The organism is Mycobacterium sp. GA-1285 (assembly GCF_001499905.1).
In the GTDB taxonomy this organism is placed as follows: Bacteria; Actinomycetota; Actinomycetes; order Mycobacteriales; family Mycobacteriaceae; genus Mycobacterium.
Map to the genome: position 1 here is coordinate 1 of NZ_LQIS01000001.1, position 57671 is coordinate 57671.

Below are 57671 nucleotides of genomic sequence, written 5' to 3' on the forward strand. Positions count from 1 at the left end.
CACTGAAACGGCCGCCGAAACACAAACCGCACCGCATCAGCAGACATCGCAAACAACGCCCCGACCGCCTGCATCGGCCCCGCCAAATTCCGCAACGGCGGCAAACCCGCAGACCACCGCTCCGGTGCGTCGGTCACCATTACCCCACGACTCCGTGTCCGGCCGTCATCGCGAAACACCCTGCCGGGATCGCGGGCGACATCGGGCCTCCTGACTACGCGGGCACGTCGACGGCCCTTCTCTCGACCGGCAGCGTCGCAGTGAATCGTGCAGCGGCACAGTGAGCCTCCCGCTTACCGGGACGACCGATGAACGGAACACCCGGCCGCGGCGGGGCGAGCGCGTGGCAGGCTAGGGGCGTGACCGATACCGCAGCCTTCATCGCCAGAGTCGAGAACGACCGCCGCGAGGCGCCGACGCCCTCCGGAGTGCTGCGCTACTACGACGCGGGTGACGGCCCCGTGCTGTTGTTTCTGCACGGTTCCGGCCCCGGGGTCACGGGGTGGCGCAACTTCCGCGGCGTGCTACCCACCTTCGCCGAGGATTTTCGTTGCCTGATCCTGGAATTCCCGGGTTTCGGAGTCAGCGACGACTTCGGCGGTCATCCGATGATCACCGCGCAGGGCGCCGTCGTCCCTTTCCTCGACTCGTTGGGGATCGACCGCGTCGACATCGTCGGTAACTCGATGGGCGGTGGTGTCGGCATCAACTTCGCGATCAACAACCCCGATCGGATCGGCCGACTGGTCACCATCGGCGGCATCGGCACCAACGTCTTCAGTCCCGGTCCGAGCGAAGGGATCCGGCTGCTCCAGGAGTTCACCGAGGATCCGACTCGGCAGCGGTTGATCGACTGGCTCAATTCGATGGTCTACGACCAGTCTCTGGTCACCGAGCAGCTGATCGAGGAGCGTTGGCAGTTGGCCACCGATCCGGACACCCTCGCCGCCGCCCGACGCATGTACGGCAAGAAGGCCTTCGCTCAGATGATGGCGTTCATGCGCAGCAGCGACGCGCCGCTGCCCTGGGCGCAGATGCACAGGGTCGCCGCGCCCACGCTGCTGACGTGGGGGCGAGACGATCGGGTGAGCCCGCTGGATATGGCGTTGATACCGATGCGCACCATCCCCAACGCCGAGCTACACGTCTTCCCGAATTGCGGGCACTGGGCGATGATCGAGGCCAAGTCGGCCTTCGAGAACGTGGTGCTGGCGTTCTTGACCCGTGAGGCCTAGGGCGACCCCAGCAGCCGGAATCCCTTGTAACCCGCGGCGGCCACCTCATTGCAGATGTCGAGGTAGACACCGAAACCGCCGATGAACAACATGAATCCGCGCGGTTTGCCCGGGACGTTGGCGCCCATGTACCAGGAATTGGCCTTCGGGAACAACGTCGCATCCGCGCGCCGGTTGCACTCGGCGATCCAGTTGTCCACCGCATCGGCGGTGGGTTCGAGTGCGGTGTAACCATGTCCGTCGAGGTAGGAGATCGCCTCGGCGATCCAGTTCACGTTCGCCTCGGCGTGCAGCACCATGTTGGCGAGCACCGCGGGCGCACCGGGGCCCGAGACCAGGAATAGGTTCGGGAAGCCGTCCACCCCGAGACCGAGGTAAGTGCGCGGACCGTGCGCCCAGTCATCGCGCAGACTCTGACCGCCGCGCCCGACGATGTCGATCTTGGCCAGTGCGCCGGTCATGGCGTCAAAGCCGGTGGCCAGCACAATCGCGTCGACGCCGTAGTGGGCGTCGGTGGTGTTGATGCCGTCGGCGTCGATGGACTCAATCGGTGTCTTCCGCAGGCTGACCAGGCTGACGTGTGGTTGGTTGAAGGTCTGAAAGTAGTTGGTGTCGGTGCAGATTCGCTTCGTCCCGATGGGGTGGTCGTTCGGGATGAGGAGTTCGGCGACCTCGGGGTCGTCGATCACCGCGCGGATCTTCTCCTCGTAGAACTTGCGCGCTTCCTCGTTGGCGGCCATATCGATCATCTGGTCGCTGAACGTCTTCGAGAACAGCACACCCCCGAGTTCCCAGCGTTTCTCGAACGCCGCCCGGCGCTCCTCGGGTGTGGCCTCCATCGTCAGCTTCGGATGAGCGATGTGCGGTGAGCCGCCACCGCTGCGCCACGACAGCCGGCGACGTTCGGCGTAGGTCGCCTTGATCTGGGCGCGGTCCTCGTCGGTCAGCGGTCGATTGCCGGCGGGCACACTGTAATTCGGTGTCCGCTGGAAGACGTAGAGGCGATCGGCCTGTTCGGCGATGACCGGAATGGACTGGATGCCCGACGAACCCGTCCCGATCACCGCGACTCGCTTGCCGGTGAAGTCAACGGGCTCGTGCGGCCAGTGCGCGGTGTGGTACAGCTCCCCCGCGAAGCCGTCGAGGCCGGGAAAGTCGGGCGTCAGCGCCGCCGACAGCGGACCGGTCGCCATCACACAGAAGCGCGCGGTGACGACCTCACCCGCGTCGGTCGTCACCGTCCATTTCACATCGTTCTCGTCGAGCACGGCCGAGATGACCCGGGTATTGAACGTGATGCCGTCACGCAGGTCGAGCTTGTCGGCCACCCAGTTCAGGTAGCGCAGGATCTCGGCCTGGGTCGCGTACTTCTCCGACCAGTCCCACTCCTGCTCGAGCTGCGGATCGAACGAGTAGCAGTAGTCGACGCTCTCGACGTCGCAGCGCGCACCCGGGTAGCGGTTGTAGTACCAGGTCCCTCCGATCTCCGGCGCCGCCTCGAACACCCGCACTGACAAGCCCTGCGATCGCAGCTTGTGCAACGTGTACAGCCCGGCGAAGCCGGCGCCGACCACCACCGCGTCCACGCTCGACCGCTCCTCGGAGATACCCACGCGGTCACGGTAGGTCGTGATGGATCCGGCGCCCCCGGAGTTTCCCGATGACCGGGCGATCGAGCGAGGAGGGTTCCGCCCATCGGACGGACCGGTCGACCCGGATGCCGCGGACGGTGAAGATCAGCCCATGTCACGAACCGAGGCCTGCGGTACGCGGGTCGATGCCACCGTCTGCGTCGATCTGGACGGGACCCGCCACCACCTTCGCTGGCCGCCCGACAAGACCCTCGTCGACACGATGCTCGACGCCGGGATCGATGCCCCGCACTCGTGCCGGGAAGGCCACTGCGGGTCATGCGTCGCGACCGTGGTGTCCGGCGAGGTCGACATGGCCGCCTGCGACATCCTCGAGCCCGCCGACCTGGCCGACGGCCTCATCCTGGGGTGCCAGGCACGACCGCTCAGTGACGACATTCACGTCGAGTATTGAGCCGGAACGCCGCCCGCTGACCGGGATTGCGTCCCATTCGCCCGTCCGGTGCGGTAGACCATCAAGTGCAGCCGATAGTGAGGACATCAGCATGAGTGAGCGCGTACTCGACCGGGTGATGCACCTGGCCGAGCAGTTCAAAGACCAGGGCGCCGAGGCCGAGAAGATCGGGCGCTTGACCGACACCACGGTCAAGTCGATGAAGGCCGCCGGGTCCATCCGCCTGCTGCAGCCCAAGAAGCACGGTGGCTACGAGGCCCATCCCCGCGAATTCGCCGAGACCGTGATGGCCACCGCGGCCCTGGACCCCGCGGCCGGTTGGGTCAACGGCGTCGTGGGAGTGCACCCCTATCAGCTCGCCTACGCCGATCCGCGAGTCGGTGACGAGGTCTGGGCCGACGACATCGACACGTGGATGGCGTCGCCGTACGCGCCGCAAGGCGTGACCAAACCGGTCGACGGCGGCTACATCTTCAACGGACGCTGGCAGTTCAGCTCCGGAACCGACGCGTGCGACTGGATCATCCTCGGCGCCATGATCGGGGATGCGGAAGGCAAGCCGCTGATGCCACCGCAGATGCTGCACATGATCCTGCCGCGGTCGGATTACGAGATCGTGGAGGACTCGTGGGACGTGGTCGGGTTGCGCGGCACCGGATCCAAGGACGTCATCGTGCGCGATGCGTTCGTGCCGGAGTACCGCACGATGGACGCGATGAAGGTGATGGACGGCACCGCCCAGCGTGAGGCGGGTATGACCGAGCCGTTGTACCTGATGCCGTGGTCGACGATGTTCCCGCTGGGCATCTCGGCCGCCACGATCGGCATCGCCGAGGGCGCGCTGGCCGCGCATCTGGACTATCAGCGCGAGCGCGTGAACTCCAGCGGCGTTGCGATCAAGGACGACCCGTACGTCATGTACGCGATCGGTGAGGCGGCAGCCGACATCAACGCCGCCCGCCAGGAACTGCTCGCCAACGCCGACCGCATCTATGACATGGTCGCCGCAGGCAAGGAGGTCAGCTTCGAGGACCGGGCCGCCGGGCGTCGCACCCAGATCCGCGCGGTGTGGCGCGCCGTGTCCGCCGTCGACGAGATCTTCGCCCGCTCGGGCGGCAACGCCGCACGCATGGACAAGCCCTTGCAGCGGTACTGGCGCGACGTGCATGTCGGGCAGCTGCACGCGATTCACGTGCCGGGCACGGTGTTTCACGCCTCGGCGCTGAGCTCGCTGGGGGTGGATCCGCAGGGTCCGCTGCGGGCGATGATCTAGAGGGTGCGATGAGCGATCTGAAAAGCCTCGGATACGTCAAGGTTCAGGCCACCGACATCGACCGCTGGCGCCACTTCGCGTTCAAGGTGCTGGGTTTCGCCGAGGGCTCCGGTCCCGATACCGATGCGCTGTATCTGCGCATGGACGAGCGCGCCGCGCGCATCATCGTGGTGCCCGGCGACGTCGACAAGATCGTCACGGTCGGTTGGGAGGTCCGCGACCATGCGGCGCTGACCCGGGTGAAGGCGGCTCTGGACGGCGCAGGCATAGCGGTCAAGGAACTCTCGCTCGAGGAGGCCGACGCCCGTCGTGTCGAAGAGGTGATCGCGTTCGACGATCCGGCGGGGACGTCGACGGAGGTCTTCCACGGTGCGGTACTCGACCACAGTCCGGTGGTGACGCCGTACGGCGCCCGGTTCGTCACCGGCGATCAGGGGTTGGGCCATGTCGTGTTGCCGGCCCTCGATGTGCCGGGCCTGTTCCGGTTCTACACCGAGGTCCTGGGTTTCAAGTCGCGCGGAGCGTTTCGCGTACCGACGCCGCCGGAGTTCGGGCCGCTGCGCGTGCGGTTCCTCGGCATCAACGCGCGCCACCACAGCCTGGCGATCTGTCCGGCGATGACGCTACGTGACCCGGGCCTGATCCACCTGATGGTGGAGGTCGACAGCCTCGACGCGGTCGGACAGGCGCTCGACCGGGTGAACAAGGACGGCTTCCAGTTGTCCTCGACGCTGGGCAGGCACACCAACGACAAGATGGTGTCGTTCTACGTGCGCGCCCCCGGCGACTGGGACATCGAGTTCGGCACCGACGGTATGCGGGTCGACGAAACCTGTTACACCGCAGAGGAAATCACCGCCGACAGTTACTGGGGACACGAGTGGGTCTCCGACCTGCCTGCGGCGATGCGCCCGTGAGCGGCGACGTCGCTCCCCTGCCCGCGGCCGACGTCGCTCGGTGGGACGAGGAGGCCGACGTCGTCATCGCCGGCTTCGGCATCGCCGGTGCCGCCGCGGCGGTGGAAGCGGCACGCGCCGGAGCCGACGTCCTGGTCCTCGAGCGCACCGGCTCGTGGGGCGGCGCCGCGTCGATGGCCGGCGGGTTCATCTACCTCGGCGGTGGCACACCCATCCAAAAGGCCTGCGGCTTCGACGATTCCGTCGCGAACATGGCCGCTTACCTCAATGTCGCGATGGGGCCCGGTGCCGACGAGAAGCGCATCGCCGACTACTGCGACGGCAGCCTCGAGCACTTCGACTGGCTCGTCGGCTGCGGCGTGCGGTTCAAGCCGGAGTTCTTCGGCGAACCCGGCTGGGAACCCATGGGCGATCAGGGGTTGATGTACAGCGGCGGGGAGAACTCCTACCCGTTCAACACGATTGCGACGCCCGCACCGCGCGGACACGTCCCGCAGATGTCGGACAAGAAGCAGGGCGAGGCGAGCGCCGGCTACATGCTGATGAAGCCGCTCGTGGAGACGGCCACCGCGGCGGGAGCGCGGGCGATCTACGACGTCCGCGTGCAACGGTTGATCGTCGAGTCCGACGGCCGGGTGGTCGGTGTGCGCGCGCGTCGGTACGGCGAGGAGATCGCCGTGCGGGCGCGTCGCGGAGTGGTGCTCGCGATGGGCAGCTTCGCCTACAACGAGGCCATGGTCGCCCAGTACGCGCCGCGTATCGCCGGCCGTCCCGCGGCCGCCATCGAGCAGCATGACGGTCAGGCGATCCGGATGGCGCAGGCCCTGGGCGCCGACCTGGCCCACATGGACGCCACCGAGGTGGCCATCTTCATCGATCCGCAGCAGTTGGTGCGGGGCATCCTGGTCAACGGCCGCGGTCAGCGCTACGTCGCCGAAGACACCTATCCCGGCAGGGTCGGGCAGCTGACGTTGTACCACCAGGACAACACCGCGTTCCTGATCATCGACGAGAAGGCCCAGGAGGAGGCGATGGCCTCGCTGTCGCCGCAGTTGATGATACGGCCGCCGACCTGGGTCTGCGAGACGGTGGCCGAACTCGAATCCGAGATGGGATTGTCGGCGGGCTCGCTTCAGGCGACCGTTTCCGCCTACAACGCCGGCGCGGCCGCGGGTGAGGATCCGCTGCTGCACAAGAAGCCGCAGTGGCTGCGACCGATCGGCACGCCGGTCGGCGCGATCGACCTGCGCGAGAGCACCGGCGGCTTCACGCTGGGCGGACTTCTGACGTCACTGAGCGCGGAGGTGCTGCACGTCAGCGGCGACCCCATCCCCGGCCTGTTCGCTGCGGGCCGCTGCACCGCGGGTCTCGCGGCGTGGGGCTATGCGAGCGGTATCTCGTTGGGCGACGGCAGTTTCTACGGCCGCCGGGCGGGATGCACCGCGGCGGGCGCCTAGTTTCCGACCGCCTGGCCCGTGGTACAGGATGGACGCATGAAGGCCGTCAGCTGTGAACGAGGCAATCTGTCCGTCATCGACCTCCCGACGCCCGCCCCGGCACGCGGGCAGATCCTGCTCGAGGTGCGGCGCTGTGGCATCTGTGGATCCGATCTGCACGCCAAAGACCACGCCGACGAGTTGACCGACGTGATGGACGAGGTCGGTTATCCGGACTTCATGCGTGAGGACACGCCGGTCGTGTTGGGCCACGAGTTCGTCGGTGAAGTGGCCGAGCGCGGGCCCGGTGCGGCCAAGGAGTTCAAGGTCGGTACTCCCGTGGTGTCGTTTCCCATGGTGCGAGCGGCGGGCGGGGTGCACATGACCGGGCTGTCGCCGCTGGCGCCCGGCGCGTACGCCGAGCACGTCCTCGCCGAAGCCTCGATGAGCTTCGTAGTCCCGAATGGGCTGGACCTCGGCATCGCCGCACTGACCGAGCCGATGGCGGTCGCCCTGCATGCGGTGCGCCGCAGCCAGATCGGCAAGCGTGATGTCGCGATCGTCATTGGTTGCGGGCCGGTCGGGCTCGCGGTGATCTGCCATCTCAAGTCGCTCGGCGTGGACACGATCGTGGCGAGCGACTTCTCCACGACCCGCCGCGAGATGGCGTCGCGCTGCGGCGCTGACGTCGTCGTCGACCCCGCCGTCGACTCCCCGTACACCGCCGCCGGTCAGTCGGGGGCGATCACCGAGGCCCAGCAACTGTTCGAACTCGCCGTCGGCACGATGGAGAAGTTGCGCCGCGTGCCGGGCTGGTCGCATCTGTACCGGGTCGCCGACAGGTTGGGCGCGGCGAGTGTAAAGCGACCGGTGGTCTTCGAATGCGTCGGCGTGCCCGGGATCATCGATGGCATCATCTGTGCCGCGCCAGTGCAGTCGAGGGTTGTCGTGGTCGGCGTCTGTATGGGCACCGACCACTTCCGTCCGGCGGTCGCCAACGGCAAGGAGATCGACCTGCGGTTCGTCTTCGGTTACACACCACCGGAGTTCCGCGACACGTTGCACCTGCTGGCCGACGGCAAGGTGGACGCCTCGGCGCTCATCACCGGGACTGTGGGGCTGGGCGGAGTGGCGCGCGCCTTCGAGGTTCTGGGCGCGGCCGAAGCGCACGCCAAGATCCTCATCGACCCGCAGAGCGACGCCGTGTCGCCTTAGCCGGTTCATCGCACGCGCCGGCTGCTGCGATCAACCGCTCAAACACACGCGCGGCCCGAAACCGCAGGTCGTTTACGTGTCCGAGAGCAATTCGCCGTGTCCGTGTGACACCCCGCACAGCGACATGATACAAATAGGCATATTCCTATTAGAAATATCGCCTGTATCTCGCAGGTCGCTCTCCGGAGGCCACATGACACCGACTGTCGAAACACCAAGCGCCGTCCTCGACCGCGTATCGCTGGTTCTTGACGCCTTCGACGGGCCGGGCCGACTGACACTGGCGCAGATCGTTCGCCGCACCGGGCTCCCCCGCTCGTCCGCACACCGCATGCTCGAGCGCCTCGTCCAGCTGCGGTGGCTGCGCCGCAACGGGCGCGACTACGAGCTGGGCATGCGGCTGGTCGAGCTGGGTTCGCTTGCGGTGCACCAGGATCGCCTGCACCGCGCGGCGGTCCCGCTGCTGCACGATCTGCACCGCGCCACCGGTCTCGTCGTCCACTTGGCCGTCCTCGACGGTACCGACGTCGTGTACCTGGAGAAGATCGGCGACGGGCTGGGCGCGGCCATTCCCAGCCGCGTCGGGGGGCGTCACCCCGCTCACTGTTCGGCGTTGGGCAAGGCGATGCTGGCGTCCGTGAGCGACCTGGACTACGGCACGATCGACCTGACGGGCCGGCGCACCAAGTACTCCATCGGATCGCCCGCCCAGCTGCGCACCGAACTGGCCAAGGTGCGCTCGCACGGCATCGCGTTCGACCGCGAGGAGGCGCTCACCGGATTCGGTTGTGTCGCAGCGCCGATCGGCGGTCAGGGCGAGGCCGTGGCGGCGGTGTCGGTGTGCGGACCGGTGAACCGAATGATGTTCGATCAGCGCCTCGTCGCGCCGGTGCGGATGACGGCCATGGCGGTCTGGCACAACGCCGAGGACGGCCCCCGGCGGGTCGCACCGACGCTGCAGCAGGCCCGGCCGCTGCGGAACATGCCCGCACCGCGACCCACGATGCCCCGCGAGCCGGTGCTGCAGTACGCGTGACACTCGATCCGCAGATCGCCGAACTGATCGAGGCGCTGGACTCCGGCTTTCCGCCGGTGCACACCATGACCGGCGCCCAGGCGCGAGCGACCATCCGATCGCGCTTCGTAGCGCCCGCGCAGCCCGAAGCCGTCGAGTCGGTCGAGAATGTCACCATTCCCGGAGGTGTACCGGTTCGGGTCTACCGACCGGCGTCGGATGTCGCGCTGCCGGTCGTGGTCTACGCGCACGGCGGCGGGTTCGTGTTCTGCGACCTCGACAGCCACGACGGGCTGTGCCGCAATCTGGCGAATCTCTCTTCCGCGATTGTGATCTCGGTGGACTACCGGCTGGCGCCCGAAAATGCTTGGCCCGCCGCCGCGGAAGACATGTACGCCGCGACGTGCTGGGCGGCTGAGCACACCGGGGAACTCGGTGGCGACCCGGGGCGGCTGGCGGTGGCCGGTGACAGCGCAGGCGGCAACCTCGCGGCGGTCACCACGCTGATGGCACGCGACCGCAGTGGGCCCGCACTGTCCGCTCAACTGCTGATCTACCCGATGATCGCCGCGGACCTCGAGACCGAGTCATACCGCTTGTACGGCAAGGGTTTCTACAACCCGCGCCCGGCGTTGCAGTGGTACTGGAACCAGTACGTGCCCTCCCCCGCCGACCGCACCCACCCCTATGCGTCGCCGCTGCAGGCGGGCCTCGACGGACTGCCGCCGGCCGTGGTGGTGATCGCGGGTCACGATCCGCTGCGGGACGAGGGTGTCGCCTACGCCGATGCTTTGGAATCCGCCGGTGTCCCCGTGGCGCGGTGCACGTTCGACGGCGGAATTCACGGATTCATGACGATGCCGATGCTCGACATCGCTCACGAGGCGCGGCGTCAGGCCAGCCAAGAGCTCGCGAAGTTGTTGTGAGGATCAGCGCCTACGCTTTGGTCACCGGCCCGTAACGCTGGTGTGGGTCGAGCACGCAGTGGGTCCGGCCGAACACCGTGACCATGCACTTGTTGTTGTGGTTGCAGCGGCTGCGAGTGCCATGATCGGCGGCCATCGCGCTGACCAGATCGGGTTCACGTAGCAACGCCCTGCCCATCGCCATGAAGTCGAAGCCCTCGCGCAGGCCGGTCTGGAGGTGGCCGTAGTTCGTGATGCCGCCCAGCAGAATCAGTTTGGTGTTGCGGACCACCGGCACGAACTGCCGTGCGGCGTCGAGCATGTAGAGATCGCGGTACGGATAACTGCCCATCACCCGCCTGCCCGCGAGGCGGACACCGGGCCGCAGCGCGGACGGCATCACCTCGGCGAACTCCTTGACCGGAACGTCGCCGCGGAACAGGTACATCGGTTTGTAGACCGATGACCCCTGGGTGAGCTCGATGGCGTCCAACGTGGAGTCGGCGTCGAGCAGCTGCGCGGTCCGCAGCGCCTCGTCGATCCAGATGCTGCCGGGCAGACCGTCGTCCATGTCGAGCTTGACGATGACGGCGATCTGGTCGTTCACGACTTCCCGGACCCGGGTTGCTATTTCGCGGACCAACCGCGACCGGTTGTCGATGGAACCGCCGTATTCGTCCTTGCGCCGGTTGATCCGCGCGCTGAGGAACGAGCTCGGCAGGTAGAGATGGCCGAAGTGCAGTTCGACGGCATCGAAGCCGGCGTCGACGGCCACCTGCGCCGCCGCGGCGAATTGGTCGATCACGGCGCGGATCTCGCCGCGGGTGATCTCGCGACAGTAGGCGAAGGAGGTGGGGTTGACGAAGCGGCTGGGGGCGACCGCGGTCACCCCGGTCAGCTTCTTCGGAGCGACGACGCCGGCGTGGCCGAGCTGGGCCGAGATCGCCGCCCCGGCCGCGTGTACGGCGTCGGTGAGCCTGCGCAGTCCGGGCAGCGCCGCCGGGCTCATCACGATCTGACCGGGCGCGCTGGCGCCCTCCTTGGAGACGCAGCAGTACGCGACCGTCGTCATCCCCACGCCGCCCTTGGCGAACGCGACGTGAAAGTCGATCAGGTCGTCGGTGACCAAGCCGTCCGGCGAGCGGCCTTCTGACGTGGCGGCCTTGATGACCCGGTTGCGCAGCTTCACCGGCCCGAGCCGGGACGGCGCGAACGGGTCCAGCGTGTCAACGGTCATCGGTCCACGGTGCTCCGCGGAACGGTCGCGGTCAACGGTGTCATCCCGATGGCCGGGAGCGTCATCCTCATCACGATCGCCGTCGCCCTAGTGTGCGGGTCATGGCCGACGGTGAGGTGTTCGTCATCGACCGGGTCGTCACCCGGCCCGGATGCGCACGGCGATTCGTCGACACCTACCTGGCCGAATACGCGCCGGGTGCGCGGGATCGCGGGATGACGCTTCGCGACGTGCTCGTCAGCCCGCCGATATGGTTCGACGACCGATCCAACGTGATCACCGTGACGTGGTCGCTGCCGAGCTCGCAAGCCTGGTGGGAGATGACGTGGAAGGGCAGGCCCGACGTCACGCTCGGAGTGTGGTGGGACGGCGTGGCCGAACTGGTCGTCGAGCGCACCCGCAGCGTCGCCGCCGCCGCAGGCGATGTCGATGGTCTGTGCGATGTATAGCGTCATCCGGCTGATCGATGCCCCCGAACCGGCACGTGACCGTCTACTGAACGAGCTGCGGGAAGCCGCGGCGGCCAGCGGTGCGGCCCACGGCCTGGTGCAGCCTACGCTGCCCGGCGTGCGTAACGGCGGCGATCTCCTCGTGCGCCTGCGGTTCCGCGACGCCGACGAGTGGTCCGCGGCGGCAACGTCTTTCGACGCTGTGTTCGACCGTCCCGAGGTCAATCGCGTCAACGGTGCCACCTACACCGGCGGCCCGGTCGCCGCCAGAGACATCTCGGCCACCGTGTACCGGACACTGCTGTTGCGCGTGCAACCGGACGCCGACGACGCCACGGTGGCGCGCTTCGAGGACGATCTGCGGCTACTCCCCCGCTACGTCGGTTCGATCGGCATATGGCAGCTCAGTCGCGTCGATTCGGCCGTCGGTAACTCACCGTGGACCCACGTGTTCGAACAGGAGTTCCGCGACCTCGACGGTCTGACCGGTCCCTACCTCATGCACCCGATTCACTGGGCGTACGTGGACCGCTGGTTCGACCCCGAGTGTCCCGAGGTCATCGTCCGCGACCGGGTCTGCCACAGCTTCTGCAGCATGGTGTGATTCGTCGAATTCTGCAGCAGGGCTGTGATATCCCGCGATGCACGACCCTGGTGCAGAACTCGATGCGCTAGAGGCCGGCGGGCAGGATGTTCGGGTTGGCCATCGCGGGCGGTTCCAGCGGCGGCAACTCGCTGGCTCCGTCGAGGCTTTGCACAATCAGCCCCTGCGACCACGGGTAGTGCAGGCTGAAGGCGACCAGACCGGTGCGCTCGGCGGCAGGCCGATGGCACATCGCCAGCACCGTCTCGGCCAGATACTCGACCGGCTCGGTCGGGAAGGTGTCCGGAATCAGCTGCGCCGCACCGGGAGTGCGGATGGCCGTCGAGGGCCCTACGCAGTTCACCGCGATGTTCGCGTCGAGCAGCTCGGCGGCCACTCCCTGCGTGAAGCGGTGCAGAGCCGCCTTGCAGGAGGCGTAGACGACGTCGCCCGAGGTCTTGTTGTACTCGCGATACGGCCGCACCGGGGCCACGCCCGTCACCGAACCGATGTTGACGACCCAGCCGGCGCCCCGTTCCCGCATGTGCGGCACGGCGGCTTTGGTCAGCACGAACGGGGTGCGCAGATAGTGTTCGACGGTGCGATCGAAGGTGTCCAGGCTCATCTCCTCGACGCGGGCGTAGTCGGCGAAACCGGCGTTGTTGACGAGGATGTCGAGGCCGCCGGTGCGTTCGACGACCTCGTCGACCAGGCGGCCCCGCTGATCGGGATCTTCGAGGTCGGCCGCGATGCCGATCGCCGTTCCGCCCGCGCCCTCGATCAGCTCGATGGTCTCGGCGATGGTCCCCGGCAGGGCCGTGGCCGCTCCGCCGCGAACCGATGCCGAGGGCTCGAATGACCGGGCGGTCACCGCCACGGTGGCGCCCTCTGCGGAAAGGCGTTGCGCCACAGCGCGTCCGATACCTCGGCTGCTGCCGGTGACCAGAGCCGTCCTGCCTGCGAGAAGTCCCGTCATCGGAGGACGAAGTGTTCTTCGACGGGCGCGCGATGCTGGTGCCACAGGTCGACCAGGCGGTACGGCGTGGCCACCACCACGCGACCGGAACCGGAACGGTAGTAGGTGTGCGCGTTCGGGGTGTGGCACCACACCGTCTGTGACATCGCGTCGTCGATCCGTGCGACGTAATCGTCGTAGGCCTCCCGTGTCACCTCGATGGTGGTGGCATCGCGCAGCGCGAGCAGTTGCAGGCATTCCATGACGTAATGCGCGAGCACCTCCATCGAAAAGTTCGCGCCCGCACCGTGGCCGGGGCTGTAGTTGGGCGCCGAGGTGATGAACAGGTTCGGGAAGCCCGGCACCGTGCCACCGCGGTACGCGCGGGGGCTGTCGCCCCACTCCTCGCGCAGTGTCCTGCCGTCGCGGCCGCGAATGTCGACCGTGGACAGGAAGTCGAGGTGATAGCCGGTGGCGTAGATGATCACGTCGAGATCGATCTGCCGCCCGTCGGCGGTGACGATGCCCGCGGCGTTGACGGCGGCCGGTTCGCTCGCCTCCACGTCGACGTGCTCCCGCGTCAGCGCCGCGTAGTAGCCGCCCGGGTCGCGGATGATGCGCTTACCGTACGGCGCGAAGTCGGGGGTGACCTTCTTCGCCAGCTCCGATCCCTCGCCGAATGTCTCGTTGATGTACTCCATGCACATCTGCAGCAGGACGTCGTTGGCAGCCGAGATCGACAGATGGTCCCTGGCCCACTCGGGGTCGCGCAGGATGACGGGATAGTTGTTGTCCGCCGTCGCCCAGTAGGACTTCAGGCGGTGCCAGTTCGCGTAGTACGGCAGGTGCCGTCCGAGATAGCGCCGGTATTCCGGGACGTGGTCGGACAACCGCTTTCGCGGAGCCACCCAGTGCGGTTGGCGTTGGAAGACGGTCAGGCGCTCGACCTCGTCCACACACGCGTCGACGATCTGCACGGCGGTGCACCCCGCGCCGATGACCGCAACCCGCTTGCCGGTGAGATCCAGCGATGGATCCCACTGCGCCGAGTGGATACTGATGCCCTCGAACGATTCTCGGCCGGGGACGTCTGGCCATCGCGGTCGGTTGAGGTAGCCGGCGGCGGTGACGACCACCCGGGCGTAGCTGACGTCGCGGTTGCCGTCGCGGTCGACCGCGTGAATCTGCCATTGAGCTCGCGCCTCGTCCCACCACAGCGCCTCGACCTCGGTGCCGAAGCGGGTGTGCTCACGCAGTCCGTGTTTGTCGGCCAGGGACACCAGGTAGTCCTGGTACTCCGCGCCCTGCGGGTAGTAGCTCGACCAGTCGGGGTTGACCTCCCGCGACAGCGAGTAATACGCCGACGGCGTGTCGACGCCGATCCCGGGATACTTGGTCGTCAACCAGGTGCCGCCCACCTCGTCGTTGCGGTCGAAGATCTGATACCGCACCCCGGCGTCGGCGGCGGCCAGCGCGGTGATGATGCCGGCGATACCCGCGCCGATGATCGCGACCGTGGTCGTCGGCGGGATCGGCACCGTGCGCGGCAGCGTGGGCTGGGAGAGATGAAAACCGCCCTGCTCGAGCAGGAGCGGGACGAACTCGTCGTCTACATCGGAGCCCAGCGCAACCGGCAGCACGCGGGTGAACAGATCGATGTCGTCGGCGGCCATCGCGCCCTGGGCCGGCGGCGCGGACAACGCCGAGATGACCGCCTCGACAAGCGCTGTCATGGTGTCGGCGTCGGTGACACCGACGCGTTCGGGCGGATCGGGGATGTGCGTGATCTTCGGCCCAAACCGGTCGATCACCGACGGATCACCCGTCAGCTGGGCCAGCACCGCGACCAGGACGCCCGGGTCAGCCTGACCGAGGTTCGCCCTCAGTTCGTCACGGTCGGCGCCCGCGGCACGCGGCGACGGTATGGCTCGAGCGTCTGCAGTCACGGGCACGAGTATCGGCCCGCGACAGCGCACCGGGCACCGCCCTGCCTACTGAGCGGGACATCGGTCCCTCGCACCACACTGAATGCGCTTAAGCTGCCCGCCGTGGATTCCGATGCGGTGGTCGAGCAGGCACGCAGCCACACTCTGGGCGACATCCCGCGCCGGTCGGCCCGCAGGCAACCCGACAAGACCGCGATCATCGACGGCGACGTGGTGTTGACCTTCGCCGAGTTCGATCACCTCGTGGACCGGGCCGCTGCTGCGTTGCAGGACAACGGCTTCCGTCCCGGCAACCGGGTGGCGTTGCTGGCCCGCAACTGCTGGCAGTATGCGGTGCTCGCCTTCGCCACCGCCCGCGCTGCGGTTGTGTTGGTACCGGTCAACTTCATGTTGACGGCCGAGGAGATCGCCTACATCCTGGGCCACAGCAAGGCCGACGGCTTCATCGTCGAAGCCGAACTGGCGGCCGTCGCCGAGGACGCGATGCGCCTCGATGGTGCGGTGCGCACGAAGGCCGCGATCGTCCGGCCTGGACAGAGCGTTCCGCCCGGCTGGGACGATTTCGCCGACTGGCTGACCACCACCACCCTCGCGCCGAATCCGCGCATCGAGGACGACCAGCTGCTGAGGTTGATGTACACCAGCGGCACGGAGTCGCGTCCCAAAGGTGCGATGCACACAAGCCGCAGCCTGATGTGGCAGTACGTCAGCACCATCGTCGCCGGCTCCATGGCGGGTGACGACGTCGAAATCCACTCACTGCCGCTGTATCACTGCGCGCAGCTGGACAACTTCCTGGCCACCGACATCTATCTCGGTGCGACCAGCATCATCCTGCCCGGGCCCGATCCCGAGACGGTGCTGCGCACGATCGCCCGCTACCGGGTGACCAACTACTTCGCGCCTCCGACGGTCTGGATCAGCCTGTTGCGTTCTCCGGTGTTCGACGAGGTCGATCTGTCGAGCCTGCGCAAGGGTTACTACGGCGCTTCGGCGATGCCGATCGAGATCCTCGTCGAGATCCGCGACCGGCTGCCGAACCTGAGGTTGTGGAACTTCTACGGGCAGACCGAGCTGGCGCCGCTGGCGTCTGCGCTCGGGCCCGATGAGCAGGACGCGCACGCCGGGTCGGCGGGACGACCGGTGGTCAACGTCGAGACGACGATCCTCGACGATGACGACGCCCCAGTCGCGCCCGGCGTGGTGGGTGAGATCGCCCACCGCAGCCCGCATCTGATGCTCGGCTATCTCGACGACCCGGCCAAGACGGCCGAGGCGTTCCGCGGCGGGTGGTTCCACTCCGGCGACCTCGGTTACTACGACGAACACGGGCTGCTGCACGTGGTCGACCGCAAGAAGGACATGATCAAGACCGGTGGCGAAAATGTCGCCAGCCGCGAGGTCGAAGAGATTCTCTACCGGCACAACGGGGTTCAGGAGGTCGCGGTCTTCGGCCTTCCGCATCCGACGTGGGTCGAGACGGTGGTCGCCGCGGTCGTTGCCCGCGACGGTGCCAACCTCACCGAGGACGGCCTGATCGCGCACAGCCGGCAGCATCTGGCCGGGTTCAAGACCCCCAAGCACGTCTTCTTCGTCGATGCGCTACCGAAGAATCCGAGCGGCAAGCTGCTCAAACGTCAATTGCGCGAACGCTTCGCGGCCGAACCGCTGAGCCGCTGAGCCCGAAGGGAACTGTCTGTTGTTCACTGGACGTATCGCGCGCTTCGACGCGCCCGGGGAGCCGTTCGAGATCGAAACCGTGAACTTGGCCGAAGTCGGTCCCGGCGAGATCCTGATCAAGGTCACCAGGACGAACATCTGCGGGTCGGACCTGCACGCATGGCACGGCACCTTCGCCACCCGCGGCCTGGGAGGACAACTTCCGACGGTGCTCGGTCACGAAATGGTCGGCGCAATTTCCGAACTCGGTGACGGCGTCACCGCGGACTCCAACGGCGCGCCACTGGCGAAGGGCAGCCGGGTGGTGTTCCCCTACTTCTTCTCCTGCCACCGGTGCCGAAACTGCCTGGCGGGCAGGCGCAATGCTTGCCTGAACCTGACGATGGCCATGCTCGGACGCGCCGACGCGCCGCCCTATTTCGTCGGCGGCTACGCCGACTACTTTCTGCTGCCCGCCGGGGCGGTCGTGTACACCGTGCCAGACCGGGTCAGCGACGACATCGCCTCGGGCGCCAACTGCGCACTGTCACAGGTGATGTACGGCCTCGAGCGCGTCGACCAGCAACTCGGCGAGACCGTCGTGGTGCAGGGCGCCGGTGCGCTGGGACTGTACGCGATCGCGGTGGCCAAGGCCCGGGGTGCTGGCCGGGTCATCGCCGTCGACGGTGTGCCCGAACGGCTCGAGCTGGCAACCGCGTTCGGCGCCGACGCGGTGATCGACATCAACACGGCCGCCACGGTGAAGGACCGCGCGAAGATCGTCCGTGACCTGACCGACGGCCACGGCGCCGACGTGGTGGTCGAGGTGGTCGGGCACCCGTCCGCCATCGACGAGGGCCTCAAGATGCTGGGCCAGTTCGGCCGCTACGTCGAGATCGGCAACATCAACATCGGCAAGACATTCGAATTCGACCCGTCACGCTTCGTCTTCGCCAACAAGACGATGGTCGGGGTCTCGTTGTACGGACCGCCGGTCCTCTCTCGGGCGCTGACCTTCCTCGAACAGCACCAGGACACCCTTCCCCTGCACCGGCTCACGTCGGCGCAGTATCCGCTCGACGACATCAACGAGGCATTCGCCGCCGCCGAGCACAAGCGCGACGTCCGCGCCAGCATCGTTCCCTGATCCTCCGAGGAGATCCATGCACGACTACACCCGCAAGACTCTGTTCATCGACGGCCAGTGGGTGGCGCCGTCGGCGGGCGACGTGATCGACGTCGTCAACCCCGCCACCGAGAAGGTGATCGGCTGTGTGCCCAGCGGAACCGTCGCCGACGTGGACGCGGCGGTGGCCGCCGCCCGCCGCGCCTTCGATCCGCTGATCACCCGCGCCGAGCGACGTGACCGGCTGACCCGGGTGATCGCCGCGATGGAGAAGCGGCTGCCCGACATCGCCGAGACCATCAGCCGGGAGATGGGCGCTCCGCTGCGGGTGGCGCAGGGCGTTCAGACCAAGGTCCCACTGGCGGTGGCCCGCGGTTTCGCCGACGTCCTCGGGTCCTTCGACTTCGAAGAGCGCGTGGGCAACTCGTTGGTGCTGCGCGAACCATACGGTGTCGTCGGCGCCATCACCCCGTGGAACTACCCGCTCTATCAGGTGGTGGCCAAGGTGCTGCCCGCGATCGCCGCGGGCTGCACCGTCGTCCTCAAGCCGAGCAACGAGGCGCCGCTGTCGGTGTTCGAGTTCATCGAAGCGGTTGAGGAGGCCGGCCTTCCCGACGGTGTGGTGAACCTGGTGTCTGGCCGCGGATCCGTGGTGGGTGAGCGCATCGCGTCGCACCCCGACGTCGACGTGGTGTCGTTCACCGGGTCGACCGCCGTGGGCCGCCGGGTCGCCGAGCTCGCCGTCGGATCGGTCAAGAAGGTCGCCCTCGAACTCGGCGGCAAGTCCGCCAACGTCATCCTCGACGGCGGCGACCTGACCACCGCGGTGAAGGTCGGCGTGGGCAACGCGTTCCTCAACGGCGGGCAGACCTGCATGGCGTGGACCCGGATGCTGGTGCCGCAGTCGCGCTACGACGAGGCCCTCGAATTGATCGGGACCGCCGCCGCAAAGTACAACGTCGGTGACCCGTCCGACCCCGGCACCCGGATCGGCCCCCTGGCCTCGGCCGCGCAGTTCGAGTCCGTGCGCGGGTTCATCGACCGCGCACGCCGCGACGGCGCCCGCCTGCTCACCGGCGGATCCGAATCGGTCCGCGACACCGGCTACTACGTCGCCCCGACCGTGTTCGCCGACGTCGGCCCCGACTCCGAGCTGGGCCAGGAGGAGGTGTTCGGGCCGGTGCTCGCGGTGATTCCGTTCCGGGACACCGACGACGCCCTACGCATCGCCAATGGCACGCCCTACGGGCTCGCGGGCGCGGTGTGGGGTCCCGACCTGGACACCGCCATTTCCTTCGCGCGGCGCGTGCAGACCGGACAGCTCGACGTCAACGGCGGCGTGTACAACCCGGTCGCGCCGTTCGGCGGATACAAGAAATCCGGTGTCGGCCGGGAGTTGGGCCGCGCGGGGTTCGAGGAATTCCTGCAGACCAAGTCCCTACAGTTGCCGTCATGAGCACACCGCTGAACATCGCCGCTCACGGTGCGACACAGACGTGGACCATCGACCTGCCCGACGTCGGCAACGCGATCACCGACAAGGGCTTCATCTCGGCGTTCGAGGCCGCGGTCGAGGTCGCCAACGCGGACCTCGACGTGCGCGCGGTGATCCTGACCGGCGCGGGCAAGATCTTCTCCGCGGGCGGCAATGTCAAGGAGATGGCCGACCGCACCGGAATGTTCGGCCTCGACGCCCTCGACCAGCGGCGTGCCTACGGCGACGGGATCCAGCGCATCCCGCGCGCACTCGGGCGCCTGGAGGTCCCGCTGATCGCCGCGGTCAACGGACCCGCGGTGGGAGCGGGCTGCGACCTCGCCATGATGTGCGACATCCGCGTGGCTTCCGAACGGGCGTCGTTCGCCGAGAGCTTCGTACAGATCGGCATCATCCCGGGCGACGGCGGCACCTGGTTCCTGCCGAGGGCGATCGGCTACGAGCGCGCCGCCGAGATGACGTTCACCGGCGACCGTGTCGATGCGGCCACTGCCCTGGAGTGGGGCATGGTCAGCCGCGTCGTGCCGCACGACGACCTGCTTACGGAGGCGCTCGCGTTGGCCGAGCGGATCACCAAGAACCCCGCTCACGCGCTGCGGATGGCCAAACGTCTGCTGCAGGAGTCGCGGGCCGGTTCGCTGGACTCCACGCTGGCCATGGCCGCGGCCATGCAGCCGCTGGCCCACCGCGACCGGGAGCATGAACAGCGCATCAGCCGATGGCGGACCGCCCCGTGACGCTCCCCCGCCTGGTGCCCCCAGCTGCCGTCGACGCCGCTGCGACCGCGGCCCTGCGGGCCGAGGTCCGCGCGTTCATCGCCGAGCAACGTGCCGCGGGCGCCTTCACCCCGTCGGTCGACGCGTGGCTGACGGGATGGGACGAGGACTTCACCAAAGCGCTTGCCGCACAGGGCTATCTCGGAATGACCGTGCCGGTCGAGTACGGCGGACACGGACGCTCCTTCGTCGAACGGTTCGCGGTGACCGAGGAGCTGCTCGCCGCGGGCGTACCGGTCGCGGCCCATTGGATCGCCGACCGGCAGATTGTGCCCTCGTTGCTCAAGTACGGCACGGAACTGCAGAAAAGGGAGTTCCTTCCGCGGATAGTGCGCGGCGAGTGCTTCTTCGGGATCGGCATGAGCGAGCCCGATTCCGGTTCGGATCTGGCGAGCGTACGCACCAAGGCGGTTCAGGTGGACGGCGGTTGGTCGCTGTCCGGGACCAAGGTGTGGACGTCGGGGGCGCACAACGCGCATGCGTTCATCGCGCTGGCCCGCACGGCGCCCGTCGATCCGGACAACCGCCACGCGGGGTTGAGTCAGTTCATCGTCGACTTGCGCGGACCGGGCGTCGACATCCGACCGGTTGTCTCGATGAACGGCGCACACCACTTCAACGAGGTGATCCTCGACGGTGCCTTCGTGCCCGACGACATGGTGTTCGGCGAGATCGGCGCGGGCTGGCGTCAGGTCACCTCGGAGTTGGCCTTCGAGCGCAGCGGGCCCGAGCGGTTCCTGTCGACGTTCGTGTTATTGAGGGCGTGTGGCGAAAGGATGGCCGCACAGCAGCTTTCGCGGGACGCCAGGCTCGGCCACCTGGTCGCCAGAACCGCCGGACTGCACCAGATGTCGACCGCCGTCGCCGGAGCACTGGAGCGACGTGAGCCCGCCGATGTGCCCGCCGCGGTGGTCAAGGTTCTCGGCACCACCACCGAAGGTGATATCGCCGACTTCGCCGACACGCTGGCCGATACGACCACAAATCCCGAACTGGCCGAGCTGGTCTCGAAAGCCGTGGATCAGCGCCCCGGCTTCACGCTGCGCGGCGGGACCAACGAGGTGTTGCGCGGCGTGATCGCACGAGGGTTGGGGCTGCGATGACCGTCGATCCGGCGCTCGTCGAGATGATGGACGCGGTCTTCTCCGAGTACCGCGACGCGCATCCGCCTGCGAAGGCAGTCGCACGGGACGCCGAATTGTGGCGGCGCCTCGATGAGCTGGGCCTGGTCCGGCTGACCGGCGCCGAGGAGTCGGGCGGCAGTGGTGCGGGCTGGTTCGAGGCCGCCGAACTGTTGGCGGCCGCGGCGCGCAACGCGGTGCGAATACCGTTGGCAGAACACGATCTCCTGGCCTGCTGGCTGCTCGACGCGAACGGGATGGGAACCGACGACGCCGTGCGCACGGTGTGCCTGCTCGACGGAAACGGAGCTGCGCGCGGTGTGCCCTGGGCCACGGGCAGCGACCGGGTGGTCGTCGTGTGGCGCGACAGTGACGGCCACCGCGTCGCCGACGTCGACGCCGGGGCATTGGCGATCACGCCCGGCAGCAACCTTATCGGCGAACCGCGTGACTACGTCGAGGCCGACGTCGCCGCGCTCGGCAGCGTCCCGGTGAACGCGGGCCTGGTGGCCGAGTTGTGGCTGAGATCGGCGCTCGTGCGGGCTCTCCAGGTGTGTGCGGCGCTCGACACGATCGTCGCGTCGTCGGTCGACCACGCCGCGTCGCGCGTCCAGTTCGGTCGGCCCCTGTCCCGGTTCCAGGCCGTCCAGCACCTGATCGCCGACCTGGCCGCGGAAGCGGCGCTGGCGCGGGCGGCGACCGAAGCCGCGCTGACGACGGCCGTCACGACCGGCTGGTCGACGGGCAACCTGCACTTCCGCATCGCGGCGGCACGCTCGTGCGTCGGCCATGCCGCCTCGGTCGTGGTGCGCAACGCCCATCAGGTCCACGGCGCGATCGGCACCACCTACGAACACCGGTTGCACGAGTTCACCCGCGCCGCGCTCGCGTGGCGCTCTGAATTCGGAACGGTGCGCTACTGGGACGAGAAGGTCACCGACGCGGCCCTGGCCGCCGGAGCCGACGTGTGGAGCCTGATCGCCGACTGATCCGGGCTCATGCCGCGGTGTTCCACTGACCGGGCACCGTCGCGCCACGCCCCGGGCGGCGACGGTTGACTCGCTGCCATGAGCAACGAGATCACGCTGTCCGAGGTCCAGGAGTTCATCGCCGCCTTCTGGTACCACTACGACCAGGGCCATTTCGCCGAACTGGGGGCCCGACTCGGTGACGAGATGGAATACCTGAGCCGATCCGATTCCGGCAACTGCCCCTTCGAGCATCTCCTGGCCGCCGAGTTGCACGGCAAAGACGAGACCTTGGCCTGGCTGACCCAGCACCGCAACGAGAATCCCTACCCGTTGCGTCACCATGTGACCAACATCTTCCGCACCGGCGTCGACGGAGACGTCACCACCGCCCGCTTCTACCTGTACGTCAACCAGGTGACCAACAACGTCCCGTTCGACGTCTCCAGCGGAGTGGTCGACGTCGGCATCCGCCGTTCGGAGAGCGGCTTGGTCTTCACGTCGATGACAGTGATCCTCGATGCCGAGGACTCCATTCCGTTCGCCGAGCACGCCGCTGATCGTGCGGCGACGGCCTCGACAGGTTCGTAGCGGGTGGACGCACGCACGGCCTTCGGCGGTGGCGTCGCCGTCATCACCGGCGCCGGCAGCGGGATAGGCGCGGGCCTGGCACGCCACGCGACCACATTGGGCATGACGGTCGTGCTGGTCGACATCAACGCCTCCGCAATCGCGTCGCTGCGCAGTGAGCTTGCCGGCTCGGTGGACCTGGTGTGCGATGTCCGCGATCCCGAAGCGCTCGAAGGAGTTGCCGCACAGGTGTACTCGGAGATCGGTCCGGTACGCCTGTTGGTCAACAACGCCGGTGTCGAACAGTTCGGTTACCTGTGGGACACCCCCGTCGCCAACTGGGATCGACTGGTGGACATCAACCTCAGCGGCGTCTTCTACGGGGTCCGAGCGTTCCTTCCGCGCATGATCGCCGCCGACGCTCCGTCGTGGGTATGGAACCTGTCGTCGATCGGCGGGGTCGCGGCCGTGCCGTTGCAGGCGCCCTACATCATGAGCAAGCACGCGGTGCTGGCGCTGACGGAATGCCTGCGGCTCGAGGTGGAGCTGGCCGGGCACGCCGACCGGATCCACGTGCAGGCGGTGCTGCCGGGCGCCGTCAAGTCCAACATCTTCGAGGCGGCCGGTGGAGTCAAGGACGGCGACGTCGGGGCCGCCGAATCGCAGCGCGCCGCGATGCTCGACATCAAGGCCGAGGCGATGGATCCGGTCGAGGCCGCACGGGTGGTGTTCGAACAAGCCGCCTCGGGTGATTTCTACTTGCTCACCCAACCCGAGTACGTCGGCAACGCGATGTCCGAGCGGGCCGAAATTCTAGCCTCTCGCAGGGCGCCGGTTCTGCGCGCGAAGCGACGATTCGCCCCCTCCCACCAATGACCACATCGGAAAACGCTGTCCCGCAACTGGATCCCGACGCGGCGGCACGAGTCACTCAATTCGGCGGCCTGCCACCGATGCGGGTGCGCGGGCTCGAGGCGGTACGTGGTGCCTTGGAGTCCGCGCCACTACCCGAGATGCCGGCGATGGCCGATGTGGAGGACCGGAAAATCGAGGGGCCTTCCGGGGAGATTCCGCTCCGCATCTACCGGCCGTCGGCCGACAGCGACGCGCCGGCGGTCGTCTACTTCCACGGTGGCGGAATGGTTTTGGGCTCGAACCACTCGTTCGAGCCGTTGGCGCGCAACCTCGCTCACCACTCACACGCCACGGTCGTGTCCGTCGACTACCACCTGGCCCCCGAAGCGCCGGCCCCGGCCCAGTTCGACGACGCTTACGCCGCGACCTGTTGGGTGGCCGCACATGCCCACGACCTCCGCATCGACCGCGCCCGGGTGGCGGTGGCGGGCGACAGCGCCGGAGGCACCCTGGCCGCCGGTGTAGCGTTGGCCTCCCGCGATCGCGGCGGCCCCACCCTGTTCGCCCAGATCCTGATGTATCCGGGCGTCGACAACGACCTCGACGTCCCGTCGATTCGGGCGATGCCCGAGGCTCCGATGCTCAACCTCGTCGACATCGAATACATGCACGAGCTGGCCGACGGCCCGGAGCACCCGTACGTGATTCCCGCACGCGCACAAGATCTGTCGGGCCTGCCGCAGGCCGTCGTCGTGACGGCCGAAGCCGATCCCATCCGGGACTGGGGTGAGCGTTACGCGGAACGGTTGCGCGACGCGGGAGTACAGACGACGGTGACCCGGTACCCCGGCATCTACCACGGGTTTCTGATGCGTTCGGATGCGACGGCCCGCGGGCGCCTGGCGGTGGCGGAAATCGGCGCTCTGCTACGCGCGAAGTTCGCCAACCCGCTGCCGTTCTGACGCTGCATGCAAACAGACGTCCCGATGACCGGACAGCCGCGCAGTCACATGCTTGGCCCGGCATCAGAATTGGGTGCGACCGGCATGAGATGCCGACATCGAGAGTAGGAGAGAGCATGCTCACCCAAGAGCAGCGGACGGAGTTGTCCGATATCCTGCGGCCCGCCTCACCGCCCCGCGAGATCGACGACGTCTATACCGACGACCAGCGGGGTCGCCTCTTCGACATCGTGCGGTCACAAGGGCCATGGAGGCTGATCATCGCCCAGCATTTCGCCTCCGCCGAGGAACTGATGGCCACCATGAGCGGAATGTTCCCCGAGGGCTTCACGCCCTCGCTGGACCTGTTCCTCACCGCGACGTTCCGTGGGTACCTGGCCAACTACGGCACGGTGCTCTATCCCGAGTTGCACGACTGCTTCTACAACCAGCGCTTCGTCGAGTACGCCAAGAGTTACTGGAACGCCGAGTACGCCAAGCCCGAGATGATGCTGTTCAACATCAACGGGCCCTGCGCCAACCGCGATCCCGGCCACCTGGACTCCCCCAGCTTCCGCGGCGTGCGCCACGAGAACGCTCCCACCTGGCTGACCAGCGTGATGGGCAAGTCCGGGCTGTTCCGCGACTACCTCGTCAAGATGGCTCAGGTCATCACGTGGTTCTCACTCGATCAGGGCAGCGGCTTCACCTACTGGCCCGACGGACCCCTCAAGCCGCCGAAACGCCTCCTGCCGCCGGTCTACAACCGCGGCGTGCTCGTGCAGAACGAGATGATGGTGCACCGCGGCGAGGCCAACGGACCGCTCGATCAACAGACCCCGGCCGGGCTGGCGTTCGACACGGTGTTCACCGGAGATCCGTCGGACCGCGACTTCTGGTTGCTCAAGAACGGCGACGACGTGATCGCCCGCCACCACACCGACGAACTGCGATTCCTGGTCCACTGGTCGGCGGAGGTGTTCACCGACTTCGACGAGCTCAAGAAAAACATGGACGGCAGCGACGATCTGACCATCGACAAGGCGATCGACATGCTCGTCGACGACGTGCACGCCAAGGGCATCAAGCTCGACGTGCCGAGCGAGCCTCTGCACGACCCGGAATTCATCGCGGCTCTGAACGCCGTCTACGACCTCGGCGGGCCGGCGGAGTACCCGAAGGAAGCTCCCCTCTCGGCCTTTCAGCTGACGTGACCGCGATTTCGGTGCGCTAGCAGTCGCGAGCGCACCGAGATCACTCGGTTTCGTCGACGATCGGCAGCGCACCGCGGCGCGCTGCCTCCTCGATCGAATTCCTTAGTTCAAAGCACACGAGGAACGGTCTGCCCTCGTGCGCGTGGATGGCGTCGGCGTCTCTGCGCTGGTGACATCTGGCGGTGGACTCGCTGTCCCACTGCACGCTGGTCTGTTGCCAGGTGCTCTTGCGCACCAGAACGCTTGCCGCGCAGAGCCGGCACGTCACCGAGGTCATCGGTGCGTCAGCGAGTCGGTTGTCCTGGCGGACGGTCATCCCGCGCTCGTGACGGCGTCCCGCGCCGCGATGTTGGCCTCGACGATCTTCATCCACTCTTCGCGCGGTCGGGTGGTGTCGATCTCGTACTCGAAGCGGTCCACCATGTCGGGGGTCACGTCGGCGACGTCGACATAGAACTGCTCATACCACCGACGCAGTTGGTAGACCGGCCCGTCCTCCTCGCACAACAGCGGATTATCGATGCGGGCCTTGTTCTTCCAGATCGCGACATCCTGCTCGAAGCCCATCTTGACGAAGTCGCCCAGACCGATCGCCGTCTGCATCGCGAGGTCGTCGGGCAGGGTTTCGGACTTCTTGACGATGATCCCGTACTGCAGCACGAAGGAGTCTTGGTCGATCGGATAGTGGCAGTTGATCAGCACCGTCTTGTGGTCGACGTCGGTGTAGTGGTAGGTCAGGTCGTCGATCATGAACGACGGCCCGAAATACGATGCGACCGAGGTGGTTCCGAGCATCTGCGTCGGACCGGGCTCACCGAGATCCGGCCGGCCCGCGCTGTTCATGTACTGCGTCGCGACATGACCTTCGAAGATGTTCTTGAAATGCGTCGGCAGCGATCCGTGGATGTAGAAGAAGTGCGCCATGTCGACGACGTTGTCGATGATCTCTCGGCAGTTGGTGTTGACCACGGTCGTGTACCAGTGCCAGTCGGTCCACTCATCACTTGTCGCACCTTCGATGCGGGGAATCGTGACGTCCTCCGGTGGGGGGTTGCCCTCCGGGTCGTTCCAGACGAACAACATGCCGTCCTGCTCCAGCGTGGTCCACGTCGCGGTGCGGGCCAGTCGGGGCACCCGCTTGCTGTAGGGGACCTTCTTGCACCGGCCGTCACCGCCCCAGCGCCAATCGTGGAACGGGCATGCGATCTCGTCGCCCTTCACCTCGCCTTGGCTCAGGTCCCCGCCCATGTGGCGGCAGTACCCGTCCAGGACGTTGATCCGCCCGTCGCCCCCGCGGAACACCACCATCTTCTTGCCGAACGCGAAAACCTGATGCGGCTTACCGTCACCGAACTCCCTGACCAGACCCAGGCAGTGCCAGCCTCGAGCGAACCGCGACGGGGCGGCCTCGGCCTCGATCTGACGGACCTCGATATCGGTGTCCAACGTCATACCGTTGTTCTAGCAGCGATCGCCGACCACGTTCACGGTTCTGTTCCGCTCATCAGGACACGGGTTCCGGCCTTGCTCTAACCGCTCTAACTTGGTCGGTTGTGAGTAGCGCATACGGGGCGACGATCCCCGACGGCCTGCCGGTGACCGATACGACCGTCGATCTGGTGGTGGTCGGGTCCGGCACGGGTATGGCCGCCGCGCTCGCCGCTCATGAGTGCGGCCTCTCGGTGCTGATCGTCGAGAAATCGACCTATGTTGGAGGTTCCACCGCCCGCTCCGGCGGGGCACTGTGGCTGCCGGCGAGCACGGTGATCAACGGCGCCGGCGGTGCCGACACCGCCGAGCGGGCGAACACGTACCTCGACGCCGTGGTCGGCGGGACCGCCGACGCCCAGCGGTCGGACGCGTTCGTGGCCAACATCGGTGCGACGGTCGAACTTCTGCGGCGCGCAACGCCGATGCGGCTGTTCTGGGCGAAGGAGTACTCGGACTACCACCCCGAGGCGCCGGGCGGCACCGTCGTCGGCCGCACGTGCGAATGCCGGCCGCTCGATTCGGCGATTCTGGGCCGATACCGAACACGCCTGCGGCCCGGCGTGATGGAAGCCAAGATTCCGATCCCGACCACCGGCGCGGACTATCGATGGCTGAACCTGATGTCGCGGATGCCGCGAAAGGGTCTGCCGGTGGTCGCCAAGCGTCTCGGGCAGGGTGTGGGCGGTCTGCTTCTCAAGCGGCGATACGTCGCCGGCGGTCAGGCGCTGGCCGCCGGTCTTTTCGCCGGGGTCTTGCGCGCGGGCATCCCGGTCTGGACCGACACCGCGCTGCTTCGGCTCGTCACCGACGGCGATCGGGTGAGCGGCGTGGTGCTCGGCCATGCAGGCACGGACGTCACCGTGTCCGCGCGCCGCGGTGTGGTGCTCGCAGCGGGAGGTTTCGACCACGAGATGGACATGCGGTGGAAGTTCCAATCGGAATTCCTCGGCGAGCATGCCAGCCTGGGAGCCGAAACCAACACCGGCGATGCCATCCGTATCGCCCAAGACATCGGGGCGGCAACAGATCTCATGGACCACGCATGGTGGTTCCCCGCCGTCGCCGCGCTGCCCGGCGCCGACCCCAAGGTCATGCTGGCCGAACGGTCGCTTCCGGGATCGCTCATCGTCGACCAGAACGGAAGTCGCTTCGTCAACGAGGCGACCGACTACATGTCGTTCGGGCAGCGGATCCTCGAGCGGGAACGCGCGGGAAATCCGGTCGAGACGATGTGGATCGTCTTCGATCAGGGCTATCGCAACAGCTATGTCTTTGCCGCCGAACTGTTCCCCCGGATGGCGATACCCAAGAGGTGGTATGACGCCGGCATCGCGCACCGCGCCGATTCCATCGGCGTACTCGCACGCAGGATCGGTGTCGACGCACCGACGCTCATTTCGACCGTCGAGCGCTTCAACGGAAATGCCGCCGCCGGAGTCGATCCCGACTTCCTGCGCGGAGCGAGCGCCTACGACCGCTACTACGGCGACCCGACCGTCACGCCGAACCCGAACCTTCGCCCGTTGAATCGGGGCCCGCTCTATGCCGTCAAGATGGTGCTCAGCGATCTCGGAACCTGCGGCGGCCTGCGCGTCGACGACCGCGCCAGGGTGCTGCGGGAGGACGGCCACACCATCGACGGGCTGTATGCGATCGGCAACACCGCCGCCAACGCGTTCGGCACCACCTATCCCGGAGCGGGCGCGACGATCGCGCAAGGCCTGGTGTACGGCTACATCGCTGCTTCGGACGCCGCCGACGGGTGATCAGTCGTCGGCGTCGGCCCTCTTCTCGATCTCGTACCAGTATTCCGGTGCGGGCCAAGGAATTTGCGTACCGCGTTCGATGCCCGCATCCGCGAAGGCGGCTTCGGCCTCGTCGAGTTCCTTGAGCATCTTCATGGCGAGCTCGCGTTCGGCGGCGTAATACCGCTCGGCCCACTGCAATGCGACCCTTGCGTAAGCCCATGACGGCTCCACGCCTGCCCACTTTGCGTCCTTGGCGGCTTGGCGCTGCATGTCGTCGGCGTAGGCGATGTGCTCCTGCAGGATCTCCTTGAGGCGCTCGGGATCGGTCAGATGTCCGAACGTCACTCGCAGCAACGGGTTGTGCTTGAGCACCGGCGTATCGACCGGTGCTTCGTTGGCCCACCGCCGCACCGCATCCAGACCCGCTGGGGTGATCTTGTAGAGCCGACGGTTGCGGGTGCCGCCGGTGTTCTCGACGCGCGAGGACAGCAGCCCGAGCTTCTCCAGCTTCTTCAGCTCCGAGTAGATCTGGCTGTAGGCGGGGCTTCCGTAGAAGAACCGCATGCTCCACTCGATCCACTTACGGATGTCGTAACCCGACAGTTCGTGTTCGTACGTCAGCATGCCCAGCAGCGCCCAACTGGTCGCGGCCAGATTCGGCTTCGCGTCGGACGTGCTCTTCGCCATTTGCCCAGCCTAACAACGGCGGAGCACACCGGTCGTTCGACGCACCACTGGCCGGGACGCCGCCTTGCGGCTGCGCCGGGGCGCAAGCACCCTGAACCCATGGCCGGCTCCGAACTCGACGATCTGCGCGCCGTCTACGAACCCTTGGCACAGTCGGTGCGCCGACTCGTCGACGTCACGATCCGCACGACAGCGGACGCAGCGACCGTCGAAGCGGTCAAGAACAGAATCGACTGCGCAAGTGACGAACTCAGCGCGTCGCTGCTTGACGATTCGTTCGGTCTGCAACATACCCGCGACGGCGAAGCGATGGTGTGGGGCAACGTCGTCATCGGGCTGCGCAACCCGGCCGCCCCGCCGCTGGAGGTCCACCACGACACCGAGGGCCGAGTATGGGCCGAGTTCTCGCTCGGCGCAGCGTTCGAGGGCCCGCCCGGACATGTCCACGGTGGCGTATGCGCGATGTTGCTCGACCACGTGCTCGGCGCGACAGCGCACAAGCCAGGCAAACCCGCTGTGACGGGCACCCTGACCACGCGGTACCGGCGTGGAACCCGGCTCGGACGCCCGTTGCGCGCGGAAGCCTGGGTCGAACGGGTCGAGGGCACCAAGACGTTCGCCGTCGGGCACATCGCCGACGCCGACGGCGTCACCGTGGAAGCCGACGGTGTCTTCATCCATCCGCGGGTTCCCTGACGCCGGGGCCCACGGCTCGCGGAAACCGCCGTTCGGCAGACCAGCCACCGCACCGCCTGCCAGAATCAGATGTGGACTACGAGCACCCCGATGTGGGAGGGCCTGAGCGCTACCGCCGCGACGAGACGGAAGCCGAACGGCTGGACCGAAATTGGTCGAGTCTGCTGCAGGAACTGCGGGTCGCTCAAACGGGTGTCCAATTGCTCACGGGCTTCCTCCTGATCCTGCCGTTCACCGACCATTTCTCCGACCTCGACGAAACCATGAGGACGGTCTACCTCGTGACGGTGGCCAGCTCGATCGGCGCGACGATACTGCTGATCGCTCCCGTCAGCATGCACCGGCTGTTGTTCCGGCGACACCGCATGGAGACCTTGGTGGCGACCGCGCACGGGTTCGCGATCACGGGCACGCTGTTACTCGGCGTCGCGCTCGCCGGCGTGGCGACGATCATCTTCGACGCCGTGGCCGACAGCGTGGCGGCATGGATCGCCTGCAGCGTCGTGCTGGTTGCGCTCGTCGGGTTCTGGTACCTCATGCCACTGCGAAACCGGCCTCACGACGCGTCCAATTGACGTTTGCGTCCCGATACGCCTGGGAACTCCCGACCCATGTTGATTCGACGTATCGCGCGCCCGATGCTGTCAGCTGCCTTCATCGCAAGAGGTGTGGATGCCCTACGCAGCCCGAAACCCGCGGCCGACGCCGCACGTCCGACGCTGGAGGGTTTGAGCAAGCTGCCCGACCCGGTCGGCACCAACGTTCCGACCAACGCCGAGACCGTCGCGCGGGCCACGGCCGCGGTCCAGATCGGTGGCGGTCTGCTCCTGGCCACCGGCAAACTGCCTCGACTCGCCTCTGCCGCGCTCGCACTGAGCGTGGTGCCGGGCAGCCTTGGCGGACATACCTTCTGGAGTGAGACAGATCCCCAGCGCAAAGCCGAGGAACGTCGTGCGTTCATCACCGACGTGAGCTTGATCGGCGGGCTGATCATCGCCGCAGTCGACACCGAGGGCAAACCCTCGCTCGGTTGGCGCGGGCGGCGCGCGGCGCACAAGGTCTCGGAGGCGGTCACCGCGGCTTTGCCCGTCGGCGCGGCCGCGGGCGGCACGCTCACCGACAGCGCGCTCGCCGACAAGGTGGGTCATGGTCTGCAGGTCGGTGCCGAACGGGGGCGCGAGCTCGCCAACGTCGCCCGCGAACGCGGCGCCGAACTCGCCGAAGTCGCCCGCGAACGCGGACCCGAACTCGCCGAGCTTGCGCGCAAGCGCAGCGCCGAGCTCGCCGACGTCGCCCGCGAACGCGGACCCGAACTCGCCGAGGTCGCGCGCAAACGTGGGGCGGTGCTCGCCGACGCCGCACGTGAGCGGGGTTCCGAGTGGGCCGACGTCGCTCGCGACCGCGCGCCCGAACTGGCCGAGACGGCGCGCGGACGCGCGTCGGAGTTCGCCGAGACGGCACGCAAGCAGGCCGACACGGCGCGCAAACAAGCCGAGACGGCTCGAAAGCAGGCGCGCAAAGAGGCCAAGCGCCAACAACGCAAGCTGCGCTGAGCTTCACCGAGCGATCGAAAGCGCCCCTGATACAGCGGGGTCGCCGGTACATTGACTCGGATGACTAGCGGAAATCTAGGACCACAGCCTGGACAGTACGGCGGCTATCCGGCGGGCGGCGGACAGCCGGGCGGCCTGCTTCTGCGCTGGCTCGCTCGACTCATCGACGGAATCCTCGTCGGGATCGTCAGCTGGCTGCTGGCCTTCCTCACCGATAGCGCCTCCAACATCATGGTCACCGGCTTCTTCACCGGCGGCCTGATGTTCGTCTACTTCCTCGCCTTCGAGACCGGCATGGGTTCCACACCGGGGAAGAAGATGCTCGGCCTGCACGTTCGCGGCCCCGGCGGGGCACCCAAGCCGACCGCCGCGCAGGCGGCCATCCGCAACTCCTGGACGCTGCTGCCGATCATCCCGTTCGTCGGCGGACTGCTCGGCGTCATCGCGATCATCGTCATCGCCGTGACCATCAACGGCAGCCCGACCAAGCAGGGCAAGCACGACGAGCTTGCGGGTGGAACGCAGGTCGTCAAGGGCTGACCGTCTGGCCGGAAACCCATGGACCGCAACGGGTCCTGGGTCAGATCACCAGCCATACGACGAGGGCGAACGCGAACGCGGTGAGGCCGAGCGTGGTCTCCATGACCGTCCACGTCTTCAGGGTGGTCTTCACGTCCATTCCGAAGAAACGGCTCACCAACCAGAAGCCCGAGTCGTTGACGTGTGAGAGCACGGTCGCTCCGGCGGCGATGGCGATGACCAGCAGGGTGAGGTGAAGGCTGCTCAGGCTCGCCTCGGCCGCGGCCGCGCTGAGCAGACCCGCCGTCGTCGTCAGTGCGACCGTGGCCGAGCCCTGAGCCACACGCAGCAACGTCGCGATGATGAAGGCCTGCACGATAAGGGACATCCCCAGTCCTGACAGGGAATCGCTCAGCGCGCTGCCGATACCGCTGAGCCGCAGCACACCACCGAACATTCCGCCGGCGCCGGTGATCAGAATGACCGAGCAGATCGGCCCGAGTGCGTTGTCGTAGAGGGCGCTGACCTCGTCCATCGACCGGCCCCGCCGCAGGCCCAACACCACGGCCGCCACGATCACCGTGATCAGCAGCGCGACGCTGGTGTCGCCGAGCAGCATGAGGTACCGCGCCCAGGTTTCGTCCTCGTCCAGCACGCCGGCCGACACCAGCGTGTCGAGGACGGTGTTGAAGGAGATCAACACGAACGGCAGGAGCAGCACGCCGAGCACCGCGGCGAACGACGGCGCGGTCCGGGCGGCGGTCGCCACCGCTCCGGTGCCGGTGGTGGCGCCATCGGCGCCGTCGCGGTCGGTGTCGGTCGGCGTTCCGCCGTTCATCTCTCCGAACAGCGCCGTGGGGACGTCGACGTGGACGCGGCGTCCGATCGCCCTGGAGACCAGGAGCACACCGACGTACCACGCCGGTACGGCGATGGGAATGCCGACCAGGAGTGTCACGCCGATGCTCGCGCCGAGCGCTTCGGCCGCGGCGACCGGCCCCGGATGGGGCGGCACCAATGCGTGCATGGCCGCGAAGGCGCCGGCGGCGGGCAAACCATAGAGCAGCAGCGATCCGCCGAACCGCCGGGCGACGGTCATGATGATGGGCAGGAACACGACGAGACCGGCGTCGAAGAAGATCGGGAAGCCGAACAGCAGCGCCGCGACACCTAGGGCGAACGGCGCCCGACTTTCACCGAAGCGAGCGATGAGGGTATCGGCGAGAACCTGGGCGCCGCCGGTGATTTCGAGCAGCCGACCGAGCATGACACCGAAGCCGACGAGCAGAGCCACCGAGCCCAGGGTGTTGGAGAAGCCGTAGCTGATGGCGTCGGGAACGTCGCCCACCGGGATCCCGGCGGCCAGCGCCGTCAGCACGCTGACGAGCACCAGCGCCACGAAGGCGTGCAATTTGACCTTCATGATCAGGAACAGCAGAAGCGCCACCGCGCCCGCGGCGATCAAGAGGAGTGTGGTGGCTCCGTAGGCGGGATCGATCGCTTCCATCGGACCTCCGAACTGTCAGTGCCAGGAGACTTTCAGGCGTCTCACGCGGGTGCTGGTCAATATCCGTTTGGGGCAATGGGTTTGGTCGGCCCGGCGTGTTGGTCACGAATCATGCCGGTCAGATGGATCGGAGCCCCTCGCCGAGACGTAGCTCTCGACGATGACATCGATGCTCTGGTCCACGTAGATGTCGACGCCGTTCTCATCGGGTTCCAGCGGTTCAAGCGTTTGGAATTGAGAAGTCAGCAGCGATGCCGGCATGAAGTGACCGGGCCGGCTGGCTTGACGCTTTGCGATGACTTCGGGGGTGCCGACCAGATGCAGCAGTTCCACTTCGGGACAGTGGCGGCGCAATTGATCGCGATACTTGCGCTTGAGCGCCGAACAACTCATCACCCCGCCGGTTACGCGGTGTGCTGCCAACCACTCCCCGATGGCCTCGAGCCAGGGATAGCGGTCGTCGTCATCGAGCGCCTCACCGGCGGTCATCTTCGCGATGTTGGCGGGCGGATGGAAGTCGTCGGCGTCGGCGAACGGGACACGGAGGCGCTGGGCGAGGGCGGCGCCCACAGTCGACTTCCCGGAGCCCGAAACCCCCATGACGACGATTGGTGACGCCATTTCCTCCACCTACCCAGTTGTGTATGGCATCACACAGCATGCCTTAATAGGCATACGATTGCAATAGCATCACATAATGATATGCCTTTATATCGATTGCCGAGCGTATGAAACGATGTACCCGTGGCGTCTCAACCAATCGTCGGCGCGCTACATGGCAACCTGCTCGAGGCGCTGGGCACGGCGATCGTCTCCGGTGAGTATCCCGCCGGGCAGGTGTTGACCCTCGACGGCGTGAGCGCGCGACACGGGGTGTCACGCAGCGTCGCACGCGAGGCGATCCGGGTGCTCGAATCGATGGGCATGGTGGAGTCGCGACGACGGGTCGGCATCACCGTCCAGCCGTCGCAGAAGTGGAATGTGTTCGACCCCAGGCTGATTCGATGGCGGCTGGAGGCCGGCGACCGGGCCGCCCAACTGCTCTCGCTGTCCGAACTGCGCCGGGGATTCGAGCCGGCGGCGGCCGCTCTGGCCGCGCGGCGGGCCGGTCCGGAACAGTGCCGCGTCATGGCGGCCGCCGTTTCGGACATGGTCGTGCACGGCCGGGCCGGCGACCTCGAGGCCTACCTGGAGGCCGACAAGCTGTTTCATCGGACCATGCTGGAGGCCAGCGGCAACGAGATGTTCCGTGCGCTGGACGGCGTGGTCGCCGAGGTGCTCGCCGGACGGACGCATCACGGGATGATGCCCTCGACGCCGAACCCGGCGGCGATCAACCTGCACGACGAGGTGGCGCGTGCCATCAGGATGCGTGACGAGGCGGGGGCCGAACACGCCATGCGGGCCATCATCGACGAGGCCAGTTCGGCGGTGTCTGGGGACGACGGCGCTGACCCGTCGTGATCGGGCCGCGGCGAGTGGGCGCCGAGGTCAGTGGTTAACTGCCGAGGTGGACAGGCAACCATCGTTGGCGCGCCGATTCTTCGATCGACTCGAACCCGTGCACGCCGTCACCTACTTCGCCCCGGAAGCTCGCGCCGCCCTCGACAGCCTTGGGTACAAGGGGTTTTGGATGGGTTACTTCGCGGCCAGGTCGGCACCGCTCGGCGAGGTGGCGCCCGAAGTGGTGACGGCGACGTTCTACAACTTCGCCCCACATCGGGTGGCCAAGGCTCTTCCGGCTGCGTGGCAGGTGGCTCCGCCGGCCGACGCGCTGCGCATCCGACTGGAGTCGGCCGTGGCCGCGCTCGAGCGGTACGGCGTCGGGCACGGCGATGATGTGTCGACTGCCGCGGACCTGCTCGCTGACGTGGCCAGCAACGCCGCGCTGGATGGTCGACCCCTGTTCGCCGCCAATGCGGCACTGCCCTGGCCGGACGAACCGTTGGCGAAGCTCTGGCACGCCACCACCCTGCTGCGTGAACAGCGCGGCGACGGTCACGTCGCGGTGCTCGTCAGTCATGGGATCTCTGGTCGCGAGAGCAATATTCTGCACGCCGCTGCGGGCCGCGTGCCCAAGGAGATGATCATGCGCAGCCGCGACTATGCCGTCGAAGAGTGGGATCTGTACTGGGACCGGCTCGCCGAGCGCGGACTGCTCGACGGCGACGGGCTCACCGACACCGGCCGCGACCTCAAGCAGCGAATCGAGAACAGCACCGACAGGCTCGCGCTGCAGGTGCTCGACGCGTTGAGCGACAGCGAGATCGAGACGTTGTTTCGCACGTTGACCCCGATCACCCGCACGGTCGTCGGCGGCGGTGACCTCCCCGTCGCGACGCCGATGGGCTTGAACCGCGCCGACCTCGGCGATGACAGCGCCCACCTGACCTGACAATTCGTGCCGCGAGCGTGCGTGTCTGCACACGACTCGCCGCGCCATGACAGCAATTTGCGCACGCTCACGGCACGCTGAGTGACGTGATGGTGCTCAAATCGGTGGTTCTGTTCGTCCTCGCCGCGCTGCTCGAGATCGGCGGCGCGTGGCTGGTATGGCAGGGCGTGCGCGAGCACCGCGGCTGGTGGTCGATCGGTGCGGGGGTGATGGCGCTCGGCGCTTACGGTTTCGTCGCGGCGTTTCAGCCCGATGCCCACTTCGGCCGGGTGCTGGCGGCGTACGGCGGGGTCTTCATCGCCGGCTCACTCGCGTGGGGAATGATCGCCGACGGCTTTCGGCCCGATCGTTGGGACGTCACCGGGGCGCTGATCTGTCTGGCCGGGGTCGGTCTGATCATGTACGCCCCGCGATGACGCACCCTCGGTGCGCCGCGAGCGTGCGTGACGCGCTGAGATCGTGCGGCATGTCGTGTGGCGACACGCACTGGCTCGCACAACAAGAGAGGGCGATGGCTAGGGCTGGTTGCGGTTCCACTCCAGCCAGCCCACGCCCTTGCGGCCGTCGGCGGTCGTGACCGTCGCCCATGCACGCGGGAAGTGGCTGATCCGGCCGTCGGGTGAGGTCAGCAGCACCGGCGCATGGCCGCGCACCTCGGCCGTGACGGTGACGTCGCCGGGCGCCAGTGTCAGCGTCGTCTGCACCGGTAACGCATTGTCGGCGAACGTTTCTCGCGCGGTGACGGTTTGCAGTTCGATCAGCGGTTCGCCGGGCGGTTGCACGTAACCGATACCGAGCGGTGGGGCGCCGGGGATGCGGATGTCGACGCCGTGCAGGTGGGTGCCGTCGTCGAGGTGCAGCGCGCTCCACACCCAGTCCATCCCCCACCAGTCGCGTACACCCCAGGAGTGGTCGCGCTGGCCCGGAACATCGGTGAACGTGAACTCGCGACCGTCGACGGATACCGTGCCCGACACCGAGCACGGAATCTCGTAGCGCGGCGTCAGCCGGTACAGATACGGCGTGCCGGTGGTGGTCCATTCGAGTTCCATCGACACGTCGACCGGCCGTCCGGATTCGTTGCGCAGCAGTCCGGCCGGATCGTCGTACGCCTGACCGCGGCCGCGCATCGTGACGCGGTAGGTCTTGAGCGGTTCGGTGGCAGTCAGGGTCAGTTCGATCGCGCCGGTGTCTTCGAAGTCGAGCAGCGCGTAGGTCGGGATGCCCGGACCGCACACCAGACCGTTGACCCAGGACGTCTTCAGGTTCGGGTACAGCCCGAGTCGTACCCAGCCGCCGATGTCCTGCCGAGGATCGACGAAGTCGTAGTACCAGCTTTCGTTCCACAGCGGCTCGTCACCCGGGGGGTGTTCGCCTTCGTCGTCGGCCGCAGGCGTAAGGGGTTCAGGCGCAACGGGTTCCGGTAGCACGCCGAGCCCGTCGACGTCGAGCACATGCTCGCAGTGGCGTTGCAGCATCGTCATGAACATCTCGTCGCCGCGCTCGGTCCGCTCCACGAGCATCGACGAGATGATGGCCATCATCACGCCACCGAAGGTCTGCCTGCGCACCCCGTCACGCACATCGTCGATGCTGACCGGCGCGTCGGGCCCGAGCGCCCGGTGGTAGGCGTTCAGCAGCGCGTCGTAGTGCTCGCGGCGCGCCTCGACAGGCAGCGCACACCCCATGAAGTACGCGACGTCCGTCATCGCCGGGCCCCATGTGACCGTCTGCCAATCCACCACGGTCAGCGGCCGATCGGCGCCCGGCTGCCCGAACAGCATGTTGTCGAGCCGGTAATCGCCGTGCACGAGTCCCTTGATCCGATCGGGCGCGGACTCGGCGGCCAGGTATGCGTCGAAGCTCGCGATCAGTCGCTCGCATACGTCACGGTGCGCGGGCGCGATCTTGTCGGCATAGCGCTCGGCGAAGCCCGCATACAACCCGGCGATCAGTGCCTGGTTGACCGGTGCCTCCCGGTTGAGCCACTCGGCGCTCGCGACTGCTGAATCCCCAAGCAACTGTCCATGTAGTCTGCCGAGCTCGGACAGCGCCAGTATGGCCTGTTCGGTTGAGGCGCCGCGGATTTCGTCGCCGACGATCGCAGGGCCTGCATCACCGAGCAACAGATGGAAGGCGCCGGTCTCGGGGTTGAACGCCGACGAGAAGCACGGGGCCACCGGTCCCCCGATCCGCGGCGCGATGTCGGTGTAGAACCGCACCTCGCGTTCGTAGAGGCCCAGCGCCAGACCGGTCTGCCTGCTGACCGGGTCGGTGGCCGCCACCTTGAGCACCACGGTCGCTGGGCCGGTGTCGTCACCCGAGTACTCCAGCGCGACCCGGTAGCACTCGCTCATCTGGCCGGTCCCGATGCGCTCATAGGAGAAGTCGACAACCGGCGAGCCGATCGCAGACGTCAGCCACTCGGCGCTCAGTTCTGCGGGACGCTCGACGACGTTGATGGTGGACACTCGTCACCTCCGTGTGACATGTCGTGGTGGCTGCGGTGAAACCGTTAACGCGAGACCAGCGAGAAGTTTTCCCACGCCTGCCTGCGGGCGGCGTGCGGGTCGAACTCGATGCGCGGGCGCTGATCGAACACTCGGACCGCGCGATCCGCGCCGGTGTAGGCGGGCCAGTCGGCGCCGGGCACACCGCTGCGGGCGAATTCGCGCCAGCGGCGTTGGACGTCATCGCTGACGCGCAGGGCGCTTCGGCGGTCGCCGGCCGCGGTGAGCAGACGCCCGAACCCGGTGCGGTACACGTCGAATACCGCCAGTAGCTCGGTGGCGTGTGTGGCGCCGAGTCCCGACCAGCGCAACGGGCGCGGCGCGTAGTCGTAGCGGTACAGATACGTCGGCGCATGGCGACTGTGCGCCTCGGCGATCTGCCAGGCGGCCGAGCCGAACGCGAAGTCACTGCCGAACTGGATACACGCCTTCTGGTGCGGATAACCCGGGTACGCCGCGGTGATACGTTCGCGCTCTTCGGGTTCCACACCTGCGAGCAACCGCTCGATCATCGGCTCCGACATCGGCAGCAGCTTGAGAAAGCGCCCGAACAGGTTGGCCTCCTCGGCGTTCGTTCCGACGATCAGCGGAACGCGGTGCGCCCTGCCGCTGCGCATGGCCTCCACCGGATCGTCGGGCAGATACTCGGTTCCACTCGTCGGGCCCGCGGCGAAGGCGCCGAGCATCTCGCGCTGGCCGTGCTTGACGAGCCGTTCGAACGCGTGGACCAGTTCAGCGGGACGGGCCGCCATCACCGCGGCGGCGCCGTCGCCCTCCCTCGTACCCAGCAGCGCCGCAAATCGCGACGCGTAGTCAGCCGCGACGTCCGGGGTGCGCACCATCCCCGCCGCCGGAGACTCCGAGATCGCCTTGGCGAAAAGGTCTTTGGCGGCAGGCACCGCCAGCAGCGTGGCCACGGCATGCGCTCCGGCGCTCTCACCGAAGATCGTGACGTTCTCGGGATCGCCGCCGAACACCGCGATGTTCTCGCGTATCCAGCGCAGGGCCATCACCAGATCCCGCAGATACAGGTTGTCGTCGATCGTGACGTCCCGGTTCGACAACGACGACAGGTCCAGACACCCCAGTGCGCCCAGCCGGTAGTTGACCGATACGTACACACAGCCCTTGCGGGCCAGCGCCGCACCGTCGTAGATCGGCGTGGCCGAGGTTCCCATGAAATACCCGCCGCCATGGATGAAGACCATCACCGGCAGCGCGGCGTCATGCCGCTTCTTCGGGCTCACGACGTTCAGGGTCAGGCAGTCCTCGCTCATCGGTTGGTACCTGCCCGGCGCGAGCATCGTGTACATGCGTTGCTGAGGCGCGCAGTTGCCGTATCCGTGGCAGTAGCGGACGCCGCGCCACGGCTGCACCGGCTGGGGTGCGCGCAGGCGCAGCGGACCCACCGGCGGGCGCGCGTACGGGATTCCGCGCCAGCGGTGCACGCCGTCGCGGGTGAAGCCCTCGATCGTCCCGGATGCGATGATCGCGCGGACGGTGTGTTCGTGCATCACCCGACGTTAGCAATGCACGCCCGCCGCGCCTGGCCAGGGATTGCGTGTCGGGCCGCTAGCCTGGCCGGTATGCGAATGGCTGTGCTGATCGCGTCGGTGCTGGTAGCGGGGTGTTCGACGACGACAGGCGGACAGGCTGAACGGATCGAACCCATTCCGCCGTCCCCGCCGGCGAGTTCTGCGACCACGACCACGACCAAACCGAAGTCGACCGGTCCCCCCGCCCCGGGCGCACCGATCGGGGACGTGGTGGCCTGGGTCGAAGCCGGTGAGCCCGCCGACGCCGCTCAGTACCACGCGGCCACGCGTGAGGGCCAGACGACAGACCTCGGGGAGGACGTCGCATTCACCACGCCGTCGGGCAAGACCAGTTGCATGACCGACAGCCAGTACGCCGACGGGGCACTTGCCTGCCTGGTGGACCTGGTCGACCCGCCGCCGCGGCCGGATGACGCCTATGGCGAGTGGAAGGGCGGCTGGGTCGACTACGACGGCACCAGCGTGACCGTCGGCTCCGTACACGGCGATCCCGGCCGGTTCACCGCCGGCCAGGGGCCCGAACTTCCCTATGGCCGGGTGCTGTCCTTCGGCGACTACCGCTGCCGGACCGACACCGTCGGGCTGTTCTGCGTCAACTACGCCCACCAGTCCGCAGTTCGGTTCAGCGACGCCGGCATCGAACCGTTCGGCTGCCTGCAGCCGGTTGCCGCGCCACCGCAGACCGGCGAGAAGTTCAGCTGCTGACCGCGAGTTGACCGTTGTGGATCAACGACGGCGGCCAACACGTCCTGCGGGATCAAACCGACAGCGCTGAGCAACTGCCACAGCACGAGCAATATCACCGGCGACGCCAGCCGAAACACGGCTCGCTTGCGTTGCTGCCGAAGGCCTTTGACGACCCGGTCCGGCCGCGATGGGCACATTGGGTGCTGCGAGGTCTGCGGGAGCGGTCATGGTGATACGACGCTACGCACGGCCACGCAGAGCCAGAACGTTGCGATTCTGGGTGGCGGAAAGACGTCGATCCCGACCTCGCAGCGGACCGGGAGCGCCGAGCAGTCAGCGCCAGCCGTCGGCGGCTTTGGCCGCCTTCACCAACGCCTCGCACAATTGCCGCAATTCGCCGCTGTCGGCGCCTTCATCGACCGCGAGAGCGAGGTCCTCGGCCGCGCACCGCACCTGGTAGACGCGATCGGAGAGTTCGGCGGCCTCATCCGGGGTGAGGACGACCGCGTCGGGCGCCAGCGACGTGCCCTTGATCGCGCTCCGCTGTTCGTACGCGCGTTGCCGGCACGACTGCCTGCAGTACTGTCGCCGTCTGCCCAGCCCCGCATCACCGACCTCACGACCGCACCAACGGCAGGACTGAGGGCGTAGACGCTTCTTGATCCCGGGGGCCACAGGCCAGACTGTAAACCGAGGGTCGCCGCTTTCCCGGTATCATGGACGGTCGAGTCGGGAACTTCGCAGCTGGTTGCTGCGTTGAAGATCCGGACAATAACGCGCTGATCGAGGAGTGTTTGACGATGGCTGATCGTGTCTTGAGGGGAAGTCGCCTCGGTGCCGTGAGCTACGAGACCGACCGCAACCACGACTTGGCGCCGCGTCAGGTCGCGCGGTACCGCACCGACAACGGCGAAGAGTTCGACGTCCCGTTCGCCGACGACGCCGAGATTCCCCACACCTGGCTGTGCCGCAACGGCATGGAGGGCACTCTGATCGAGGGTGATGCCCCCGAGCCCAAGAAGACCAAGCCGCCGCGGACGCACTGGGACATGCTGCTCGAGCGCCGGTCGATCGAGGAGCTCGAGGAACTGCTCAAGGAGCGGCTCGACATCATCAAGACCCGCCGCCGCGGCTGATCCCCTGCCCGCGCGAGCGACCGCTTTGTGCCACGAAAGCACGGCGTGTCGCCGTACAGACGCGGTCACTCGCGGCAGGTGAGGGATGCGCGGCAGGTGAGGATCACCGCGTAACCCGGGCCCCACGGGCCCGGTCGAGACGGCCGCGCAGACCCCACTCGGCGACCTTGAACAGGGCCTCGCGGATGTTGGACCCGCTCATCTTGGACTGACCGAACTCGCGTTCGGTGAAGGTGATGGGCACTTCCACGACGACGAACCCGTTGTTGATCGTGCGCCAGGTCAGGTCGATCTGGAAGCAGTAACCCTTCGAATCGACCGCGCTCAGGTCGATCTTCTCCAGCACCTCGCGGCGGTAGGCGCGATAACCGGCGGTGATGTCGTGGATGCCGACACCGAGCAGGATGCGCGAATAACCGTTGGCGGTACGGGACAGCACCAGGCGCCGACGCGGCCAGTTGCGCACCTCTCCGCCTGCCACGTAGCGCGAGCCGATCACCAGGTCGGTCCCGCCGTCTATGGCGTCGAGCAACCGGTACAGCTGTTCGGGCGGGTGACTGCCGTCGGCGTCCATTTCGACGAGCACCGAGTACTCGCGGCTCAGCCCCCAGGCGAACCCGGCCAGATACGCCGCGCCGAGGCCGCCCTTGGCATTGCGGTGCATGACATGGATGCGGTCGGGGTCTGCGAGCGCCAGCTCGTCGGCGAGCCGGCCGGTTCCGTCGGGGCTGCCGTCGTCGACGACGAGGATGTGGACATCGGGCCGCGCCTTCTGGACGCGTTCGACGATCAGCGGAAGGTTCTCCCGCTCGTTGTACGTGGGAATGATCACCAGCGCGCGCTGGCTGGGGCGCTCCCCCGGGTCCCGGCCCGTCGTCATGTGGCTCCTCTGTCTTTGGTGCCGCCGCTCACTCGACGACGCACAAAGCCTTCATTGTGCAGCATCGCGACGATCAGACTGCCCACGCCGAGGGCGATGAGCAGCCCCTCCACCAGCGGCCCGAACCGTGTCGCGGCTGTGAGCTGGGTTTTCAGCCGTACCGCGGAGTCCAGGTAGGCCGGTTCGTAGAACGCGGTGCGAGCCAACTCACGGCCGTCCGGCGAGACGATCGCGCTGATACCCGTCGTCCCCGCGACCACGACGTACCGGTCGTGTTCGACAGCGCGCAGCCGGGCGAACGCGAGTTGCTGTTCGCTCATCGACTCGGTGAACGTCGCGTTGTTCGACGGCACGACCAGCAGCTGTGCGCCGTTGCGCACCGACTCTCGCGGTGCACGGTCGAAGATCACCTCCCAGCAGGTGGTCACCCCGACCGGCACGCCGGCCGGGTGCACCACGCCCGTGCCGTCGCCCGGCACGAAGTAGCCGGCACGGTCTGCGTATTCGGAGAAGTGACGGAAGAACCCGCGCCACGGCAGGTACTCGCCGAAGGGCTGCACGATCTGCTTGTCGTGGCGCTCACCGGGACCGCTGCGGGGATTCCACACGATCACCGAGTTCGTCGTGGTCGGCTCCTCGGACGTCGCGCCGGGCGCCTCGACCACCGCGCCGACGAGGATCGGCGCGTCGATGGCCGCGGCGGCAGAGGAGATCAGCTCATGGGCGTCGGAATTGGCCAGCGGATCGATGTCGGAGGAGTTCTCGGGCCAGACGACGAATATCGGCCGCGGCGCCCGCCCCGCCCGCACGTCCTCGGCCAGCCGCAACGTCTCGCGGACGTGATTGTCGAGCACGGCGCGACGCTGGGCGTTGAAGTCGAGTCCGAGCCGGGGCACGTTGCCCTGGACGACGGCCACGGTGACCGAGTGCTCGTCTCCGGCCCCGAGGCCGGACTGGCGGACGTGCGGCCACGTCAGCGCGGTGACCAGCAGCACGGCGCTGATACACAAGCCCGGCACCACGACGGCCGGGGGCGCGGCTTTCCGTGCGTCGTCGCGCCGCCACCACTGGACGACCTCGAAAACCATTGCCGCCAAGCTGAACCCGACGAGCACGGTCGCGAATGACAGCAGCGGCGCCCCGCCCAGTTGGGCGATCGACCGCAGCGGGCTCTCGGTCTGGCCGTAAGCGACCACACCCCATGGGAACCCGCCGAACGGCACCGTCGACTTGAGCCACTCCTGTGCCACCCACAGCCCGGCGGACCACAGCGGCCAGCCCGGTAGCCGCCGAACCAGCACAGCGGCCGCGCCGAACAGCGCCGGAAACACCGCCTCGGCGAGCGCCAACCCGATCCACGGGAAGGGTCCGACGAACGCCCCGACCCACGGCAGCAGCGGCAGATAGAACGCCGCGCCGAACAGGAAACCGTAGCCGAATCCGCCTCGCACCGTGGTGGTCTCGCGTGTCAGCGTCCAGGCCAGCAGCGCGAAAGCGAGGAAACCCAGATACCACCAACCGAACGGCGGAAAGCTCAGACACAGCAGCACGCCACCGACGAGGACGACGGTAAGCTGCGGCATTCGGTTCACCACGGTCTGACCGAATCGCCTTGTCTTCGAGACCGTTTCAGCCATCTATGACAGCACCCCGGTGAACCGTCTGCCGACACCGGGGTGACGGGCCGTCTAGGCGGGGCAACGGCGGTACCCGCGACCGCCGGTCGGTGGACCACCGTTGTACTGCGTCGGCGGGCGCACTCACCTCGAGTTGATCGGCCTCCCAGATTGCGTACGAGGCCGGCGCACCGGGAACGAGGGTGCCCGCCAACCCATCCCGAACGCCTGCGGCGCGCCACGCGCCGCGGGTGAGTGCCGCGAACGCCGCACGCGCCGAGAGCGCGCTGCCCGGCGTCTGGTGTCGCGTCGCCGCGCGCAGCGTCGCCCACGGATCGATCCCGGTGACGGGGCTGTCAGAGCCGAAGGCGAGGGGCACGCCTTGGGATGCTAACAGCGCGAACGGGTTCAACGGCTTGGCTCGCTGCGCCCCGAGACGCTGGGCGTACATTCCGGTTTCGCCGCCCCAGAGCGCATCGAAATTCGGTTGCATGCTGGCGAGCACACCCCATGCGCCGAGCTTGTGCGCCTGTCCCTCGGTGACCATCTCCAGATGTTCGAGTCGGTGCCCGCACCGGGCGACCGCGGGCGCCCCGAAGGATGCGACGACGGACTCGAGCGCATCGACGACCGCGGCCACGGCGGCGTCGCCGATCACGTGGAAGCCGGCCGTGATCCCCGCCTGTGTGCATGCGTGCAGATGGTCCTCGATGGCGTCACGGTCGAGGTAGGCGTTCCCGACACAGCCCGGCGCGTCGGCGTAAGGCTCGCGCAGCCAGGCGGTGCGTGAGCCGAGCGCCCCGTCGACGAAGAGGTCGCCCGCCAGGCCGCGGGCGCCCGTGCGCTCGATCAGCCCGCGTGCCTGATCGGCTGTGGTGACCGCTTCGCCCCAGTAGCCGATGATCTCGACGCCGTGCTCGTGAGCCCGGACCTCGTCCCAGTCGTCGAGGCCGCCGATCTGCGGGCCCGCGCATTCGTGCACGGCGACGATTCCGTGTGCCGCCGCCGCGTTGAGCGCGGCGGTGCGCGCGTCGTCACGTTGCCGGCGCGTCAGCCCGGCCCGCGCGGCGGCGCGGACCAGGTGATGAGCGTCGCTGGTCAGCGGCCGGTGCGGGTGGTATCCGGCCGAGTCGGCGAGGCCGGGGCAGAGCGCCCGCAGCGCGGTGGACGCCGCGGCCGAGTGCACGTCCACCCTGGCGAGGTAAGCCGGTCGGTCCCCCACGACGGCGTCGACGTCACCGGTGCTGGGCGGAGTGCGTTCCGACCAGCTGGACTCGTCCCATCCGTGCCCCCAGATCGGACCGTCCGGATGGGTGCGGGCATGGTCGCCGAGCAGTTGCAGACAGTGCGGTAGCGAGGTGGCGCGCCGCAGGTCGAGTCCGGAGAGCGTGAGTCCGGTGGCGGTGAGGTGGATGTGACTGTCGACGAACGCGGGGGCGACGAAGGCGCCGTCGAGGTCGACGACCTGCGCCTCGGGATACTGGCCGCGGCCGACGTCGTCGCTGCCCAACCATGCGATCACGCCGTCGCGCACGGCCAGCGCCGTGGCGTCGGGCATGGCGGGGCTGTGTACCCGCCCGTTGAGCAGAAGGGTCGTCACCTAGGGGAGGTTCTCACAGACGGTCGTCTGGGCGGGGTGCGCGCTCCACGGCGGGTTGTTCCATGTCGACGACGTCGACGACCTCGCCGTCGATGTAGTCGTTTCGCCTCGTGGCGGCTCCCCAGCCCGCGACGCCGGCGGTGATCAGCGGCATCCGGCGGGCCGCCAGCGCGGTCAGCAGCGGACGGGCCGCCGCCCGGGTCGGTGGCAGCAGGAGCAGCGCCCCTGCCACCGAACTGGCCAGCCCGGGGATCACGACCAGCACCGTTGCGAGCGCGACCAGGATGCTGTCGGCCGCCGCACCGTGCAGTGTCGACGTGGTCAGACCCGAGCGCAACCTGCCGAGATGACGCCTGACCTGTGATCCGGCCAGCGCAAAACCCAGCACGAACGTCGTGAGAAGCAGCAGCAGCGTCCAGCCGATGCCGATCGTCGACACCAGGGCCACCACGACCGCGGTCTCGATGACCACATAGAGGACAAACAGCCGCATCGCCATACGGGGTAAACGTCCGGGCGCCCCTGTCGGTTCCGTAGATTGACGATATGGCCACGATCAAGATCGCTACGCCGGACGGTCCGATCGACGCGTTGCTCTCGACGCCGGACGGCGAGGGTCCGTGGCCGGCGATCGTGGTCGTGCACGACGCGATCGGGTACGGACCGGACAACGAGGCGATATCGGCCCGCATCGCCGAAGCCGGCTACATCGCGATCACTCCGGACCTGTACTCGCGCGGTGGCCGCGCTCGCTGCATCACCCGGGTGTTTCGCGAACTGCTCAGCAAGCGGGGCCGCGCGCTCGATGACATCCTGGCCGCCCGCGACCACGTGCTGGCCCTGCCGGAGTGCACGGGCGCAGTCGGCATCGCCGGATTCTGTATGGGTGGACAGTTCGCGCTGGTGATGTCACCGCAGGGTTTCGGTGCATCGGCGCCGTTCTACGGCACCCCCCTACCGCGCCGTCTCGACGACACGTTGACCGGGGCGTGCCCGATCGTCGCCAGCTTCGGCAGGCGCGACCCGATCGGCATCGGTGCCGCCGATCGTTTGCGAAAGGTCGTCGCGGACAAGGGCATTCCGGCAGACATCAAGGTATATCCGGATGCCGGGCACAGCTTCGCGAACAAGCTGCCGGGACAACCGCTTCTGAGGATCACCGGGTTCGGATACAACCGGGCGGCGGCGGACGACGCCTGGGCGCGGGTGTTCGCGTTCTTCGGCGAACACCTCGCGGTTACACCGCGGGGTTGACCGCGGGCGCGATCTCGATTCCGATGTGCACCTTGTCGATACCGCCGCGGATCAGTGCCTGGGGAATCCACCACCACGCGTGCCACCAATAGCGCCTGGTGACCATGTCGAAGACGCGGCGGGTCTCCTGCTTGGGCAGCACCCTGGCGACGGCTTCGACCGGGTTGCCCTTCGGTTCGCCCAGTGCCGTGGACTTCTGGATGGTCACCCGAGGAGTGTTGTTGATGCGCTTGGTTTTCCACGATCCGTCATCGGTGATGACGAGCAGCTTGTCGTCCTCGGGTACGCCCCAGATCGGGGTCGGTTTGGGTGTGCCGTCCTTGGTGAAGGTCGTCAACAGGATGTACTTCGAGCGCGCGACGTCGTCGAACGTGTCGGCCATGGTCAGCCCGGCTTGATTGCGATGGTCACGTTGTTCTTCATTCCCCCGCGCAGCTTGGAGAAAACGTTGAACGTTTTGCCCAGCAGCCCGTAGCGCTTGCCGATCGCGTCGTAGGTGGCGCCGTTGGCCGACTTGTCGAGGATCTCGGCGACGGCCTCGACGGGCTCACCCTTGGGGTTGCCGCGCATGTCGCAGGGGGCGATGGTCACCCGCGGGGTGTTGCGGATCCGCTTGACCTTCCACGACTTCTCCTGCGTGATGGCGATCAGGCCGTCGCCGTCGGGCACCGCCCAGATCGGTGTCGGCTTGGGCCTGCCGTCCTTGGTGAAAGTGGTGAGCAGGATGTACTCGGACTTCGCAACGTCGGCAAAGGTGGCAGACACGTCCTCGAAGATACTGCGCCGCGCCGCGAGATCAGCCTTCGAGGTCGCCTTCGGTCTCCAGCAGCACCCTGCGCAATCCGTCGAGCGTCGCCCGTTCGGGTGCGACCCACATGCCGCGGTCGGCGGCCTCCAGGAGTCGCTCGGCCATACCGTGCAGCGCCCACGGATTGGACTCGGCCATGAACTTGCGGTTCTCGTGGTCTAGCACGTACTCCGCCGAAAGCCGCTCGTACATCCAGTCGGCCATCACACCGGCGGTCGCGTCATAGCCGAACAGGTAGTCGACCGTCGCGGCCATCTCGAAGGCGCCCTTGTAGCCGTGCCTGCGCATCGCGTTGATCCAGCGCGGGTTGACCACGCGCGCGCGGAACACCCGGGTGGTCTCCTCCGACAGGGTGCGGGTCCGCACGGCATCGGGCCGGGTGTTGTCACCGATATAGGCGGCGGGATCCTTACCGGTCAGCGCCCGCACGGTGGCGATCATGCCGCCGTGGTACTGGAAGTAGTCGTCGGAGTCGGCGATGTCGTGTTCGCGGGTGTCGGTGTTCTTGGCCGCCACCGCGATCCGGCGATATTGCCGGCTCATATCATCACTGGCGGCAGCTCCGTCTAATCCGCGGCCGTAGGCGAATCCGCCCCACGCCGTGTACACCTGGGCGAGGTCGGCGTCATCGCGCCAGTTGCGACTGTCGATCAGTTGCAGTAGCCCGGCGCCGTACGTCCCCGGTTTGGAACCGAAAATCCTTGTGGTGGAACGACGTTCGTCACCGTGTTCGGCGAGGTCGGCTTGGGCGTGCGCACGGACGTAGTTGTCCTCGGCTGCTTCGTCGAGGCCGGCGACCAGCGCTACGGCATCGTCGAGCATCGTGACGACGTGCGGGAACGCGTCTCGGAAGAACCCGGAGATGCGCACCGTGACGTCGATGCGGGGCCTCCCCAGGTCGGCGAGCGCAATCGGTTCGAGAGCGATCACCCGGCGGGACGCCTCGTCCCACACAGGACGCACCCCGAGCAGCGCGAGCACTTCGGCGATGTCGTCACCGGCGGTCCGCATGGCCGACGTGCCCCACACCGACAGGCCGACCGACCGGGGCCAGTCGCCGTAGTCGTCGCGGTAGCGGGCCAGCAGCGAATCCGCCATCGCCACACCGGTTTCCCACGCCAGCCGCGACGGCACCGCCTTGGGATCGACCGAGTAGAAATTCCGCCCGGTGGGCAGCACGTTGACCAGCCCGCGCAGCGGTGATCCCGACGGGCCGGCTGGGATGAAGTGCCCGTCGAGCGCTCGGAGGATCTGCGGAATCTCCTCGGCCGTGCCTGCGAGCCGCGGCACCACTTCGGTGGCGGCGAACCGGAGCACTGCGGCGACGTCGAGGTTGTCGGTCAGCGTGTCGACGGCCTCGGGGTTCCATCCCGAGTCCTGCAGCGCGGCAACCAGTTTCCGGGCCTTCGCCTCGGTGGCGTCGACAGCTGCGCGCTCGTCACGGCCGTCCTCGGCCAGGCCGAGCGCCTGGCGAAGGCCCGGCACTGTCTGCTCGCCGCCGAACAACTGGCGGGCCCGCAGTACCGCGAGCACCAGATCCAGTTCGTCGTCGCCGCTTGGTGTTTGGCCGAGGATGTGCAGGCCATCGCGGATCTGGACGTCCTTGATCTCGCAGAGCCAGCCGTCGACGTGCAGCAGCATGTCGTCGAAGGAGTCCTCCTCGGGGCGCTCCTCGAGACCCAAGTCGTGGTCCATCTTCGCGGCGCGCATCAGCGTCCAGATCTGCTGGCGGATCGCGGGGAGTTTCCCGGGGTCGAGCGCCGACACGTTGGCGTGTTCGTCGAGCAGCTGCTCCAAACGCGCGATGTCGCCGTAGGTTTCGGCACGCGCCATCGGTGGGATGAGGTGGTCGACGAGGGTCGCGTGTGCGCGACGCTTGGCCTGGGTGCCCTCACCGGGATCGTTGACCAGGAACGGGTAGATCAGCGGCAGATTGCCCAGCGCGGCATCGGATCCGCAGGCCGCCGACATGCCGAAAGTCTTGCCCGGCAGCCACTCCAGGTTGCCGTGCTTGCCTAGGTGCACGACCGCGTCCGCGCCGAACACCGATTCGATCCACCGGTACGCGGCCAGATAATGGTGGCTGGGCGGCAGATCCGGGTCGTGGTAGATGGCGACGGGGTTTTCGCCGAAACCGCGCGGCGGCTGCACCATCAGCACGACGTTGTCCGCCTGCAGCGCGGCGATGACGATCTCACCGTCGGGATCGGCGCTTCGGTCGATGAACATCTCCCCCGGCGGCGGGCCCCAGTGCTCGACGATCGCTTCGGTGAGCTCGGCGGGCAGCGTCGCGAACCAGTCGCGATACTCCCTGGCCAACACCCGGATCGGGTTGCTCTCGACCTGCGTTTCGGTCAGCCAGTCGGGGTCCTGGCCGCCGCGTTCGATCAGCGCGTGGATGAGCGCATCCCCATCGCCGGCGTCGAGGCCCGGCACGTCGCCGATGCGGTAACCGTGCTCGCGCATCGCGCGCAGCAGCGCGACGGCGCTCGCCGGGGTGTCGAGCCCGACGGCGTTGCCGATGCGGGCGTGTTTGGTGGGGTAGGCGGAGAACACCACGGCGATCCGCTTGTCCTCGACCGGGATTGCGCGCAGGCGCGCGTGTCGGACGGCCAGCCCGGCGACTCGCGCGCAGCGTTCGGGATCGGGCACATACGAGGTCAGGCCCTCGTCGTCGATCTCCTTGAACGAGAACGGCACGGTGATGATGCGGCCGTCGAACTCCGGCACGGCCACCTGTGTCGCGACGTCGAGCGGCGAGAGCCCGTCGTCGTTGTTCTGCCAATGCGACCGGGGGCTCGTCAAGCACAACCCTTGCAGGATCGGGATGTCCAGTGCTGCGAGGTGCGCGACGTTCCATGTGTCATCCGCGCCACCGGCCGACACGGTCGCCGGTGTGGCCCCACCGGCCGCGAGCACGGTGGTGATCAGTGCGTCGGCCGTGCCGAGCAGTTCGAGCAGCTCCGCGTCGGCGGTGCGCAGCGACGCACAGAACACCGGAAGCGCACGACCGCCGGCGTCCTCGATCGCGTCGCACAGCGCCTCGACGTAGGCGGTGTTACCCGCGAGGTGCTGCGCGCGGTAGTACAGCACCGCGACGGTCGGGCCGTCGCCGCCGTCGCGGGGCACCACGCCCCACAGCGGTGTGCTCTCGGGCGGGGAGAACCCCAAGCCGGTCATCAACAGCGTGTCGCACAGGAACGCGTGCAACTGGCGCAGATTCGAGACGCCGCCCTGAGCCAGGTAGACGTGGGCCTGCAACGCGACGCCCGCCGGTGTGGTCGAGTGCCGCATCAACTCCGCGTCCGGCGACTGCTCGCCGCTGACGACGACGGCGGGCACACCGAAGGCCACCACCTCGTCGATGCCGTCCTGCCAGGCGCGGTAGCCGCCGAGGATGCGCACTACCACGATGTCGGCACCGCGCAGCAGTTCGCCGAGTTCACCGTCGACCAGCCGGGACGGGTTGGCCCACCGGTAGTTGGCGCCGGTGGACCGGGCCGTCATCAAGTCGGTGTCCGAGGTGGACAGGAGCAAGACGGCGGGGTCGCGAGACGGCTGAGCCACCCCCCATTACTACCCCACGCCGCTTTCCTGCCCACTCCCCGTGCGCCGACGGTGCACGTCTGCGCGGGACACTCCGCGCCACCGCGACAGTTTGCGCACGGTCAGTGGGCGACGAGCGTGCGGTGATGCCGAGATTTCGCGGCGTGTCGCGAAGCAGACACGCACCCTCGCGGCATCATCCGTGTGGAGGTGGGCTAGCGGCGGTTCCAGCGGCCGTATGTGCTCTGCGGATAAGGCAACCCGAGGGCGGCGATGAGTACGACCAGAAGAGCACCGAACACGATGAGTTCGAACATCGTCGTTCCTTCCTGACGCTTACTGCACACACGTGCAGTAACCCGGAACTTACGACGTCAGCGTCGATATGAGACCGACTTGTGTGGCACGGATCACTAGAGGTTCTAGTGTGACCGCCGTCACGTTAGGTGGACTGGATCTCGAAGTCGGCGGGTACCGGCGCGTGCAACAGCTTGCGGTGCTCCTCGGGCCGCCACGGGAAAAGTTCGGGGAGGCCATCTTTCCCCAGATACCAGCTGCTGCAGCCGGTTACCCAAACCGTCTGTGGCATAGCGGCTTTCATGTCCTCGTTGTACTCCTTGGTCGCCATGTCGGTCGGACCCACCGCGACGAGACCGCCCTGGCGGATTTGGTTCAGCCATGCCAGCACGTAATCGGCCTGGGTCTCAGCGATGATCACCAGCGACTGGTTGCCGATCGGCGAATGTGGCCCGATCAGCATGAACATGTTTGGGAAGCCCGGTACTGCGACCGACCGGTAGGCGTGCGGACCCTCGGCCCAGGCCTCCTCGAGCGTTAACCCGCGCTCGCCGATCACGGTCATCGGGTGAACGTAGGCGTGGGCGTCGAACCCCGTGGCCAGCACGAGCACATCCAGTTCGTGGTGCGTCCCGTCCGCGGTGACCACGCCCGTCGCCTCGATGCGGTCGATGGCATCGCTCACGACCTGCACGCCAGGCTTCTGCAGCGATTGGTAATAATGACCGGCGAAGACTTGCCGTTTGCACAGCGGGTGATAGCTCGGTGTGAGCCTGCGGCGCAGTTCGGGATCTCGCACCGACAACCGCAGATTCAGTCGGCACAGCGCCACCATGACCCGTCGCTGCCAGCCTGGTTCGACGACTGCGCGTGCCGGGATACGCTCGAATACGTTCTGCCAGAATCGATATCCGATCATGCATAACTGCGGCCAGCGACGCAGCAGCGTCTTCGTGAGCTTTGAGTAGCGAAGGTTCGGAGTCGGAAACACCCACTGGGGTGTGCGCTGGAAAACGACAAGCCGTCTGACCTTGCCGCCGAGTTCGGCGGCGATTTGCACACCGGAGGAACCGGTGCCAATCAAACCGATGCGCTTGTCTCGTAGGAGAACCGAATGGTCCCAACGGGCGGAGTGAAAGCGAGGTCCGGCGAAGTTCGTCAACCCAGGGATGTCGGGATAACGCGGCACTCGCAAGACGCCGGTCGCCGTGATGAGCACGTCATAATCCTCTTCTCCCCCTGCGGTGGTAAGCACCCACCGGCCACGCTCGTAGCGTGCCGATTCGACCGGGGTGCCGAACCGGATGTGCGGCATGACATCCCGGTCGGCGGCGACTTGATGGAAGTACGACTGGATCTCCGCCCCCGGCGAGTACAGCCGAGACCACCCCGGATTCGGCTGAAACGAATACGAGTAGAAGCGCGACGGCACGTCACACGTCAATCCGGGATAGGTGTTGTCCCGCCAGGTTCCCCCCACCTCGTCGGTCGCCTCATAGATGACGTAGTCGTCGAAGCCGGCGTCCTGCAGTTTCACCGCCATGCAGATTCCCGACATTCCGGCGCCGACGATCGCGACCTTTACCGCACGTTTCTCTGCCATCGCGACCCCCTTCGGCTACCGGAAGGGTACGCCTGACCAGCGCGGTTGTCGTGGCAATCGGGGCTATGGGACGGTGACGAAACCTTGGGCCACCATCCAGTCCCGCGCGACCTGGCTCGGGTCGCGGCCCTCCACGTCGACCTGTTTGTTCATCTCCATGATCGCGTCGTTGGTCAGCGCGGCCGTCACCGGCGCGGTGACCTCTGCGATCTGCGGATGTGCTTCGTAGAAGGCGCGTTTCATGGTCACCGACGGGTTGTAGTGGGCGAAGAACTGCTTGTCGTCGGTGAGCACGACGAGGTCGAGCGCGGCGATGCGGCCGTCGGTGGTGAAGACCTCCCCGAAGTCACACTGCGTCCCGTCCGCTGTGGCCTGGTAGATGATGCCGACCTGCAGCACCGGCGTCTGCGCGCGCGCCGGGTCGAATCCGTAGGCTGCGGCCATTCCGGGGTAGCCGTCCTGGCGGGCCCGAAATTCGGTGTCGACGCACGTACGCGCCGCTGCCGGATCGCGTTTGACCAGCTCGGCATACTGCGAAAGCGTGCGCACGCCGGTCCGTTCGACGACCGCCCTGCTGGCCGCCAGCGCGTAGGTGTCGTCCATCGGTCCGGGCGGCAACCACACCATGTCGTTGCGGGCCAGGTCCTCGCCGCGGACGGCCTCGAACTGCTTGCGGCTGTCGGGGATCGGCTTCTCATGCCCGAGGTAGTTGATCCATGCGTTGCCGGTGAACTCGTAGGCGACGTCGACCTGGCCCGACAGCTGAGCTTCCCGGGTGCTGCGCGAACCGACGATGCCGGTGAGGTCGCGGACGTCGGCGCCTGCGGCGGCCAAGGTGAACTCCAGGATGTACCCCAGGATCACCTGTTCGGTGTATTCCTTGGAGCCCACCGTGATTCGCACTTCCTCGAGTGCGGCGACCGGCTGGATGGAACCCGGACCGACCTTGAGCGGCACGGTGCTTCCCGCGCCGAGCCCGCAGCCGGTGAGCACCAGGCAGGCCAGTACGGCGATCGTGCGGCGGATCATCGCAGGCCCTTGGGGTTGAGATAGAACTCGGCCAACCCGCCCAACCAGTCGACCAGCAGGGCAAGGCACACCGCGAGCACGCTGCCGAGGATCAGGGTCACGTTGTCCTGCAACTTGTATCCGGTGTCGATCAGGATGCCCAGTCCACCGGCGTTGACGAGGAAGCTCAGCGTGGCGGTTCCCACGGCGAGCACCAGCGACGTGCGCAGTCCTGCCAGGATGTACGGGATCGCCAGCGGCAGCTCGACCCGCGTCAGCACCGAGCGTCGCGACATGCCTTGTCCCAGACCGGCGTCCACCAGCGACCGGTCCACCTGGTTGATGCCGAGGATGGTGCTGGCCAGCACCGGCAGCAGGGAGTACAGCGCGATCGGAAGGACGCCGATCCAGAATCCGGTCCTTCCGGTCCACAGAAACAGCAGCACCAGCAGTCCGATCGCCGGTGCCGCCTGGCCGATGTTGGCCACACCCATGAACAACGGGCGCAACAGTTTCGCGCCGGGGCGGGTGACCAGCACACCCAGCGGAACGCCGATGGCGAGCACGATCGCGGTGACCGCCGCGGTGATCAACAGGTGCTGCCAGATCAGCGTGGCGATGTTGCCGGGGTTGATGTTCTCCTGCTGGGTGGCGGTGAGGTCGCGGTTGAACGCCCAGAACACCACGGCGGCGGCGGTGATCAGCACCAGGACCGGCTGGATGAGCAGTCGTTTGCGTTCGCCCGGGTCGGCGCGCGCCGACTGCGCGGATTCCGCGATCGCGGTCACGATCGTCCGTCCGTGCCGGCCTCTGCAGCGGCGCGTAGCCAGGTGATCGTGTCGATCAGCGTGTCCAGCGTGACGACGCCGGCGTACCGGCTGCCCGGCCCGGCCACGACGGCCGACGCATGCTGTTGCGCGAGGATGGCCTCCAAAGCGTCTTCGAGGGTGGACTGGGTGCTGAGCACGTCGAGCGATTCGACGACGTCGGCCAGCGCGGTCGCGTGCTCGAGCTTGCTCTCCCGCACCCAGCTGACCGGGCGCTCACGCTCGTCGAGCACCACGGCCCAATCGAACTCGCTGAGCGCCAATGCTTTTCGTACGTCGTCGACCGAATCGGTCTGGCGCACCGACGGATGCGGTCGCAGCTCGACGTCCTTGATCCGCATCAGGCCCAGTTGGCGCAGGGACGCGCCGGAGCCGACGAAACCGGCGACCGTCTCGTCGGCGGGACTGGCCAGGATGTTCTGCGGTGTGTCGTACTGCAGCACCTTGGACTGGTTGCCCAGCACGGTGATCCGGTCGCCGAGCTTGACGGCCTCACCGAAGTCGTGGGTGACGAAGACGATGGTCTTGCGCAGTTCGCCCTGCAACCGCAGCAGTTCGTCCTGCAGCGTGCTGCGAGTGATCGGGTCGACGGCACCGAACGGTTCGTCCATCAGCAGCACCGGAGGGTCGGCGGCCAGCGCGCGCGCGACACCCACGCGTTGTTGCTGCCCGCCGGACAGTTGACGTGGGTACCTGTCGGCGTACTGGCTGGGTTCCAGCCCCACCATGTCGAGCAGTTCGTCGACCCGTGCGGCGATGCGTTTGCGGTCCCAGCGCAGCAATCCGGGTACCAGGCCGACGTTCTGCCGGATCGTCATGTGCGGGAACAGCCCGGCCTGCTGTATGGAGTAGCCGATCGAGCGGCGAAGTTCGGTCGGGCGGATCGACATCGCGTCTTTGTCGCCGATCATGATCGTGCCGGACGTCGGCTCGGACAGCCGGTTGATCATCCGCATCATCGTGGTCTTCCCGCAGCCGGACGGGCCGACGAACACGACGATCTCGCCCGCGGGGATCTCGAGCGACACATCGTCCACGGCGGGCTTGTCGGAGCCGGGGTAAACCTTGGAGACATGGTCCAGCACGATGCGCACCCCGGTGCCGTCGTTCGAGGCCGTGTCGTCGAGAGCGGTTTGTTCTGTCGCCGAATGCTCTCCCTTCGAATACCCTGTCATCGAACACCTTTCGACGTGGTGAGGCGGCCGGCCAGGACCAGCAGCGCATCGAGTGCGAGCGCGAGGACGACGATGAGCAACGTCCCGGTCAGCGCCATCGGAAGGGCCGTCGGACTGCCCACCCGCGCCAACCCGGTGAAGATCAGATTGCCCAGTCCCGGTCCCTTGACGTAGGCGGCGATCGCCAGCACGCCCATCGACATCTGCGTGCTGATCCGCATGGCGGACAGGATCGACGGCCACACCAGCCGCAGCTCCACCCGCGCCAGGGTGTCGAGCCTGCTCATCCCGATGCCCCGCGCCGCGTCGGTGAGCGCGGGGTCGACCGCATTGAGCCCGACGATCGTGTTGCGGACGATTGGCAGCAGCGAGTACAGCACCAGCGCGGCGACACTGGGCACCACACCGAGACCGAACAACGGGATCAGCAACCCGAGCAGAGCGAACGCCGGGACCGTCAGGATCACGCTGGATGTCGCGGTCGCGAGGTTGGCCGCCAAGCGATTGCGGTAGGTCAGCACACCGATCGCCACTCCGACGATCGTCGCGATGAGGACACTCTGGACGACCGCGCTGACGTGCTGATAGGAGTCGAACGCCAGTTGCGCTTGGTGGGCGGTGATGTAGTCCCACAG

The 57671-nt window shown here is 67.4% G+C and carries 55 protein-coding genes and 1 pseudogene (1 of these 56 running past the window's edge); 31 read left to right on the top strand and 25 right to left on the bottom strand.

Annotation, left to right across the window (positions count from 1 at the left end; all coding sequences use genetic code 11):
- Positions 1-140, bottom strand: a pseudogene (locus AU193_RS23460) (ABC transporter permease); the annotation flags it as partial.
- Positions 141-359: 219 nt separating this feature from the next.
- On the opposite strand from AU193_RS23460, the gene AU193_RS00005 reads away from it, so the two are divergent.
- Entirely contained in the window at positions 360-1235 is an 876-nt protein-coding gene (locus AU193_RS00005; protein WP_172798158.1) for an alpha/beta fold hydrolase, read from the top strand.
- Here AU193_RS00005 and AU193_RS00010 read toward each other — a convergent pair.
- Positions 1232-2848, bottom strand: a complete 1617-nt coding sequence (locus AU193_RS00010; RefSeq protein ID WP_064420302.1) for an NAD(P)/FAD-dependent oxidoreductase — start codon at positions 2846-2848, stop codon at positions 1232-1234. The two genes, AU193_RS00005 and AU193_RS00010, sit on opposite strands and share 4 nt — an antisense overlap.
- Before the next feature lie 130 nt (positions 2849-2978).
- On the opposite strand from AU193_RS00010, the gene AU193_RS00015 reads away from it, so the two are divergent.
- From AU193_RS00015 to AU193_RS00045, 7 genes are all read left to right on the top strand, one after another.
- Positions 2979-3281: a 2Fe-2S iron-sulfur cluster binding domain-containing protein gene (locus AU193_RS00015; RefSeq protein WP_064420613.1), complete on the top strand. Its 303-nt coding sequence runs from the start codon at positions 2979-2981 to the stop codon at positions 3279-3281.
- A gap of 91 nt (positions 3282-3372) precedes the next feature.
- Complete coding sequence (locus AU193_RS00020; protein WP_064420303.1) at positions 3373-4554, top strand: acyl-CoA dehydrogenase family protein; 1182 nt, start codon at positions 3373-3375, stop codon at positions 4552-4554.
- Between the two features lie 8 nt (positions 4555-4562).
- A complete protein-coding gene (gene bphC / locus AU193_RS00025; RefSeq protein WP_064420304.1) occupies positions 4563-5471 on the top strand; it encodes a biphenyl-2,3-diol 1,2-dioxygenase in 909 nt (302 codons plus the stop codon).
- Positions 5468-6928 (top strand): FAD-dependent oxidoreductase, encoded by a 1461-nt coding sequence (locus AU193_RS00030; RefSeq protein WP_064420305.1) that lies wholly within the window; start codon positions 5468-5470, stop codon positions 6926-6928. The genes bphC and AU193_RS00030 overlap by 4 nt, the downstream gene beginning before the upstream one ends.
- 36 nt (positions 6929-6964) lie before the next feature.
- The gene (locus tag AU193_RS00035) at positions 6965-8122 is read left to right on the top strand and encodes a zinc-binding dehydrogenase (RefSeq protein WP_064420306.1); all 1158 of its coding nucleotides are present in this window, start codon (positions 6965-6967) and stop codon (positions 8120-8122) included.
- 193 nt (positions 8123-8315) lie between these two features.
- A complete protein-coding gene (locus tag AU193_RS00040; protein ID WP_064420307.1) occupies positions 8316-9158 on the top strand; it encodes an IclR family transcriptional regulator in 843 nt (280 codons plus the stop codon).
- Complete coding sequence (locus tag AU193_RS00045; protein WP_064420308.1) at positions 9155-10063, top strand: alpha/beta hydrolase; 909 nt, start codon at positions 9155-9157, stop codon at positions 10061-10063. Before AU193_RS00040 ends, AU193_RS00045 begins: the two co-directional genes overlap by 4 nt.
- A 10-nt stretch (positions 10064-10073) precedes the next feature.
- Here the strand turns inward: AU193_RS00045 and AU193_RS00050 are convergent, their stop codons facing one another.
- Positions 10074-11279 carry an NADH:flavin oxidoreductase gene (locus AU193_RS00050; RefSeq protein ID WP_064420309.1) on the bottom strand — a complete coding sequence of 402 codons (1206 nt, stop codon included), beginning with the start codon at positions 11277-11279 and terminating at the stop codon, positions 10074-10076.
- Between the two features lie 101 nt (positions 11280-11380).
- Between AU193_RS00050 and AU193_RS00055 the strand changes: the two genes are divergently transcribed.
- Together AU193_RS00055 and AU193_RS00060 are read left to right on the top strand one after the other, a co-directional pair.
- The gene (locus tag AU193_RS00055) at positions 11381-11728 is read left to right on the top strand and encodes a hypothetical protein (protein ID WP_064420310.1); all 348 of its coding nucleotides are present in this window, start codon (positions 11381-11383) and stop codon (positions 11726-11728) included.
- Positions 11721-12332 (top strand): Dabb family protein, encoded by a 612-nt coding sequence (locus AU193_RS00060; RefSeq protein WP_064420311.1) that lies wholly within the window; start codon positions 11721-11723, stop codon positions 12330-12332. The genes AU193_RS00055 and AU193_RS00060 overlap by 8 nt, the downstream gene beginning before the upstream one ends.
- Before the next feature lie 67 nt (positions 12333-12399).
- Here AU193_RS00060 and AU193_RS00065 read toward each other — a convergent pair whose 3' ends face one another.
- Complete coding sequence (locus AU193_RS00065; protein ID WP_064420312.1) at positions 12400-13287, bottom strand: SDR family NAD(P)-dependent oxidoreductase; 888 nt, start codon at positions 13285-13287, stop codon at positions 12400-12402.
- Entirely contained in the window at positions 13284-15212 is a 1929-nt protein-coding gene (locus tag AU193_RS00070) for an NAD(P)/FAD-dependent oxidoreductase (RefSeq protein ID WP_172798159.1), read from the bottom strand. The genes AU193_RS00065 and AU193_RS00070 overlap by 4 nt, the downstream gene beginning before the upstream one ends.
- Before the next feature lie 102 nt (positions 15213-15314).
- On the opposite strand from AU193_RS00070, the gene AU193_RS00075 reads away from it, so the two are divergent.
- The 10 genes from AU193_RS00075 (at position 15315) to AU193_RS00120 (ending at position 25937) form a co-directional block, all read left to right on the top strand.
- Entirely contained in the window at positions 15315-16892 is a 1578-nt protein-coding gene (locus tag AU193_RS00075; protein WP_371259104.1) for an acyl-CoA synthetase, read from the top strand.
- Positions 16893-16911: 19 nt separating this feature from the next.
- Positions 16912-18018: a zinc-binding dehydrogenase gene (locus tag AU193_RS00080; RefSeq protein ID WP_064420313.1), complete on the top strand. Its 1107-nt coding sequence runs from the start codon at positions 16912-16914 to the stop codon at positions 18016-18018.
- A gap of 16 nt (positions 18019-18034) precedes the next feature.
- Positions 18035-19453: an aldehyde dehydrogenase family protein gene (locus tag AU193_RS00085; protein WP_064420314.1), complete on the top strand. Its 1419-nt coding sequence runs from the start codon at positions 18035-18037 to the stop codon at positions 19451-19453.
- Entirely contained in the window at positions 19450-20229 is a 780-nt protein-coding gene (locus tag AU193_RS00090; protein WP_064420315.1) for a crotonase/enoyl-CoA hydratase family protein, read from the top strand. Before AU193_RS00085 ends, AU193_RS00090 begins: the two co-directional genes overlap by 4 nt.
- On the top strand, positions 20226-21371 hold the full coding sequence (locus AU193_RS00095; protein WP_172798160.1) for an acyl-CoA dehydrogenase family protein: 1146 nt from the start codon (positions 20226-20228) through the stop codon (positions 21369-21371). The genes AU193_RS00090 and AU193_RS00095 overlap by 4 nt, the downstream gene beginning before the upstream one ends.
- Positions 21368-22378, top strand: a complete 1011-nt coding sequence (locus AU193_RS00100) for an acyl-CoA dehydrogenase family protein (RefSeq protein ID WP_064420317.1) — start codon at positions 21368-21370, stop codon at positions 22376-22378. The genes AU193_RS00095 and AU193_RS00100 overlap by 4 nt, the downstream gene beginning before the upstream one ends.
- 78 nt (positions 22379-22456) lie before the next feature.
- Positions 22457-22948 carry a nuclear transport factor 2 family protein gene (locus tag AU193_RS00105; RefSeq protein ID WP_064420318.1) on the top strand — a complete coding sequence of 164 codons (492 nt, stop codon included), beginning with the start codon at positions 22457-22459 and terminating at the stop codon, positions 22946-22948.
- A gap of 3 nt (positions 22949-22951) precedes the next feature.
- Positions 22952-23803: an SDR family oxidoreductase gene (locus tag AU193_RS00110; RefSeq protein ID WP_064420319.1), complete on the top strand. Its 852-nt coding sequence runs from the start codon at positions 22952-22954 to the stop codon at positions 23801-23803.
- Positions 23800-24744, top strand: a complete 945-nt coding sequence (locus tag AU193_RS00115) for an alpha/beta hydrolase (protein WP_064420320.1) — start codon at positions 23800-23802, stop codon at positions 24742-24744. Before AU193_RS00110 ends, AU193_RS00115 begins: the two co-directional genes overlap by 4 nt.
- Positions 24745-24860: 116 nt before the next feature.
- Positions 24861-25937: a hypothetical protein gene (locus AU193_RS00120; protein ID WP_064420321.1), complete on the top strand. Its 1077-nt coding sequence runs from the start codon at positions 24861-24863 to the stop codon at positions 25935-25937.
- A gap of 40 nt (positions 25938-25977) precedes the next feature.
- Here the strand turns inward: AU193_RS00120 and AU193_RS00125 are convergent, their stop codons facing one another.
- The gene (locus AU193_RS00125) at positions 25978-26253 is read right to left on the bottom strand and encodes a hypothetical protein (RefSeq protein ID WP_064420322.1); all 276 of its coding nucleotides are present in this window, start codon (positions 26251-26253) and stop codon (positions 25978-25980) included.
- Complete coding sequence (locus AU193_RS00130) at positions 26250-27389, bottom strand: Rieske 2Fe-2S domain-containing protein (RefSeq protein WP_064420323.1); 1140 nt, start codon at positions 27387-27389, stop codon at positions 26250-26252. Before AU193_RS00130 ends, AU193_RS00125 begins: the two co-directional genes overlap by 4 nt.
- Before the next feature lie 101 nt (positions 27390-27490).
- Here AU193_RS00130 and AU193_RS00135 point away from each other — a divergent pair, with 101 nt between their 5' ends.
- The gene (locus AU193_RS00135; RefSeq protein ID WP_064420324.1) at positions 27491-29194 is read left to right on the top strand and encodes a 3-ketosteroid-delta-1-dehydrogenase; all 1704 of its coding nucleotides are present in this window, start codon (positions 27491-27493) and stop codon (positions 29192-29194) included.
- Here AU193_RS00135 and AU193_RS00140 read toward each other — a convergent pair whose 3' ends face one another.
- On the bottom strand, positions 29195-29863 hold the full coding sequence (locus tag AU193_RS00140; RefSeq protein WP_064420325.1) for a PadR family transcriptional regulator: 669 nt from the start codon (positions 29861-29863) through the stop codon (positions 29195-29197).
- A 99-nt stretch (positions 29864-29962) separates the two neighbouring features.
- Between AU193_RS00140 and AU193_RS00145 the strand changes: the two genes are divergently transcribed.
- From AU193_RS00145 to AU193_RS00160, 4 genes are all read left to right on the top strand, one after another.
- On the top strand, positions 29963-30559 hold the full coding sequence (locus AU193_RS00145; protein ID WP_064420326.1) for a PaaI family thioesterase: 597 nt from the start codon (positions 29963-29965) through the stop codon (positions 30557-30559).
- Positions 30560-30630: 71 nt separating this feature from the next.
- Positions 30631-31134, top strand: coding sequence for a DUF6328 family protein (locus AU193_RS00150; RefSeq protein ID WP_064420327.1), 504 nt, complete (start codon positions 30631-30633; stop codon positions 31132-31134).
- A 36-nt stretch (positions 31135-31170) separates the two neighbouring features.
- Positions 31171-32112: a DoxX family protein gene (locus AU193_RS00155; protein ID WP_064420328.1), complete on the top strand. Its 942-nt coding sequence runs from the start codon at positions 31171-31173 to the stop codon at positions 32110-32112.
- Positions 32113-32172: 60 nt separating this feature from the next.
- Positions 32173-32652, top strand: a complete 480-nt coding sequence (locus AU193_RS00160) for an RDD family protein (RefSeq protein ID WP_064420329.1) — start codon at positions 32173-32175, stop codon at positions 32650-32652.
- Between the two features lie 40 nt (positions 32653-32692).
- Here AU193_RS00160 and AU193_RS00165 read toward each other — a convergent pair whose 3' ends face one another.
- Positions 32693-34138: a GntP family permease gene (locus AU193_RS00165; RefSeq protein WP_064420330.1), complete on the bottom strand. Its 1446-nt coding sequence runs from the start codon at positions 34136-34138 to the stop codon at positions 32693-32695.
- A gap of 102 nt (positions 34139-34240) precedes the next feature.
- Positions 34241-34759 carry a gluconokinase gene (locus AU193_RS00170; RefSeq protein WP_064420616.1) on the bottom strand — a complete coding sequence of 173 codons (519 nt, stop codon included), beginning with the start codon at positions 34757-34759 and terminating at the stop codon, positions 34241-34243.
- 123 nt (positions 34760-34882) lie between these two features.
- Between AU193_RS00170 and AU193_RS00175 the strand changes: the two genes are divergently transcribed.
- From AU193_RS00175 to AU193_RS00185, 3 genes are all read left to right on the top strand, one after another.
- Complete coding sequence (locus AU193_RS00175; RefSeq protein ID WP_064420331.1) at positions 34883-35602, top strand: FadR/GntR family transcriptional regulator; 720 nt, start codon at positions 34883-34885, stop codon at positions 35600-35602.
- 46 nt (positions 35603-35648) lie between these two features.
- Entirely contained in the window at positions 35649-36533 is an 885-nt protein-coding gene (locus AU193_RS00180) for a hypothetical protein (RefSeq protein WP_064420332.1), read from the top strand.
- A gap of 89 nt (positions 36534-36622) precedes the next feature.
- Positions 36623-36949: a YnfA family protein gene (locus AU193_RS00185; RefSeq protein ID WP_064420333.1), complete on the top strand. Its 327-nt coding sequence runs from the start codon at positions 36623-36625 to the stop codon at positions 36947-36949.
- 99 nt (positions 36950-37048) lie between these two features.
- Here the strand turns inward: AU193_RS00185 and AU193_RS00190 are convergent, their stop codons facing one another.
- A complete protein-coding gene (locus tag AU193_RS00190) occupies positions 37049-39004 on the bottom strand; it encodes a phosphotransferase (RefSeq protein ID WP_064420334.1) in 1956 nt (651 codons plus the stop codon).
- Positions 39005-39048: 44 nt separating this feature from the next.
- Positions 39049-40557 carry a carboxylesterase/lipase family protein gene (locus AU193_RS00195; RefSeq protein ID WP_064420335.1) on the bottom strand — a complete coding sequence of 503 codons (1509 nt, stop codon included), beginning with the start codon at positions 40555-40557 and terminating at the stop codon, positions 39049-39051.
- A 72-nt stretch (positions 40558-40629) separates the two neighbouring features.
- Between AU193_RS00195 and AU193_RS00200 the strand changes: the two genes are divergently transcribed.
- Entirely contained in the window at positions 40630-41304 is a 675-nt protein-coding gene (locus AU193_RS00200) for a hypothetical protein (RefSeq protein WP_064420336.1), read from the top strand.
- A gap of 315 nt (positions 41305-41619) precedes the next feature.
- Here the strand turns inward: AU193_RS00200 and AU193_RS00210 are convergent, their stop codons facing one another.
- Positions 41620-41949 (bottom strand): hypothetical protein, encoded by a 330-nt coding sequence (locus tag AU193_RS00210; protein ID WP_064420617.1) that lies wholly within the window; start codon positions 41947-41949, stop codon positions 41620-41622.
- Positions 41950-42086: 137 nt separating this feature from the next.
- Between AU193_RS00210 and AU193_RS00215 the strand changes: the two genes are divergently transcribed.
- Positions 42087-42422, top strand: a complete 336-nt coding sequence (locus tag AU193_RS00215; protein ID WP_064420338.1) for an RNA polymerase-binding protein RbpA — start codon at positions 42087-42089, stop codon at positions 42420-42422.
- A 103-nt stretch (positions 42423-42525) separates the two neighbouring features.
- Here the strand turns inward: AU193_RS00215 and AU193_RS23760 are convergent, their stop codons facing one another.
- Genes AU193_RS23760 through AU193_RS00235 form a run of 4 tightly spaced genes read right to left on the bottom strand, consistent with a single transcriptional unit; the run spans position 42526 to position 47017 of the window.
- Positions 42526-43302, bottom strand: a complete 777-nt coding sequence (locus AU193_RS23760; RefSeq protein WP_064420339.1) for a polyprenol monophosphomannose synthase — start codon at positions 43300-43302, stop codon at positions 42526-42528.
- Positions 43299-44939, bottom strand: coding sequence for an apolipoprotein N-acyltransferase (gene lnt, locus AU193_RS00225; RefSeq protein ID WP_064420340.1), 1641 nt, complete (start codon positions 44937-44939; stop codon positions 43299-43301). Before lnt ends, AU193_RS23760 begins: the two co-directional genes overlap by 4 nt.
- A complete protein-coding gene (locus AU193_RS00230) occupies positions 44932-46518 on the bottom strand; it encodes an amidohydrolase (protein ID WP_064420341.1) in 1587 nt (528 codons plus the stop codon). The genes lnt and AU193_RS00230 overlap by 8 nt, the downstream gene beginning before the upstream one ends.
- A gap of 13 nt (positions 46519-46531) precedes the next feature.
- Positions 46532-47017, bottom strand: a complete 486-nt coding sequence (locus tag AU193_RS00235) for an FxsA family protein (protein ID WP_064420342.1) — start codon at positions 47015-47017, stop codon at positions 46532-46534.
- 47 nt (positions 47018-47064) lie between these two features.
- On the opposite strand from AU193_RS00235, the gene AU193_RS00240 reads away from it, so the two are divergent.
- A complete protein-coding gene (locus AU193_RS00240) occupies positions 47065-47772 on the top strand; it encodes a dienelactone hydrolase family protein (protein ID WP_064420343.1) in 708 nt (235 codons plus the stop codon).
- Here AU193_RS00240 and AU193_RS00245 read toward each other — a convergent pair.
- The 8 genes from AU193_RS00245 to AU193_RS00280 form a co-directional block, all read right to left on the bottom strand.
- Entirely contained in the window at positions 47756-48154 is a 399-nt protein-coding gene (locus AU193_RS00245) for a PPOX class F420-dependent oxidoreductase (protein WP_064420344.1), read from the bottom strand. The two genes, AU193_RS00240 and AU193_RS00245, sit on opposite strands and share 17 nt — an antisense overlap.
- 2 nt (positions 48155-48156) lie before the next feature.
- Positions 48157-48537, bottom strand: a complete 381-nt coding sequence (locus AU193_RS00250) for a PPOX class F420-dependent oxidoreductase (protein ID WP_064420345.1) — start codon at positions 48535-48537, stop codon at positions 48157-48159.
- Between the two features lie 31 nt (positions 48538-48568).
- Positions 48569-52087, bottom strand: a complete 3519-nt coding sequence (cobN, locus tag AU193_RS00255; protein WP_216637262.1) for a cobaltochelatase subunit CobN — start codon at positions 52085-52087, stop codon at positions 48569-48571.
- A 481-nt stretch (positions 52088-52568) separates the two neighbouring features.
- Positions 52569-54026: an NAD(P)/FAD-dependent oxidoreductase gene (locus AU193_RS00260; RefSeq protein WP_064420347.1), complete on the bottom strand. Its 1458-nt coding sequence runs from the start codon at positions 54024-54026 to the stop codon at positions 52569-52571.
- Positions 54027-54089: 63 nt separating this feature from the next.
- On the bottom strand, positions 54090-55055 hold the full coding sequence (locus AU193_RS00265; protein WP_064420348.1) for a glycine betaine ABC transporter substrate-binding protein: 966 nt from the start codon (positions 55053-55055) through the stop codon (positions 54090-54092).
- On the bottom strand, positions 55052-55825 hold the full coding sequence (locus tag AU193_RS00270; protein ID WP_371259120.1) for an ABC transporter permease: 774 nt from the start codon (positions 55823-55825) through the stop codon (positions 55052-55054). The genes AU193_RS00265 and AU193_RS00270 overlap by 4 nt, the downstream gene beginning before the upstream one ends.
- Positions 55819-57036, bottom strand: coding sequence for an ABC transporter ATP-binding protein (locus tag AU193_RS00275; protein WP_082682772.1), 1218 nt, complete (start codon positions 57034-57036; stop codon positions 55819-55821). Before AU193_RS00275 ends, AU193_RS00270 begins: the two co-directional genes overlap by 7 nt.
- A protein-coding gene (locus tag AU193_RS00280) for an ABC transporter permease (RefSeq protein ID WP_064420350.1) crosses the window boundary here: on the bottom strand, positions 57033-57671 show its 3' portion. It continues 9 nt past the right edge of the window; the window shows 639 of its 648 coding nt (coding positions 10-648); its start codon lies off the right edge, out of view; its stop codon occupies positions 57033-57035. The genes AU193_RS00275 and AU193_RS00280 overlap by 4 nt, the downstream gene beginning before the upstream one ends.

What these genes read in the sequence shown, in the direction of transcription:
- AU193_RS00015 (WP_064420613.1), top strand. Translation starts at nt 2,979, where the DNA reads ATGTCACGAACCGAGGCCTGCGGTACGCGGGTCGATGCCACCGTCTGC.
- AU193_RS00020 (WP_064420303.1), top strand. Translation starts at nt 3,373, where the DNA reads ATGAGTGAGCGCGTACTCGACCGGGTGATGCACCTGGCCGAGCAGTTC.
- bphC (WP_064420304.1), top strand. Translation starts at nt 4,563, where the DNA reads ATGAGCGATCTGAAAAGCCTCGGATACGTCAAGGTTCAGGCCACCGAC.
- AU193_RS00035 (WP_064420306.1), top strand. Translation starts at nt 6,965, where the DNA reads ATGAAGGCCGTCAGCTGTGAACGAGGCAATCTGTCCGTCATCGACCTC.
- AU193_RS00040 (WP_064420307.1), top strand. Translation starts at nt 8,316, where the DNA reads ATGACACCGACTGTCGAAACACCAAGCGCCGTCCTCGACCGCGTATCG.
- AU193_RS00050 (WP_064420309.1), bottom strand. Translation starts at nt 11,279, where the DNA reads ATGACCGTTGACACGCTGGACCCGTTCGCGCCGTCCCGGCTCGGGCCG.
- AU193_RS00055 (WP_064420310.1), top strand. Translation starts at nt 11,381, where the DNA reads ATGGCCGACGGTGAGGTGTTCGTCATCGACCGGGTCGTCACCCGGCCC.
- AU193_RS00060 (WP_064420311.1), top strand. Translation starts at nt 11,721, where the DNA reads ATGTATAGCGTCATCCGGCTGATCGATGCCCCCGAACCGGCACGTGAC.
- AU193_RS00065 (WP_064420312.1), bottom strand. Translation starts at nt 13,287, where the DNA reads ATGACGGGACTTCTCGCAGGCAGGACGGCTCTGGTCACCGGCAGCAGC.
- AU193_RS00085 (WP_064420314.1), top strand. Translation starts at nt 18,035, where the DNA reads ATGCACGACTACACCCGCAAGACTCTGTTCATCGACGGCCAGTGGGTG.
- AU193_RS00090 (WP_064420315.1), top strand. Translation starts at nt 19,450, where the DNA reads ATGAGCACACCGCTGAACATCGCCGCTCACGGTGCGACACAGACGTGG.
- AU193_RS00100 (WP_064420317.1), top strand. Translation starts at nt 21,368, where the DNA reads ATGACCGTCGATCCGGCGCTCGTCGAGATGATGGACGCGGTCTTCTCC.
- AU193_RS00105 (WP_064420318.1), top strand. Translation starts at nt 22,457, where the DNA reads ATGAGCAACGAGATCACGCTGTCCGAGGTCCAGGAGTTCATCGCCGCC.
- AU193_RS00115 (WP_064420320.1), top strand. Translation starts at nt 23,800, where the DNA reads ATGACCACATCGGAAAACGCTGTCCCGCAACTGGATCCCGACGCGGCG.
- AU193_RS00120 (WP_064420321.1), top strand. Translation starts at nt 24,861, where the DNA reads ATGCTCACCCAAGAGCAGCGGACGGAGTTGTCCGATATCCTGCGGCCC.
- AU193_RS00125 (WP_064420322.1), bottom strand. Translation starts at nt 26,253, where the DNA reads ATGACCGTCCGCCAGGACAACCGACTCGCTGACGCACCGATGACCTCG.
- AU193_RS00130 (WP_064420323.1), bottom strand. Translation starts at nt 27,389, where the DNA reads ATGACGTTGGACACCGATATCGAGGTCCGTCAGATCGAGGCCGAGGCC.
- AU193_RS00140 (WP_064420325.1), bottom strand. Translation starts at nt 29,863, where the DNA reads ATGGCGAAGAGCACGTCCGACGCGAAGCCGAATCTGGCCGCGACCAGT.
- AU193_RS00145 (WP_064420326.1), top strand. Translation starts at nt 29,963, where the DNA reads ATGGCCGGCTCCGAACTCGACGATCTGCGCGCCGTCTACGAACCCTTG.
- AU193_RS00155 (WP_064420328.1), top strand. Translation starts at nt 31,171, where the DNA reads ATGTTGATTCGACGTATCGCGCGCCCGATGCTGTCAGCTGCCTTCATC.
- AU193_RS00160 (WP_064420329.1), top strand. Translation starts at nt 32,173, where the DNA reads ATGACTAGCGGAAATCTAGGACCACAGCCTGGACAGTACGGCGGCTAT.
- AU193_RS00165 (WP_064420330.1), bottom strand. Translation starts at nt 34,138, where the DNA reads ATGGAAGCGATCGATCCCGCCTACGGAGCCACCACACTCCTCTTGATC.
- AU193_RS00170 (WP_064420616.1), bottom strand. Translation starts at nt 34,759, where the DNA reads ATGGCGTCACCAATCGTCGTCATGGGGGTTTCGGGCTCCGGGAAGTCG.
- AU193_RS00185 (WP_064420333.1), top strand. Translation starts at nt 36,623, where the DNA reads ATGGTGCTCAAATCGGTGGTTCTGTTCGTCCTCGCCGCGCTGCTCGAG.
- AU193_RS00195 (WP_064420335.1), bottom strand. Translation starts at nt 40,557, where the DNA reads ATGCACGAACACACCGTCCGCGCGATCATCGCATCCGGGACGATCGAG.
- AU193_RS00200 (WP_064420336.1), top strand. Translation starts at nt 40,630, where the DNA reads ATGCGAATGGCTGTGCTGATCGCGTCGGTGCTGGTAGCGGGGTGTTCG.
- AU193_RS00215 (WP_064420338.1), top strand. Translation starts at nt 42,087, where the DNA reads ATGGCTGATCGTGTCTTGAGGGGAAGTCGCCTCGGTGCCGTGAGCTAC.
- AU193_RS23760 (WP_064420339.1), bottom strand. Translation starts at nt 43,302, where the DNA reads ATGACGACGGGCCGGGACCCGGGGGAGCGCCCCAGCCAGCGCGCGCTG.
- lnt (WP_064420340.1), bottom strand. Translation starts at nt 44,939, where the DNA reads ATGGCTGAAACGGTCTCGAAGACAAGGCGATTCGGTCAGACCGTGGTG.
- AU193_RS00235 (WP_064420342.1), bottom strand. Translation starts at nt 47,017, where the DNA reads ATGGCGATGCGGCTGTTTGTCCTCTATGTGGTCATCGAGACCGCGGTC.
- AU193_RS00240 (WP_064420343.1), top strand. Translation starts at nt 47,065, where the DNA reads ATGGCCACGATCAAGATCGCTACGCCGGACGGTCCGATCGACGCGTTG.
- AU193_RS00245 (WP_064420344.1), bottom strand. Translation starts at nt 48,154, where the DNA reads ATGGCCGACACGTTCGACGACGTCGCGCGCTCGAAGTACATCCTGTTG.
- cobN (WP_216637262.1), bottom strand. Translation starts at nt 52,087, where the DNA reads ATGACGGCCCGGTCCACCGGCGCCAACTACCGGTGGGCCAACCCGTCC.
- AU193_RS00260 (WP_064420347.1), bottom strand. Translation starts at nt 54,026, where the DNA reads ATGGCAGAGAAACGTGCGGTAAAGGTCGCGATCGTCGGCGCCGGAATG.
- AU193_RS00265 (WP_064420348.1), bottom strand. Translation starts at nt 55,055, where the DNA reads ATGATCCGCCGCACGATCGCCGTACTGGCCTGCCTGGTGCTCACCGGC.
- AU193_RS00275 (WP_082682772.1), bottom strand. Translation starts at nt 57,036, where the DNA reads ATGACAGGGTATTCGAAGGGAGAGCATTCGGCGACAGAACAAACCGCT.